52 protein-coding genes, 1 tRNA gene and 1 pseudogene (1 of these 54 running past the window's edge) are annotated in these 56,492 nt (G+C 59.6%); 32 read left to right on the forward strand and 22 right to left on the reverse strand.

Annotation, left to right across the window (positions count from 1 at the left end; all coding sequences use genetic code 11):
* Positions 1-54: 54 nt before the first annotated feature.
* The 6 genes from OC610_RS00005 to OC610_RS00030 all read left to right on the forward strand — a co-directional run bounded on the left by OC610_RS00005 (position 55) and on the right by OC610_RS00030 (position 4,576).
* Positions 55-804 (forward strand): carbon-nitrogen hydrolase family protein, encoded by a 750-nt coding sequence (locus OC610_RS00005; RefSeq protein WP_264425926.1) that lies wholly within the window; start codon positions 55-57, stop codon positions 802-804.
* Between the two features lie 10 nt (positions 805-814).
* Positions 815-1,249 (forward strand): GNAT family N-acetyltransferase, encoded by a 435-nt coding sequence (locus tag OC610_RS00010; RefSeq protein WP_264425928.1) that lies wholly within the window; start codon positions 815-817, stop codon positions 1,247-1,249.
* Positions 1,250-1,376: 127 nt separating this feature from the next.
* Positions 1,377-2,018, forward strand: a complete 642-nt coding sequence (gene gacA / locus OC610_RS00015) for a response regulator transcription factor GacA (protein WP_003200277.1) — start codon at positions 1,377-1,379, stop codon at positions 2,016-2,018.
* 2 nt (positions 2,019-2,020) lie between these two features.
* On the forward strand, positions 2,021-3,844 hold the full coding sequence (gene uvrC, locus OC610_RS00020; RefSeq protein WP_264425931.1) for an excinuclease ABC subunit UvrC: 1,824 nt from the start codon (positions 2,021-2,023) through the stop codon (positions 3,842-3,844).
* Positions 3,845-3,876: 32 nt separating this feature from the next.
* A complete protein-coding gene (pgsA, locus tag OC610_RS00025) occupies positions 3,877-4,437 on the forward strand; it encodes a CDP-diacylglycerol--glycerol-3-phosphate 3-phosphatidyltransferase (RefSeq protein ID WP_181286221.1) in 561 nt (186 codons plus the stop codon).
* Positions 4,438-4,500: 63 nt separating this feature from the next.
* Positions 4,501-4,576: transfer RNA gene (locus OC610_RS00030), tRNA-Gly, on the forward strand.
* A gap of 84 nt (positions 4,577-4,660) precedes the next feature.
* Here OC610_RS00030 and OC610_RS00035 read toward each other — a convergent pair.
* The 5 genes from OC610_RS00035 to OC610_RS00055 form a co-directional block, all read right to left on the reverse strand.
* Complete coding sequence (locus tag OC610_RS00035; protein WP_264425933.1) at positions 4,661-5,290, reverse strand: TetR/AcrR family transcriptional regulator; 630 nt, start codon at positions 5,288-5,290, stop codon at positions 4,661-4,663.
* Positions 5,277-6,125 (reverse strand): 3-hydroxybutyryl-CoA dehydrogenase, encoded by an 849-nt coding sequence (locus OC610_RS00040; protein WP_264425934.1) that lies wholly within the window; start codon positions 6,123-6,125, stop codon positions 5,277-5,279. The genes OC610_RS00035 and OC610_RS00040 overlap by 14 nt, the downstream gene beginning before the upstream one ends.
* A 35-nt stretch (positions 6,126-6,160) precedes the next feature.
* A complete protein-coding gene (locus OC610_RS00045) occupies positions 6,161-6,697 on the reverse strand; it encodes a cupin domain-containing protein (RefSeq protein ID WP_264425935.1) in 537 nt (178 codons plus the stop codon).
* Between the two features lie 69 nt (positions 6,698-6,766).
* Complete coding sequence (locus OC610_RS00050) at positions 6,767-7,882, reverse strand: alcohol dehydrogenase catalytic domain-containing protein (protein WP_264425936.1); 1,116 nt, start codon at positions 7,880-7,882, stop codon at positions 6,767-6,769.
* A 72-nt stretch (positions 7,883-7,954) separates the two neighbouring features.
* Positions 7,955-8,536 carry an amino acid synthesis family protein gene (locus OC610_RS00055; RefSeq protein ID WP_041020394.1) on the reverse strand — a complete coding sequence of 194 codons (582 nt, stop codon included), beginning with the start codon at positions 8,534-8,536 and terminating at the stop codon, positions 7,955-7,957.
* A 123-nt stretch (positions 8,537-8,659) separates the two neighbouring features.
* On the opposite strand from OC610_RS00055, the gene OC610_RS00060 reads away from it, so the two are divergent.
* The 3 genes from OC610_RS00060 (at position 8,660) to OC610_RS00070 (ending at position 11,849) form a co-directional block, all read left to right on the forward strand.
* Entirely contained in the window at positions 8,660-9,511 is an 852-nt protein-coding gene (locus OC610_RS00060) for a fumarylacetoacetate hydrolase family protein (protein ID WP_264425937.1), read from the forward strand.
* A gap of 40 nt (positions 9,512-9,551) precedes the next feature.
* The gene (locus OC610_RS00065) at positions 9,552-10,112 is read left to right on the forward strand and encodes a VOC family protein (protein WP_041020396.1); all 561 of its coding nucleotides are present in this window, start codon (positions 9,552-9,554) and stop codon (positions 10,110-10,112) included.
* Positions 10,113-10,211: 99 nt separating this feature from the next.
* Positions 10,212-11,849: a bifunctional 3-(3-hydroxy-phenyl)propionate/3-hydroxycinnamic acid hydroxylase gene (locus OC610_RS00070; RefSeq protein WP_264425938.1), complete on the forward strand. Its 1,638-nt coding sequence runs from the start codon at positions 10,212-10,214 to the stop codon at positions 11,847-11,849.
* A 78-nt stretch (positions 11,850-11,927) separates the two neighbouring features.
* On the opposite strand, the gene OC610_RS00075 is transcribed toward OC610_RS00070, so the two are convergent.
* Positions 11,928-12,614 carry a GntR family transcriptional regulator gene (locus tag OC610_RS00075; RefSeq protein WP_095962596.1) on the reverse strand — a complete coding sequence of 229 codons (687 nt, stop codon included), beginning with the start codon at positions 12,612-12,614 and terminating at the stop codon, positions 11,928-11,930.
* A gap of 328 nt (positions 12,615-12,942) precedes the next feature.
* Here OC610_RS00075 and OC610_RS00080 point away from each other — a divergent pair, with 328 nt between their 5' ends.
* The 5 genes from OC610_RS00080 (at position 12,943) to OC610_RS00100 (ending at position 20,132) form a co-directional block, all read left to right on the forward strand.
* Positions 12,943-14,595 (forward strand): DUF1302 domain-containing protein, encoded by a 1,653-nt coding sequence (locus OC610_RS00080; RefSeq protein ID WP_264425939.1) that lies wholly within the window; start codon positions 12,943-12,945, stop codon positions 14,593-14,595.
* Between the two features lie 24 nt (positions 14,596-14,619).
* On the forward strand, positions 14,620-15,972 hold the full coding sequence (locus OC610_RS00085; protein ID WP_264425940.1) for a DUF1329 domain-containing protein: 1,353 nt from the start codon (positions 14,620-14,622) through the stop codon (positions 15,970-15,972).
* 96 nt (positions 15,973-16,068) lie between these two features.
* Positions 16,069-17,154 (forward strand): WD40/YVTN/BNR-like repeat-containing protein, encoded by a 1,086-nt coding sequence (locus OC610_RS00090; RefSeq protein WP_264425941.1) that lies wholly within the window; start codon positions 16,069-16,071, stop codon positions 17,152-17,154.
* Entirely contained in the window at positions 17,151-19,553 is a 2,403-nt protein-coding gene (locus tag OC610_RS00095) for an efflux RND transporter permease subunit (RefSeq protein ID WP_264425942.1), read from the forward strand. Before OC610_RS00090 ends, OC610_RS00095 begins: the two co-directional genes overlap by 4 nt.
* Positions 19,554-20,132 (forward strand): NADPH-dependent FMN reductase, encoded by a 579-nt coding sequence (locus OC610_RS00100; protein ID WP_264425943.1) that lies wholly within the window; start codon positions 19,554-19,556, stop codon positions 20,130-20,132.
* Between the two features lie 284 nt (positions 20,133-20,416).
* Here OC610_RS00100 and OC610_RS00105 read toward each other — a convergent pair whose 3' ends face one another.
* From OC610_RS00105 to OC610_RS00145, 9 genes are all read right to left on the reverse strand, one after another.
* Positions 20,417-21,394, reverse strand: coding sequence for an aliphatic sulfonate ABC transporter substrate-binding protein (locus OC610_RS00105; RefSeq protein WP_264425944.1), 978 nt, complete (start codon positions 21,392-21,394; stop codon positions 20,417-20,419).
* 109 nt (positions 21,395-21,503) lie between these two features.
* Positions 21,504-23,636, reverse strand: a complete 2,133-nt coding sequence (locus OC610_RS00110) for a TonB-dependent receptor (RefSeq protein WP_264425945.1) — start codon at positions 23,634-23,636, stop codon at positions 21,504-21,506.
* A 467-nt stretch (positions 23,637-24,103) separates the two neighbouring features.
* Positions 24,104-25,063, reverse strand: a complete 960-nt coding sequence (locus tag OC610_RS00115; protein WP_264425946.1) for a D-isomer specific 2-hydroxyacid dehydrogenase family protein — start codon at positions 25,061-25,063, stop codon at positions 24,104-24,106.
* Positions 25,060-26,247 (reverse strand): acyl-CoA dehydrogenase family protein, encoded by a 1,188-nt coding sequence (locus tag OC610_RS00120; RefSeq protein ID WP_264425947.1) that lies wholly within the window; start codon positions 26,245-26,247, stop codon positions 25,060-25,062. The genes OC610_RS00115 and OC610_RS00120 overlap by 4 nt, the downstream gene beginning before the upstream one ends.
* Positions 26,248-26,298: 51 nt before the next feature.
* Entirely contained in the window at positions 26,299-27,291 is a 993-nt protein-coding gene (locus tag OC610_RS00125; RefSeq protein WP_264425948.1) for an ABC transporter substrate-binding protein, read from the reverse strand.
* Positions 27,288-28,640 carry an LLM class flavin-dependent oxidoreductase gene (locus OC610_RS00130; RefSeq protein ID WP_264425949.1) on the reverse strand — a complete coding sequence of 451 codons (1,353 nt, stop codon included), beginning with the start codon at positions 28,638-28,640 and terminating at the stop codon, positions 27,288-27,290. The genes OC610_RS00125 and OC610_RS00130 overlap by 4 nt, the downstream gene beginning before the upstream one ends.
* Before the next feature lie 12 nt (positions 28,641-28,652).
* Entirely contained in the window at positions 28,653-29,606 is a 954-nt protein-coding gene (locus OC610_RS00135) for an ABC transporter substrate-binding protein (RefSeq protein WP_264425951.1), read from the reverse strand.
* A 96-nt stretch (positions 29,607-29,702) separates the two neighbouring features.
* The gene (locus OC610_RS00140) at positions 29,703-31,286 is read right to left on the reverse strand and encodes a rhodanese-related sulfurtransferase (RefSeq protein WP_264425952.1); all 1,584 of its coding nucleotides are present in this window, start codon (positions 31,284-31,286) and stop codon (positions 29,703-29,705) included.
* Positions 31,283-31,891 (reverse strand): cysteine dioxygenase family protein, encoded by a 609-nt coding sequence (locus OC610_RS00145; RefSeq protein ID WP_264425954.1) that lies wholly within the window; start codon positions 31,889-31,891, stop codon positions 31,283-31,285. The genes OC610_RS00140 and OC610_RS00145 overlap by 4 nt, the downstream gene beginning before the upstream one ends.
* 222 nt (positions 31,892-32,113) lie before the next feature.
* On the opposite strand from OC610_RS00145, the gene OC610_RS00150 reads away from it, so the two are divergent.
* Positions 32,114-33,019, forward strand: a complete 906-nt coding sequence (locus OC610_RS00150) for a LysR family transcriptional regulator (protein ID WP_053184418.1) — start codon at positions 32,114-32,116, stop codon at positions 33,017-33,019.
* A gap of 127 nt (positions 33,020-33,146) precedes the next feature.
* The gene (locus OC610_RS00155; RefSeq protein ID WP_264425955.1) at positions 33,147-33,941 is read left to right on the forward strand and encodes a class II aldolase/adducin family protein; all 795 of its coding nucleotides are present in this window, start codon (positions 33,147-33,149) and stop codon (positions 33,939-33,941) included.
* A gap of 267 nt (positions 33,942-34,208) precedes the next feature.
* On the opposite strand, the gene OC610_RS00160 is transcribed toward OC610_RS00155, so the two are convergent.
* Positions 34,209-35,297, reverse strand: a complete 1,089-nt coding sequence (locus OC610_RS00160) for an LLM class flavin-dependent oxidoreductase (protein ID WP_053184414.1) — start codon at positions 35,295-35,297, stop codon at positions 34,209-34,211.
* Between the two features lie 380 nt (positions 35,298-35,677).
* On the opposite strand from OC610_RS00160, the gene OC610_RS00165 reads away from it, so the two are divergent.
* The 6 genes and pseudogenes from OC610_RS00165 to OC610_RS00190 all read left to right on the forward strand — a co-directional run bounded on the left by OC610_RS00165 (position 35,678) and on the right by OC610_RS00190 (position 40,489).
* Positions 35,678-36,562: an ABC transporter permease gene (locus OC610_RS00165; protein WP_264425956.1), complete on the forward strand. Its 885-nt coding sequence runs from the start codon at positions 35,678-35,680 to the stop codon at positions 36,560-36,562.
* 1 nt (position 36,563) lies between these two features.
* Entirely contained in the window at positions 36,564-37,376 is an 813-nt protein-coding gene (locus OC610_RS00170) for an ABC transporter ATP-binding protein (protein WP_264425957.1), read from the forward strand.
* A gap of 22 nt (positions 37,377-37,398) precedes the next feature.
* Positions 37,399-38,423 (forward strand): annotated as a pseudogene (locus OC610_RS00175) (ABC transporter substrate-binding protein).
* 46 nt (positions 38,424-38,469) lie between these two features.
* Positions 38,470-39,276, forward strand: a complete 807-nt coding sequence (locus OC610_RS00180) for an energy transducer TonB (protein ID WP_264425959.1) — start codon at positions 38,470-38,472, stop codon at positions 39,274-39,276.
* Between the two features lie 84 nt (positions 39,277-39,360).
* Positions 39,361-40,086, forward strand: a complete 726-nt coding sequence (locus OC610_RS00185) for a MotA/TolQ/ExbB proton channel family protein (RefSeq protein WP_264425961.1) — start codon at positions 39,361-39,363, stop codon at positions 40,084-40,086.
* 1 nt (position 40,087) lies between these two features.
* Positions 40,088-40,489, forward strand: a complete 402-nt coding sequence (locus OC610_RS00190) for an ExbD/TolR family protein (RefSeq protein WP_046061820.1) — start codon at positions 40,088-40,090, stop codon at positions 40,487-40,489.
* Positions 40,490-40,510: 21 nt separating this feature from the next.
* Here OC610_RS00190 and OC610_RS00195 read toward each other — a convergent pair whose 3' ends face one another.
* On the reverse strand, positions 40,511-41,245 hold the full coding sequence (locus OC610_RS00195; protein ID WP_264425963.1) for a GntR family transcriptional regulator: 735 nt from the start codon (positions 41,243-41,245) through the stop codon (positions 40,511-40,513).
* A gap of 134 nt (positions 41,246-41,379) precedes the next feature.
* Between OC610_RS00195 and OC610_RS00200 the strand changes: the two genes are divergently transcribed.
* The 4 genes from OC610_RS00200 to OC610_RS00215 all read left to right on the forward strand — a co-directional run bounded on the left by OC610_RS00200 (position 41,380) and on the right by OC610_RS00215 (position 46,405).
* Positions 41,380-42,219 carry an ABC transporter ATP-binding protein gene (locus tag OC610_RS00200; RefSeq protein WP_053187461.1) on the forward strand — a complete coding sequence of 280 codons (840 nt, stop codon included), beginning with the start codon at positions 41,380-41,382 and terminating at the stop codon, positions 42,217-42,219.
* Positions 42,216-43,217, forward strand: a complete 1,002-nt coding sequence (locus OC610_RS00205) for an ABC transporter substrate-binding protein (protein ID WP_264425965.1) — start codon at positions 42,216-42,218, stop codon at positions 43,215-43,217. Before OC610_RS00200 ends, OC610_RS00205 begins: the two co-directional genes overlap by 4 nt.
* Positions 43,218-43,224: 7 nt before the next feature.
* A complete protein-coding gene (locus OC610_RS00210; protein WP_264425966.1) occupies positions 43,225-43,974 on the forward strand; it encodes an ABC transporter permease in 750 nt (249 codons plus the stop codon).
* 61 nt (positions 43,975-44,035) lie between these two features.
* A complete protein-coding gene (locus tag OC610_RS00215) occupies positions 44,036-46,405 on the forward strand; it encodes a CehA/McbA family metallohydrolase domain-containing protein (RefSeq protein WP_264425967.1) in 2,370 nt (789 codons plus the stop codon).
* A 160-nt stretch (positions 46,406-46,565) separates the two neighbouring features.
* Here the strand turns inward: OC610_RS00215 and OC610_RS00220 are convergent, their stop codons facing one another.
* Both OC610_RS00220 and OC610_RS00225 read right to left on the reverse strand, forming a co-directional pair.
* Positions 46,566-47,225, reverse strand: coding sequence for an NADPH-dependent F420 reductase (locus OC610_RS00220; RefSeq protein WP_264425968.1), 660 nt, complete (start codon positions 47,223-47,225; stop codon positions 46,566-46,568).
* Positions 47,226-47,307: 82 nt separating this feature from the next.
* Entirely contained in the window at positions 47,308-48,069 is a 762-nt protein-coding gene (locus OC610_RS00225) for an SDR family NAD(P)-dependent oxidoreductase (RefSeq protein WP_264425970.1), read from the reverse strand.
* Positions 48,070-48,196: 127 nt separating this feature from the next.
* On the opposite strand from OC610_RS00225, the gene OC610_RS00230 reads away from it, so the two are divergent.
* Positions 48,197-48,784 (forward strand): TetR/AcrR family transcriptional regulator, encoded by a 588-nt coding sequence (locus tag OC610_RS00230; protein WP_264425971.1) that lies wholly within the window; start codon positions 48,197-48,199, stop codon positions 48,782-48,784.
* Between the two features lie 121 nt (positions 48,785-48,905).
* On the opposite strand, the gene OC610_RS00235 is transcribed toward OC610_RS00230, so the two are convergent.
* Positions 48,906-49,037, reverse strand: coding sequence for a hypothetical protein (locus tag OC610_RS00235; RefSeq protein ID WP_264425972.1), 132 nt, complete (start codon positions 49,035-49,037; stop codon positions 48,906-48,908).
* Between the two features lie 32 nt (positions 49,038-49,069).
* The gene (locus OC610_RS00240) at positions 49,070-49,534 is read right to left on the reverse strand and encodes a MaoC/PaaZ C-terminal domain-containing protein (protein ID WP_264425973.1); all 465 of its coding nucleotides are present in this window, start codon (positions 49,532-49,534) and stop codon (positions 49,070-49,072) included.
* Positions 49,535-49,852: 318 nt separating this feature from the next.
* Here OC610_RS00240 and OC610_RS00245 point away from each other — a divergent pair, with 318 nt between their 5' ends.
* The 5 genes from OC610_RS00245 (at position 49,853) to OC610_RS00265 (ending at position 56,303) form a co-directional block, all read left to right on the forward strand.
* The gene (locus tag OC610_RS00245; RefSeq protein ID WP_264425974.1) at positions 49,853-50,878 is read left to right on the forward strand and encodes an AraC family transcriptional regulator; all 1,026 of its coding nucleotides are present in this window, start codon (positions 49,853-49,855) and stop codon (positions 50,876-50,878) included.
* 285 nt (positions 50,879-51,163) lie between these two features.
* Entirely contained in the window at positions 51,164-52,507 is a 1,344-nt protein-coding gene (locus OC610_RS00250; protein WP_264425976.1) for an MFS transporter, read from the forward strand.
* A 41-nt stretch (positions 52,508-52,548) separates the two neighbouring features.
* Positions 52,549-53,295 (forward strand): nitroreductase, encoded by a 747-nt coding sequence (locus OC610_RS00255; RefSeq protein WP_264425977.1) that lies wholly within the window; start codon positions 52,549-52,551, stop codon positions 53,293-53,295.
* Complete coding sequence (locus OC610_RS00260) at positions 53,292-54,944, forward strand: AMP-binding protein (RefSeq protein ID WP_264425978.1); 1,653 nt, start codon at positions 53,292-53,294, stop codon at positions 54,942-54,944. The genes OC610_RS00255 and OC610_RS00260 overlap by 4 nt, the downstream gene beginning before the upstream one ends.
* A 51-nt stretch (positions 54,945-54,995) precedes the next feature.
* Positions 54,996-56,303 (forward strand): OprD family porin, encoded by a 1,308-nt coding sequence (locus OC610_RS00265; RefSeq protein WP_264425980.1) that lies wholly within the window; start codon positions 54,996-54,998, stop codon positions 56,301-56,303.
* A gap of 80 nt (positions 56,304-56,383) precedes the next feature.
* Here the strand turns inward: OC610_RS00265 and OC610_RS00270 are convergent, their stop codons facing one another.
* Positions 56,384-56,492: the end of an O-acetylhomoserine aminocarboxypropyltransferase/cysteine synthase family protein gene (locus OC610_RS00270; protein ID WP_264425982.1), read on the reverse strand. It continues 1,175 nt past the right edge of the window; only the last 109 of its 1,284 coding nucleotides appear in the window; its start codon lies off the right edge, out of view; its stop codon occupies positions 56,384-56,386.

Below are 56,492 nucleotides of genomic sequence, written 5' to 3' on the forward strand. Positions count from 1 at the left end.
TCCGGTCGGCTTTATGACAAACTCCAGCCTTGTTCTGACTCTTTCGGACGAACCATGAACGCTTCAGTCTTTGCTGCCGCACAGGCCATATCCATTGCCGGGAACGTCAGCGCCAATCTACTGCGCCACCAGTCTTTCATGCAGGCCGCTGCCGAGCAGGACGTGCAAATGCTGGTTTTTCCCGAGTTGTCACTCACCGGTTATGAGCGGGATCTGGCCGCGGAGTTGGCGATACTGCCTGACGACGCCATCTTGCAGCCACTGCGCGACCTGGCGCACGAGTTGCGTATGACCACGGTGGTCGGCATGCCGATTCGCCTGTCGGCAGGCGCGCCCGTGATGATCGGCGCCTTGATCCTGCGGGCAGATGGCTCCCTTGGGGTCTACAGCAAACAGCACTTGCACCCTGGCGAAGAGGTCGCCTTTGCGCCTGGTCATGGCGGTTCGTTGCTGGATATGGGGATGGATCGCGTCGCCTGGGCGGTGTGTGCCGATTTCTGCCACGCCAGCCATGCCGCCGCAGCCGCGGAGCGGGGCGCCACGGTGTATGCGGCGGGTGTGTTGATCACCGAAGGCGGCTACGTGCCGGACACGACCTTGCTGCAAGGTTATGCCTGGCAACACGCCATGACGGTCCTGATGGCCAATCATGGTGGCGCCACCGGGGGCTGGGAGTCAGCGGGTCGCAGCGCGATCTGGGGCCCCGGCGGTTCGCTGATCGCAGCGGCACCCGGCGTTGGTGAGTCGTTGGTTATCGCCCGTCGCAGTGGCGATGGCTGGGCCGGGCAGGTCGTGCCGCTTTGAAGAGGTTTCCATGAGTTTCCAATGGCGCCTGGCTGAGGTCGGCGACATCGATTTCGCCCGGCAACTGACTTGCCGCAACATGCTTCCCTATTATCTGCGCCATGATTTGCTGTGGCAGGACGAAGCGTTCGATCTGGCCTGGGTCATCCGCCAGAACTGGATCATCCACCGTGATGACCAGGCGCTGGGTTTTGTCAGCCTCAGCCGTGACGCTCGCGCCTTGTATATCCGCGAGCTGCAGATAGACCAGGCGTTTCGTCGGCAGGGTGCCGGAACCTGGGCGATCGGACAGGTCTGGGGAATGGTGGCACTTGAGCATCGACCGGCATTGCGCCTGACGGTCTTCAAGGATAATCCGGCCAGGGCCCTTTATGAGCGCATGGGGCTGCAGGTGGTCGGCGAAGAGGAGTGTTTCCTGAGGATGCAGCGAGACGTAGGTGCTTGAGGCTTCGAGTGTCGGGTCGAGAAGACGTGTTGTAACTTTTATCTGCCTGTTTGCGCTAGGTCTGCCGAGTGCTTTTTTGCTAAGGTGTGGGGCAACCCATACAAGACCAAAATCGTGAGGTGTCTGCTTGATTAGGGTGTTAGTGGTCGATGACCATGATCTCGTCCGTACGGGCATTACACGGATGCTGGCTGACATCGATGGCCTGCAGGTAGTTGGCCAGGCCGAGTCCGGGGAGGAATCCCTGATCAAGGCGCGTGAATTGAAACCCGACGTGGTGCTGATGGACGTCAAGATGCCGGGCATCGGCGGCCTTGAAGCCACGCGTAAACTGCTGCGCAGCCATCCTGATATCAAGGTCGTCGCGGTGACGGTGTGTGAAGAAGATCCGTTCCCGACCCGGTTGTTGCAGGCAGGTGCGGCGGGCTACCTGACCAAGGGCGCCGGCCTGAACGAGATGGTCCAGGCGATCCGCCTGGTATTTGCCGGGCAGCGCTACATCAGCCCGCAGATTGCCCAGCAATTGGCGATCAAGTCGTTCCAGCCGACCAACGACTCGCCGTTCGATGCGCTCTCCGAGCGGGAAATCCAGATTGCCTTGATGATTGTCGGTTGCCAGAAAGTCCAGATCATCTCCGACAAACTCTGCCTGTCGCCCAAGACCGTCAATACCTACCGTTACCGTATCTTCGAAAAGCTTTCGATCAGCAGTGACGTCGAGTTGACGCTGCTGGCGGTGCGTCATGGCATGGTCGATGCCAGCGCCTGATAATGACTGAACCGTTTGATCCAAGTGCCTTCCTGTCGACCTGCAGCGGCCGCCCTGGCGTGTACCGCATGTTCGACAGCGATGCGCGCCTGCTTTATGTAGGCAAGGCCAAGAACCTCAAGAAGCGCCTGGCCAGTTATTTCCGCAAGACCGGCCTCGCACCGAAGACGGCCGCCCTGGTGGGGCGTATCGCGCAAATCGAAACCACGATCACGGCCAACGAAACCGAGGCGTTGCTGCTTGAGCAGACGCTGATCAAGGAGTGGCGCCCGCCGTACAACATCCTGCTGCGCGACGACAAATCCTACCCGTACGTGTTCCTGTCCGACGGGGCGTTTCCGCGCCTGAGCATTCATCGCGGGGCCAAGAAAGCGAAGGGACGGTACTTCGGTCCTTACCCCAGCGCCGGGGCGATTCGTGAAAGCCTGAGCCTGCTGCAGAAAACCTTCTTCGTTCGCCAATGCGAAGACAGTTACTACAAGAACCGCACCCGGCCGTGCCTGCAATACCAGATCAAACGCTGCAAGGCACCGTGTGTCGGGCTGGTCGAGCCCGAAGTGTATGCCGAGGACGTGCGTCACTCCGTGATGTTCCTGGAAGGGCGCAGCAATGCGTTGACCGATGAGCTGTCGACCGCCATGGAAGAGGCTTCGATCAACCTCGAATTCGAACGCGCCGCCGAGCTTCGCGACCAGATAGGGCTGCTGCGCCGGGTCCAGGATCAGCAAAGCATGGAAGGCGGCAGCGGCGACGTCGATATCGTGGCGGCGTTCATCAACCCGGGCGGCGCCTGTGTGCACCTGATCAACGTGCGGGGCGGCCGCGTCTTGGGCAGCAAGAACTTCTTCCCCCAGGTAGGGATCGAGGAAGACGTGGCGGAAGTCATGGCCGCTTTCCTGGGGCAGTACTACATCAGCAGCCCTGAACGCGACTTGCCCAGCGAATTGATCGTCAACGTGGTCCATGAAGACTTCCCGGCCCTGATCGAGGCCATCGACAAGCTCCGCGGTCGCGAATTGACCATCAGCCACCGTGTGCGCGGAACCCGCGCGCGCTGGCAACAACTGGCCGTGACCAACGCCGAACAGGCCCTCGGTGCACGTTTGGCCAACCGCCAGCACGTTGCGGCACGCTTCGATGCCCTGGCTGACGTCCTGAATCTGGACGAGCCACCGCAGCGGCTCGAGTGCTACGACATCAGCCACTCAAGCGGCGAGGCAACCGTTGCCTCCTGCGTGGTGTTCGGCCCGGAAGGCCCGATCAAGTCCGATTACCGGCGCTACAACATCGAGGGCGTTACCCCCGGCGATGACTATGCGGCGATGCACCAGGCGTTGATGCGGCGCTTCGGCAAGATCAAGGACGGGGAGGGCAAGCTGCCGGACATCCTGCTGGTGGACGGCGGCAAAGGCCAACTGTCCATGGCCCGCGACGTGCTCAATGAATTGGCGGTCCCGGACCTGATCCTGCTCGGCGTGGCCAAGGGCGCGACGCGCAAGGCCGGTTTCGAGACCCTGTACCTGAACGACGCGGCCCATGAGTTCACCCTCAAAGGGGATTCGCCGGCCTTGCATCTGATCCAGCAGATCCGCGACGAAGCCCACCGTTTCGCTATCACCGGCCACCGTGCCCGCCGCGGCAAGACCCGCCGCACCTCAACGCTGGAAGGCGTGGCAGGGGTCGGGCCGACGCGCCGGCGCGATCTGTTGAAACATTTTGGTGGCTTGCAGGAGCTGTCTCGTGCCAGCATCGAGGAAATAGCCAAAGCACCCGGTATCAGTAAAAAGCTCGCAGAGTCGATTTATGCAAACCTGCATAGCGAGTAGAATGCCCGTCAACCTCGTAGCCAGTTGTGCCGATGAATATCCCAAACCTGATTACCGTTCTACGCGTCCTGCTCATCCCGATCTTCATTTTGCTGTTCTACTTGCCGTACCACTGGAGCTACCTGGCCTCCGCCTCGGTCTTCGCCTTCGCCGCCGCGACGGACTGGCTCGACGGCTACCTGGCCCGCCGCCTGGAGCAGAGCACGCCGTTCGGCGCGTTCCTCGACCCGGTGGCCGACAAGCTGATGGTCGCGGTGGCCCTGGTGCTGCTGGTGCAGGAACACGGCAACCTCTGGCTGACCCTGCCAGCGGCGGTGATCATCGGACGCGAAATCGTCGTCTCGGCCCTGCGCGAATGGATGGCCGAGCTGGGCGCCCGCGCCCAGGTCGCCGTGTCGAACCTCGGCAAATGGAAAACCGCCGCACAGATGCTCGCGCTGGTGATCCTGCTGGCGAATCCCTCGGACTTCAGCTTCTGGGTGCTGTTGGGTTATGCCTTGCTGCTGGTGTCCGCTGGCCTGACGCTGTGGTCGATGGTCCAATACCTGCGCGCCGCCTGGCCGCACCTGCGGACCGATGTCGATCCGAAATAAAACTTTTTTGAATCAAAGGGTTGACGGCGTGTTTTGAATCTATACAATGCGCCACACCAAGACGCGGGAATAGCTCAGTTGGTAGAGCACGACCTTGCCAAGGTCGGGGTCGCGAGTTCGAGTCTCGTTTCCCGCTCCAAGATTCAGAAAAAAGCCACTCAGATGAGTGGCTTTTTTTTTGCATGAAGGAATGCTTCAGGGTCAGATGCGCGGCGTAGAACTTTCAAGCGGTTGACGCTTTTTCGCAGGGCTTAGAGCTGTTTTTCTCATGCAGGCACGAGCATAGGCATTCGCGGAGTGCTCCTCTAATAAGTCGTTCGACAAGAAATACGCATGTCTCGTCATTTAAGTGGCGATCATCAAGCCAGTCCGGTAGGCAGTTGAGAAATTGTGTAATGGCATGCGCCGCCACGGAACCTGTGTCTTTGGCCTGGGGAGTGTCGTTGAATACGGCTGCAATAAATGCGCTTTCATATAGTTTGCGCTTGTAAACGATCCGTTGCTGCTGAGCGTCATCTAGATAGACGAAGCCATGTAGAGCCAGTCGAAAGCCGTGCGGGCACCGACGGTGCAAACACAGATGTGCGACGATTAGATTCGACAGAGATCGGACTTGAGCGGATCCTTGCCTCGCAGGTTGAACAAGCAGGTAGAGCTCTTCATAAATTTCTTCTATTAGATCGTATAGCAATGCTTGCTTGCTGGGAAAATGGTTATACAGTGAACCAGGAGCGAGGCCCACATGGCGAGCCAGTTCCCGCATGCTAACTTGACCGAATCCCTTGTTGACGAAAAGCTCTAAAGCTTGAGCACGTATAGTGTCATAACCCCTATAAGCTTCAGCCGTAGACATAAAAGCCTCGTCCCGACTTTTTGCCTAAGAAGCCCGCAGCGACAAACTCCCTAAGTAAAGGTGCGGCACGGTATTTCGGGTCACCAAAACCAGTTTGCAAGCTTTCCAGAATGGCTAGCACGGTATCCAATCCAATCAGATCGGCCAGCGCCAAAGGCCCGATCGGCTGATTGCACCCCAAGCGCATGCTGGCGTCGATTGCTTGAGCATCGCCATTTTCCTGAAGGACGAAGATGGCTTCGTTGATCATCGGAATTAGGATTCGATTGACAATGAATCCCGGGCGATTTTGAGAATGTATCGCGGTTTTTCCCAGCTGTTCGACCAATGCCTGGGCGATGAAGCAGGTAGTGTCGCTGGTCTGCAAACCGCGGATCAACTCCACCAGGCCCATGATCGGCACCGGGTTGAAGAAGTGAATCCCCATGAAGCGTTCCGGGTGCTTGATGCTCGCCGCCAGTTCTGTAATCGATAGCGATGACGTGTTGCTGGCGATCAGGCAATCCAGGCGAGCGTGGGCGTCAATCTGCTGAAGAATCTTGCGTTTGAGTGCCAAGTCCTCAGTGGCCGCTTCGATCACCATGTCCATTCCATTCAAGTTGGTGTAGTGAGTCGAGGTATGGATACGTTGCAGGGTCTCAGAGGCCTGCGCGTGGGTGAATGTTCCTTTTTCAACCTGCCGGTCGAGGTTTTTTTGCACGGTTTGCAGGCCCCGGCTGAGCACCTGTTCATTGATATCGATGAGCAATAACGTGTGGCCGGCTGCCGCACAGGTTTGGGCAATTCCACTGCCCATCGTGCCGGCGCCAATCACAGCAATGCGATGCAGCGTCATATTGACCACCTGAGTTCAGGGTTGGGGAGTGTTGGCTAGTCGCGCTTCGTGCCGATCATCACGAACAATGCGCGGGCGATTTGATCGCTCTTGTTACGCCAGGCATGGCGGGTCCCATGCTGGATGACGACCTCGCCGGGCCGGATCAGTTTTTGTTCGCCATTATCCAGCTCCAGCCAGAGTTCGCCCTGGAGCAGGATGCCGTAGTCGATGGTCGGAGTCGTGTGCATACCTGGGTGGTCCGGCTCGAAGCACTCGAACAAGCCGGGCAGGGCACGGCCCAGTTCCTCGATCATCTGTCCGACATCCGTCGGGTTCTGCATCACGGTGTCCGGCGGAAAATCATAGATTGCCAGACTGGTTTCGCCCGGCCCAGGCACCAGGGAAAGATGTCTCCGGGTAGGGTCCTGTTGCGCATCGGAAGTTCCGGTCGTTGGACCGGTGGACCACAGGTGTGCCATGGCGTGGCCGGGAATTGTTTCAAAAGAGCAAGCACGTGGTGCGGTGTCATCACTGATGAAGACAGATTGGCCTGCGGCATCCAAGGCGGTGACGATTCTTCGGATTTTCATAACATTCCCCCTCAATTCGGTGGGCGGGCATCGCGATGCCCGCCGTTGTGTTGGACGGATTTGTTAATGTCAGGGGCAGATGACGTAATTGCTGAAGCCGCCATGTCGATTTTCGATACCGGTAATCGCGTCGTTCACTTTTTCCAGGCTGAAAGCGGTGTTTTCAAAGAATGAAAGATCCAGCGTGCCAGATTCCACCATGTCCGCCATGGCTTGTCCTTGACCTGTGGTAAACCAGGCCGAACCGCTGATCTGGATGTCGTTGTCCATGATCCAGTGCAGATCGATCGGGACGTCACCGGCGATGGCACCGATGTTGACCAGATGCCCGCCGCGGTGGATGGACTTGAGGGCTTGGGTCAGGGTCTCGTGTGGCGCACCTGGACCCAGGGCATCGATCACCACATCGACTCCTTCGCCATGGGTGATTTCACTGACCCACTCGTTGGTTGGCAGCGTGCCCAGGGTGTGGATTTCAATCCGACCTGGCGCGGCGAGGTCTTTCACCCGCTGGAAGAGCTCCTGGTTGCGGGCCGTGCCGAGAATCTTACGCACGCCCATCGCCAGCGCCAGTGCCACGGCGCCCAAGCCGAGCGTGCCACTGATGCCATTGATCAGCAGGGTGGTGCCAGGCCCGACATTGGCCTTGAGCATTGCTTTGTAGGCGGTACCCAGGTAGCCCAGTCGCGCGGCCGTCTCGAAGCTGAGGTTATCGGGCAGTTTCACCAGACTGTATTGCGGCGCAGGGATGTACTCGCAAAGACCACCGTAGGGATAGTCTTCGAACATGCGCGGGCTTTTGGGCGTGAAACCGAAATAGCCATTGAAGGTGTACGCCGTGCAGGCGATGGTATTGCCCGCACGACAAGACCGGCAGGAACCGCAGTGGCGGCCTGGATTGACGTAGACCCGGTCACCAACCTTGAAGTCGTAGACCTGTTCGCCTACTGCCTCGATGACTCCCGTTGGGTCAAGGCCGAAGGTCGCCGGCAGTTTCGGCAGAGGATTTTGGGGGAACCATTTAACCCAGTTGGTCAGGATGTTATGGAGGTTGGGGACGATTCCGCAGGCCTTGATCTTGACGAGCACTTCAGTTGGACGAATGCCCGGTACGGGCAACTGCTCGATGACCATGGGTTTGCCGCCTTCATACAGGCGTGCGGCGCGCATCGTTTTTGCAGTCATGATGTTCTCCGATACTCATATTATTTTTGTCGTAGTACGTAATCCGTGGAGCGACACTTCAAAACCCTGGCATCAACGTAACCCGTCTTCGCCCTTTACTTCGGCAGCACTCAGGCCGCCCAGCCGCGCATGAATCCTGCCGCCGGTGGCCATGGCCAGGCCAAAAGCGATTTCGCCACGGCGAGGACCATCCCACACGGTCATTTCCGCCACACCGAAATGACTGCGGACATAAGCTGCCTGGATATGCCCCAGCGGAATCATCACCCGGCAACCAAGGCCACCGATAGTCTTGCCCGCTGGAACGATTGCCTTGGGGTTGCCCAATGCTTCACGCATCGCCCAGCCGCCGGCTTCGTGCCAGACCGCACCGTGCTCCAGTTCGCCGTCTTCACCAACAATTGCACCCTTGCCATAAGCCTGAACCTGCGAAGCACCGCCCAACGCCTGGATCAACTGCTCCGACAGTTGTGCGCCTAACCCCCTGAGCTCCTGCATGAAGGGCAGCAGATCATCTTCATACCTGCCGGCGTAGGGATTGGCGACCACGGCGGTGGCAACCGCAATGCGCAACGGAGCTGACGCACGCGGGCCTCCCTCGTGAAATATTTCTTCAACGTCCAGTTTGATCTTACGAACCATCACCAGCGACATGCTTGCCTCCAGAACCAAGAGCCTTATCGGACTCATTATTTTTTTTCGCGACCTTTCGCATTATGCATTTAATGATGTATGGTGCAAGAAATTAGTTTTTGTGCATAAAAATAGGAGAGGAACATGAAGCTGATTTCGTACCGCAAAGAAGGGAAGGCCCATTTTGGCGCCGTGTCAGGTGACGGGGTGATCGAGCTGACCCGTCGTTTTGCGCAGGTTCCGGACCTCGCCTCCTTTCTGGCCAATCGATTGCTGGTACAGGAGGCACACAAGATCGTCGAGACCGCCCAGGCCGATTATTCGTTTTCCAGCATTCAACTGGAGGCCGTCGTCCCTAATCCCGGCAAGGTGATCTGCGTGGGCATCAACTATGTGGCTCACGCCGAAGAGGCCGGCAGGAAGGTCGGGGAGTTTCCGGTGATATTCCAACGATTTGCCGAAACGCTACTGCCTCACGGCGAACCTCTGGTCAGGCCAAAAGTGTCGGAGCAGTTCGACTTCGAAGCGGAACTGGCCGTCGTCATTGGAAAGGGTGGCGCGCACATCGATCCGGCCGATGCCATGGACCATGTGGCGGGCTATACCTGTTTCAACGATGCCAGCGTGCGGGATTGGCAGTTCCATACGCACCAGTACGGCATGGGCAAGACATTCAGAAAAACTGGCGCACTGGGCCCCTGGATCATTCCAGCGTCGGAAATTCCCGATTACCGTAAGCTGGTGGTGCGGGGGGTTCTCAACGGCGAACAACTGCAGGAAGGCAGCCTTTCGGAGTTGGCTTTCGACATTCCTCATTTGATTTCCTACGTGTCCAAGGCACTGCCGTGGAACCCGGGCGACATCTTGGCAACCGGTACCCCGAGCGGGATTGGCTTCAAGCGTAAACCGCCGATTTTCCTGAAACCCGGCGATGTCTTCGAAGTGGTCATCACTGAAATCGGGACCCTTTCGAACGGCGTTATTGACGAAGCCTGAGCGTTGTCCTCTACACAATCATAAAAACTGGAGGTTCCACATGCCCGCATTACCAACCATCAATTTCACCCATTCCGGCGTGTTCTGCTCAGACCTGGATCGGATGGTCGATTTCTACTGCCGCATCCTGGGTTTCATCGTCAGCGACAAAGGCGTGGCCTCGACCGGGCATCGTCTGTTCTTCATGACACAGAATCCCGAACTGCACCATCAGGTCGTGCTCTTTGACGGCAAGCCCGTTGATTTGCCCTTCAACCCGATCAATCAATTGTCGTTCCTGCTCAATTCGTTGGATGACCTGAAGGCGTACTATCAATTCGCCAAAAAAAGCGGCATTGAGGGCATCGCCCAAGTGGACCACGGGAATGCCTGGTCGATTTATTTCAAGGACCCTGAAGGCAACCCCGTCGAGATGTATGTCGATACACCGTTCTATACCGCTCAGCCGTGCAAGGAACCTCTGGATCTCGAGCTACCGACCGAGGTCATTCTGGCCCAGACCGAGGCAATGTGCAGGCGCCGTCCAGAGTTCCAGACGCGCGCGCAATGGATGGACTCCATTCGCACAAAGATTGAGGAGCAGCGGGTCCGAATCGCCTGATCGTTCTGTTCGGTAAAGACGATATCTGGTTGATGAACAGGCGTCGTGATTGCATCAACCAGCACTCGCAATCGACAACTACAAGAAGCGGAGTAGACGATGGACTACGATGTCATCATTGTTGGAATGGGACCGGTGGGCGCCTTATGCGCCAATCTGGCCGGTCTGTGGGGGCTCAATGCCCTGGTGGTGGAGAAGTCCGAGACGGTCTATGCCAACCCTCGGGCCATGGGCTTTGACCATGAAGTGATGCGCGTCTTCGGAAATATCGGCTTGGCAGACAGCATTGCCGAACACGTCATGCCTTACCGCCCCTCGGAATACCGAACAACCGGTTCACAATTGATCAAGCGCATTGACGCTGCCCAGCCGCCTTTTCCACTGGGTTGGGCGCCGAACTATGTGTTTTCCCAGCCGCCGGTGGAGCGCGCACTTCGTGAAAAAATCACCGGTTTTAAGTCGGTAACCGTTGAGCTTGGCGCTGAGGTGTTGTCGGTCGACTCTGCTGAGTCCCAGGCGAATGTCCGTATCCAGGCGAAGGATGGGACCGAGCGCACGGTCACTGCCGCCCATGTGCTGGCGTGTGATGGCGGCACCAGCCCGATCCGCACCCGCCTGGGGTTGAAGATGGACGACCTGGCGTTCGACGAGCCGTGGCTGGTGGTCGATGTGATCCTTAACGAAGGGGCGGGAGAAGATCTGCCGAAGACCAACGTTCAGTTCTGCGAGTCGGCGAGGCCGTGCACCTTTGTCGTCGGCCCCGGGCGACATCGTCGCTGGGAGTTCATGATCAATCCGGATGAGCAACCTTCGGAAATCTCACAGCCTGAAATGATCAAGAAGCTGATTGCCCGTTGGCTGCCGGAGCAGGACTATCAGTTATGGCGGGCTTCGGCATACCGATTCCATGCATTGATCCTCGAGCAGTGGAAAGCCGACCGGGTCTTCTTCCTTGGAGACGCGGCCCATATGACGCCGCCATTCCTGGCACAAGGCATGTGCCAGGGGATTCGCGATGCCTTGAATCTGGTCTGGAAAATCGCTCTGGTGAAAGAGGGACTGGCCGCTCCGGATTTTCTGGAGACGTATCAGACCGAGCGGATCCCTCATGTGCGCCAGACTACCCTGGCGGCCAAGGAGTTCGGTGGTGTGATCTGCGAGCGCGACAGTGAAAGGGCCGCGAAGCGGGACGCACGGCTGATCGAACATATGGAGGAGAACCCGGGCGGGACCATCCGGCAATCGCTGATCCCCGGTCTGTCCCAAGGGTTTATCGCGCAGGTGTCTCCAGCCGGAGAGCTGTTTCCCCAGCCAATGGTGATCAACCATGCCGGCAAGCAAGCCTTGCTCGATGAATTTACCGGTCAGGCGTTTCGCGTGGTCGTTGCCCCCGGTTTCGATGCCAGCGCATTGTTGAGGTGCCTGCGTAGCAGCCAGTCGCTTAAAGGCTTGCCTATCCACGTCGTACGGTTGGTTAACCCTGAGCAATCAGGGGCTCGTGCTGTCGATGAGTACCAGGAAGTCGATGGGTTGCTAGCACAATGGCTGGAACAGCGAGGCTGTAATGTGGTGATCGTGCGGCCCGATCACTACGTGTATGGCGGGGCGGTCACGGTGGCCTGGGCGATGGAATTGCTCGAGGGCATGGAGCTTGCGCTGTGGTGCAAGCCGCCGCAGAAGCCCGCGCCGGCCCAAGGCGGTAATTGCGATAAGACGATCAGGTTCGCACAGGCTTAACGCCTGAAAGGCAACACGCCCTTCGCCTGGCACTGTTTACGAAGACAGTGCCAGGCGAAGGGTTTTTTTACATGAGGCTTATTGAAACGTGGCTTGTCGGCGCTCTATGGCTTCTACGATCCGGCCCAGGGTTTCCTGGATGTGATTGCGCAGTAAGGTGACGGCTTTCTCGGAGTCGCGAGCCAGGGCCGCTTCCATCAACTTCTGATGCTCGTTGCCCTTGTGCCGCTGGGTAATGCGCTGCTGGGCGGAAAAGCGTCGGTAGCGTTCGGCCCGATCAAACAGCGAGTCGATCATCTTCAACAGCAGGGGCGATGGACACGCCGCAAACAAGGCGAAGTGAAAGGCCTTGTGTCGGGTCGACCATTCATCATCGAGTACCAGCACACCGCTGCCGAGTTTTTTCTCGACCAGATTCAGGCGATGAAATGCCCCGAGCACATCGGCTTCCCAGGCGTCGTCGCCCTGTTGGATGGCATCGGCCAACGCCTCGCATTCCAACAGGCAGCGCATGCGCGTGATGTCGCGAAAATCAGTGACGGAAATCGGGGCAACTCTGAAGCCTTTGTTATCGCTGGCCTCAACCACACCGTCCTGGGTCAGTCGATTGAGGGCTTCACGAATCGGCGAGCTGCTGAGTCCGTAGGTCTTGGACAACTCTGCGACCTTGAGCTTTTCACCGGGGGCCAGCTCACAACAGACGATCGCTTTTTTCATCTTCGTCAACGCGACATCGATCAGCGGAACGCTGGGAGAGGGAATCATGGTCGGAGTCGTCCTTAAATTTGCACTAAACGCATTTTATGCGCAAAACAGAGTTTAGTGCAAAGACTGATTAAGCGCCTGCTGTCGATGGGGTTTTCTGCCAGGTCTTTCGGGCCACTGCCTGCTCTCCCTCCTTCTATCAACCCTCAACGCGCGTGCCCGCTTGAATCCGCTTGACTTTGATTTTGCGCAGGGATAGTTTTTGTGCACAAAGTGATGCTAAGTGCAATAAAAGCGTTTTTACGCATTGTGGCGACGCCAGCGGTATTCGCGGCCAATGCTGCGAGTGGATGACCTTTTACAAAAACAAAAAAACAGGAACATCTTCATGAAAACAGCCAACCAGCGGTTCTGCCCGTTGCCGGTCTCCAGCCTTGCTTGCGCAGTCAGCGCAACGGTACTGCTGGGCCTTTCAACCCAGGCGCAAGCGTTCCAGATCAATACCGGTAATCCCGACCTTTCGGCGACCTGGGACAACACCATCAAGTACAGCAACGCCTGGCGCGTGAACAAACTCGATCACAAGGTGGCGGTGGGCCCTGGGACCTCCAACAGCAATCCCAACCTGGACGACGGCGATCGAAATTTCGATCGCGGGCTGATTTCCAATCGTCTGGACATCCTTTCCGAATTCGACATCAAGTACAAAGACGTCGGTGCACGCCTCAGCGCGGCGTCCTGGTACGACAACGTCTACAGCCAGGACAATGACAACGATTCACCGGGCACCGCCAACTCTGTGAGTGTCGACCACGATGAATTCACCAGCGACACCCGCCGTATCCATGGCCAACGGACTGAAATCCTCGACGCGTTTATCTATGGTTCGACGGAAATCGGCACGACCTCGTTGTCCGGGCGGCTCGGGCAGTTCACCCAGATTTACGGTGAAAGCCTGTTCTTCGGCGCCAACGGCATTGCCAACGCCCAGTCCACCGTGGACCTGGTGAAGCTTCAATCAGTCCCCGGTTCCCAATTCAAAGAAATCCTGATGCCCACCAAGCAGGTGTCTGGTAACTGGCAACTGAACGACACGGTGAGTGTGGGGGCCTACTACCAATTTGAATGGAACAAGACCCGTCTGCCCGCCGCAGGCAGCTACTTCAGCGGGGCGGACTTTGTGGGTGAAGGCGGGGAGCGGGTGTTCTTCCCCACGGGTGAGTTGCGTCATGGCAAAGACAAGGAGGCGAGGGACTCCGGGCAGTTCGGCGCACAATTGAAATTCGCGGTGGAGGACTGGGAGTTCGGGCTCTACGCCGCGAAGTATCACGAAAAAACACCGGTGTTCTACTTCCGCCCGGCCGCGCTGGTGCCGGGGGCCGACGACTCGTTTATCAACGTCTATCCCGAGGACGTGAAGGTCTTCGGTGCCAGCTTCAGTACGCTGGTGGGCGAGGCCAATATTGCCGGTGAAACATCGATCAGGCTCGATACGCCCCTGGCGGGTGTCGGCGGCACCATCGTCACTGGCATGGACGCCGACAACGATTCCGACCCCGCGTATCCCATTGGTCGGTCGTGGCATGCCCAGGTATCGATGATCAATGTCTACGGCGGATCCGCGTTGTGGGACGGCGCTTCCCTGGTGGGTGAACTGGCGTTCAACCGACGGCTGAGCGTGACCAAGAACGCCGATCAACTGGACCCCAACACCACGCGCGATGCCTTCGCCATGCGCTTCACCTTTGAACCGCAGTATTTCCAGGTCTTTCCGGGCATCGACGTCCAGGCGCCGATCACCATTGGCTACAACCCGTCCGGGCGTTCTTCCGTCACGCCCCAGGCATTTGGCCCGGAGCATGGCGGCGATCTGACGCTGGGTCTCAAGGCTGATTACAAGAAGCAGTGGTACGCCTCGCTGAGCTACACCAACTTCTTTGGTGAGGCCGGGCCAGTGATCAATTCAGCTAATTCGTTTACCTACCAGCAAAACATGAAAGACCGGGATTTCGTGGCGTTTTCGATCCAGCGAACCTTTTAAGCAAAGAACAGGCGGGCCCTGATAATGATAAAAATTAAACTGCTGTTGCTGTCCACTCTGTCGATCTCACTGTCTGTCGGTACCGCGCTGGCAGCGGTCAGCCCTGACGAGGCGGCGAAGCTCAAGACCACGCTGACACCCATGGGGGCCGAAAAAGCCGGCAACGCCGATGGCTCCATTCCGGCCTGGACCGGCGGCTTGACCAAGGATGTCGCCGGGGCCAAGTTCGGCGATGTACCCGCCGATCCGTTCCCCGGCGAAAAACCGCTGTTGCAGATCAACGCCAAGAACGCTGCGCAGTACGCCGACAAGTTGAGTGAAGGTACCAAGGCCCTGCTGGCCAAGTTCCCTGACACCTTTCACCTCGATGTCTACCCGACTCACCGCAGCGCTGCGGCGCCGGACAGCGTCTATCAAAACACCTTCGCCAATGCCACCCATTGCAAGACCACCAGCAATGGTTTGTCAGTAGAGGGGTGCTACGGCGGAATTCCGTTCCCGATTCCGAAAAACGGCAATGAGGTCATCTGGAATTTCCTGCTGCGGGTTGAAGCGGAATCCATACAGATGGGCTATTCCAACATCATCGGCAACGCCGACGGGACTCGGACGCTGGCCAGCCGGGGCGTGGAGAACTGGCAGTATCCGTACTACTACAAGGACGGTGCCGCAGATAAATGGTCCGGGCAGTATGCGCTGCTGCGGTTCTTGACCAGCGAGCCGCCGTTCAAGGCTGGGGAATCACTGGTGACCCATGACAGCATCAACGCTCAGCAGCCGCGAGAGGCCTGGCAGTATCTGGTCGGCCAACGCCGTGTGCGGCGGGCGCCTACCGTGGGTTATGACACCCCGGACTTCGTCGCTTCGGGCGCCAACTATTTCGATGAGGTGCACGGCTTCATCGGTCATCCGGATCGCTACGACTGGAAACTGGTGGGCAAAAAAGAACTGTACATCCCTTATAACGACAACAAGTTCCACGCCGAAAAACGCGAAGATGCCTTTACCGCCAACCACCTCAATGCCGACAAAGTGCGCTGGGAACTTCACCGTGTCTGGGAGCTGGAAGCTACGGTGGCGCCGGGCAAACGCCACGCCGTGCCCAAGCGTCGATTCTTCATTGACGAAGACAGCTGGACCGTCTCGCTGGTGGATGGCTACGACGCCGAGGGCAAACTCTGGCGTGTCTCCCAGGTGCTGCCATTCGTGGTGCCGTCCATTCCGGCGGTGGTGGTCAAGCCTGTCGTGATCTACAACCTGCAGGCCAAGACCTACAGCGTCGTCCAGGGCCTGAACGGGGAAACCTATAGCGTGATACCGCGCAAGCCCGAAAACTTCTTCACCGGAACGTCGGTGGCATCCGGGTCGGTTCGCTGAGCCTCGCGACAATCGGCTACAACGTTGGCTCTCTGTAGGTGGTGCACGCCCATCGCTTTCAGAGAGCGGCATCATCGGGGTTCAGACATGCCTATTATGTATTCGCGTCACATCAAGGCCTTCATGGCCAGTCTTTGGATGGCGACGATGGTTTATGGCTCGGCGGCTTTAGCGCAAACGATTGGATTGCCGCAGCAACCGGCCATCCACAGCACGATGGCAACGCAGTCGGTCATGCTCAGTGTGGCCCGGGCAGGGCAGCGGTTGGTGGCCGTGGGCGAGCGAGGTTTCATTATCGTCTCGGATGACAACGGGGCGACCTGGCGGCAAGTCGGTTCGCCGGTCAGCGTGACGCTGGTCAAGGTGCGGTTCATCGATCACAACCAGGGCTGGGCGGTCGGGCATGCAGGGATCGTCCTGCACAGCGCGGATGGTGGAATGACCTGGGCGAAACAGCTCGACGGCATCCAGGCTGCCGAAATCGAACTGGAACAAGCCAGGCGCGACACCGACGGGCAGGCCCCGGAGCGTCTTTCCCTGGCTCAACAGTTAATGGATGAAGGGCCGGATAAGCCGTTGCTCGACCTGCTTTTCCTCGATGCACGAAACGGTTGGGTAGTGGGGGCCTATGGTCTTGCTTTCGTCACTCATGACGGCGGGCTCAGTTGGCAATCCATTCGCTCCAGCGTAGAGAATCCAAACGGTTTGCATCTCTACGGTATCGCGCAGGTAGGGACCGATGTCTTCATGACGGGCGAGCAGGGGACGTTGCTACGTTCCAGCGACACGGGCCAGTCCTTCGAGGCGCTGCCGCCCCCTTATGAAGGAACGATCTTCGGTCTAGCAGTCACCGACAACCATTCGATCCTGGCGTTCGGACTGCGTGGTAAAGCCTTCGAGTCGCGGGATCGCGGCGAGACCTGGAAGCGCCTCGACACCTTGCAGCCGGTGACGTTGACCAGCGGTCTGCGTCTTGATGACGGTTCGGTCCTGCTGGCAGACGAATCGGGCCGGGTGCTGCGTTTTGCCGATGGCGATACACAAGCCACCGCCCTTCAGATACCTCAATCTCGTTACTTCACGGGCATGACGCAAGCGGCGAACGGTGACCTGATCATCAGCAGCACGCGGGGCATGCTGTCGTCCACCCTGAAAGTGGAATCGTCGGAGCCGTCACGATGAACAGTTTTACGCACTCTGCCGAACACTCGCCTGCACTTGCATCATCAACGTTTGATCCTGCTTCCGGGACCTTGGTCGAGCGATTGCTGTTCAATCATCGCAGCATTTTGCTGGGCATCTGTGTGCTGCTCAGCCTGGTGCTCGGCTATCAGGCGCTGAGCCTGAAGCTCAATGCCGCCTTCGAAAAAATGATCCCCACGGATCACCCCTATGTGCAGAACTATCTGCAAAACCGCAGCCAGCTGGGAGAGGGCGGCAATACCTTGCGGATTGCGATCGAGGCCAGGCAGGGCAATATTTTAAGCGCCGCATACCTGGAAACGGTCAAGAAGATCAATGACGAAGTGTTCTTGCTCCCCGGTGTCGATCGGTCCTACATGAAGTCCCTCTGGACGCCGGCCACGCGCTGGATTGGCGTGACCGAGGAAGGCTTCGACGGCGGGCCAGTCATCCCGGACGATTACGACGGCTCGGCCAAAAGCCTGGAACAGGTGCAGCAGAACATCGAGCGTTCGGGCGAGGTGGGGCAGCTCGTGGCCTCCGATTTCAAGTCCAGCATCGTGCTCCTGCCGCTTCAGGAAAGCACCTCGGATAACGGTACTCCGCTGGACTACAACGCACTGTCAAACCGACTCGAACAGATTCGGGCCAAGTATGAAAACCAGGACATCAAGATTCATATCACCGGTTTCGCCAAGGTGGTGGGGGACCTGATGGACGGCATGCGGCAGATGCAGCTGTTCTTCGCCGCGACCCTGGTGATCTGCGCGCTCGTGTTGTTCTGGTACACCCGTTGTGTGCGCAGCACAGTGCTGGTGCTGCTGTGCTCGATCATCGCGGTGGTCTGGTTGCTGGGCTTGCTGCCGACCCTGGGGTTCGACCTGGATCCGTATTCAATCCTGGTGCCGTTCCTGGTGTTTGCCATTGGCTTGAGCCATGGCGCCCAGAAAATGAACGGCATCATGCAAGACATCGGGCGCGGTGCCGACAAGTTGGTGGCGGCGCGCTTCACTTTTCGCCGGCTGTTCTTGACCGGACTGATGGCGCTGGTGGCGGACGCCGTGGGCTTTGCGGTGTTGATGATCATCAAGATCCCGGTGATCCAAGACCTGGCGGTTACCGCGACCTTGGGTGTACTGACACTGATCTTTACCAATCTGATCCTGCTGCCGATCTTGCTGTCATACACCGGCGTGAGCAAAGTGGCGGCGCAACGGGAAGCCGCCAACGACCGTTTTTCCCAGCTGGACGCCCATCACGCGCGGCATCCGCTCTGGGCTTTCCTGGATCGCTTCACCGAACGCAAATGGGCCACCGGCGCGATCCTCATCGGAGGGGTGCTGGGGGCGGTGGGCTTTGCCATCAGTCTTCACGTCAAGATTGGCGACTTGAATCCCGGCGCACCGGAGCTGCGTCCCGAGTCGCGCTACAACACCGACAACCGCTTCATGGTCAGCAATTTCTCCGCCAGCAGTGACAAGTACGTGGTGATGGTCAAGACCCCGCAGTATTTCTGCGCCAATTATCAGACGTTGGTAACAGTGGACGCCCTGGAGGCGCAACTGCAGCAGCTGCCGGGCGTGGTGTCCACCACCTCCCTGGCGGCATTGAGCAAGCAGGCCGCCGCCGGCATGAACGAGGGCAGCATGACCTGGTATGAGATCCCCCGTAACCAGGGGCTGCTCAATGCAATCATCACCCGCGCACCACGGGAGTTGTTCAACCAAAATTGCGATCTGCTGACGGTGTACGTCTACCTCACTGACCACAAGGCCGACACGCTCACTCGCGTGGTGCAGACCGTCGAGCAGTTCGCCGCGAGCCATGACAGCGATCAGATTCAATTCCTGAACGCGGCGGGCAATGCGGGGATCGAGGCTGCCACCAACATCGTCGTGAAGCGTTCGAACGTGCAGATGTTGTTCATGGTGTACATAGCGGTCATTGCCCTGTGTTTCATCACGTTCAGGTCCTGGCGAGCCGTGGTCTGTACGGTGTTGCCGTTGATGCTCACGTCCGTGCTGTGCGAAGCCTTGATGGTGGGGCTCAACATTGGCGTAAAGGTGGCGACCCTGCCAGTGATTGCCTTGGGGGTGGGAATCGGTGTGGATTACGCGCTCTACATCCTCAGCGTGACGCTTGCCAACCTGCGCAATGGTTCAAGCCTGTCGGATGCCTATTACCTGGCGCTGTTGTCCACCGGCAAGGTCGTGGTGATGACCGGGATTACCTTGGGCGTGGCGGTGACCACCTGGGTGCTGTCGCCGATCAAGTTCCAGGCTGACATGGGTATTTTGCTGGGTTTCATGTTCGTCTGGAACATGGTGGGGGCGTTGATCCTGGTGCCCGCTCTCGCGCATTTTCTCCTCAAGCCCAGGCCACAACCCGTGAGTATTTAAATGACTGTAACGATAAATATCCTGGGCTTGTCCGGCAGCCTGCGTCGGCAGTCGGCACATACAGCGATCCTGCGTACAGTGGCCGAACGATTGCCTGAGCATGTCCGGTTGACGCTCCATGGATTGGACAGTATTCCCCCATATAACGAGGATGATGATGGCGCTCATGCGCCACAGGCCGTGATTGCCTTGCGCGCCGCCGTGGCGGCGGCCGATGGGGTATTGATCGGCTCGCCGGAGTACAACCACGGTATGTCCGGCGTGTTGAAAAATGCGTTGGACTGGTTGTCCCGTCCTCATGGGAAATCGGTGCTGCAGGGCTGTCCGGTATTGAGTTTCACTGCCTCGCCGGCATTCACCGGAGGGGTGCGTGCGCATCAGCAACTCAATGAAACGCTGTGGGCGATCCAGGCGGTGCAGGTCGTCTACCCGCAGATCGTGATCGGTAACGTGACCAGTAAAATAGATCAGGGGAAGCTACGGGACGAATCAGCCCGGGCTTTTTTATTGGATGGAGTTGGCGTGTTGATCACGCAGATCGCTAACGCGCCTATGAGAGGACGTTCACGTTGCTCTTGATGCCCGCTGGAAACGAGTCCAGAATTAAGTCCATTACCGCTTCAGGAATAACGGAAACCCTTTATATTTCAATGGGTCGGACACCTGATACGAGTCTCGTTTCCCGCTCCAAGATTCAGAAAAAAGCCACTCAGATGAGTGGCTTTTTTTTGTGCCTGAATTTTATAGGCAGAGGCGCGAGTTCGTTGGTCCCTCAAAGGGTTCTGGCCGGTGGACGCACCTGAAACCCAAACACTCGACGCTGATGTAATCGGGCCGGCGCCTCCAACGCAGGCGCGCTTGGATCATGGCGCCCATATCTGTGCATTACGGGCATCCACTGCCTTGGGCAACAGCCCCGCCGCAAAAAACGCATCGGCGATGTTCTGTTGTTCTTCAAGCTGATCGGCTTTTACCGGCTGGACCTGATAGCTGCGATGGGCGTTGGCGGCCTCGACCGTTTCCGCATCCAGATTTCCCCATAAAGGCCCCAGCGCCTGAGCCGCGTCGCGAGGATGGTTCTTGACCCAGTGCCCGGCCTCCTCAAGCTGCTCGTAAACCAGCTTGAGCACTTCGGGATGCGCCTTGGCGTAGGCATTGCCGGTCAGGTAGTAACGTTTGTAGCTCGCCAGCCCGGTTCCGTCAGCCAAGGTACGTGTCGGCAGTTGACGTTGCACACCACTGAGGAAGGGCTCCCAGGTGACCCAGGCATCGACTTTCCCGTTCTCGAACGCGGCCCGGCCATCGGCGGGCGTCAGATAAGCGGGTTCTATGTCGGAGAACTTCAAGCCGGCCTTTTTCAGGGCCGCGATCAACAGATAGTGGGCGCCGGCAGCCTTGGTGACCGCGACTTTCTTGCCTTTCAAATCCGCCAGTTGCTGCAACGGTGAATCCTTTCGCACGACGATGGCCTGGGCTGAAGGCGAGGGTGCTTCCTGGGCGAAGTATGTCAGCTTGGCCTGGGCGGCCTGGGCAAAGATCGGCACGGTATCGGCCACGTCGGCGCTGACGTCGACATTGCCAACGTTCAGTGCTTCCAGCAGTGGCAAGCCGCTGGGGAACTCGTGCCAGCTCACATCGGTGTTGGCTTCGGCGAGTGCCTTTTCCAACTTGCCTTGGGTTTTGAGCAGCGTGATCAGGGTCGACGACTTCTGGTAGCCGATGCGCAGGGTTTCCCGTGCCTGGGCCGGGAGCGCAAGGGCCGACAAGAATAATACAACGACCGCGCCGGCCAGGGCGGGACGACGGAATATCGCCCCTGGGTTCTTGATCAGTCTGGACATGGCATTCTCGACATTGACTAAAGATGGGGTAAACACCCAAGAATCCTATTGTTCTAAAAAACAATTTATAAATACTTTTTGAGTATTAGCTTAAGCGGTTTTTCAGGCGTCAGAGGTCGTAACGCACAGACAGCAAGAGGGTTCGCGGGTCGTTGACGGAGTAGTAGCGGGCGCCGCTGGAGGGCACGTAGCCGACGGCCTGGGGGTAGGCGCGATCGAGCAGGTTTTTCACCGACAGCGTGGTGGTCCAGTGACCGTCGCCGGAGATGTAGCGGGTGTTGGCGTTCCAGAAGGTCTGCTGGGGAATTTCCTGGACGTCGTCGTTCAACGCGTTGGCGTAGGACCTGGTCTGAAACTGGGCATCGGTGCCGGCCAGCCAGGTGCCGGGCAATCCGGCAGGGACGGTGTAGTTCAGGCCGACGCTGGTGTTCCAGCGCGGCGAGTACACCAGTTGCTTGCCGTTGGCATCGACCCCGGCGCCGCTGGCGTTTTCGAAGTCGTCATACTGGCTTTGCAGGTAACCGAGGTTGAAGGTCAGTTGCAGGTCGTTGGTCAGTGCGCTGAGGGTCTCCAACTCGACGCCGTAGGTGTGCGCCTGGCCAACGTTGGTCCGCAGGCTCACCCCCAGCGCCGGGTCGTAGGCGTTGGTCTGCAGGTCCTTGTAGTCGTTGTAGAACAGTGCGAGGTTGGCGCGCAGGCGGCGGTCGAAGAAGTCGCCTTTGAAGCCGGTTTCCCAAGTGGTTACGTCTTCCGGAGAAAACGCCTGCTCGGCGGCAGCCTGGGTCGGCGCGCGGTTGTCGTAGCCGCCGGCCTTGAAGCCTTTGGCGACGTAGGCGTACTGATTCAGATGCGGCGTCCAGGCGTATTCGAAACCGAGTTTCGGGCTGGTGGACTGCCAGGATTTGCTCGAGTCGGCCGTGAAGTTGGTGCCGGTGATCTGGCGGTTGGTGGTGACGGCGTAGTTGGTGTAGTCGAAATTCTTGTGTTCGCGAGTGAACCGTAGCCCGGCGATCAATGACAGTTGCTGCGTAACCTTGTAGCTGCCCTGGCCATACAGCGCATAGCTTTCGGTATCGGTCGTACTGTACTGGCCCTGGCCGATCACCTGGTTGCGGGCAATCGAATAGGTGAGGCTGTCGCGCTCGGCGTCGAACTTTTCCCGGTACAGGTACAAGCCCGTGCTGAAACTGAAATCTTCATAGTCGCCGTTGAGCTGGAACTCCTGGGTGGCGTAGTCCTGCTTGTAGGTGATCAGACTGTTCTGGATCAGGGCGGCCTGGCCGGAGTTGTCGTAATCCACGGGCTGGTTGAACGCCGAATAGGCCGTCACCGACTTGAAGTTCAGGTGATCATCAATGCTGTAGATCGCCCGCAGCACCGAGCTGCCCTGGTCGAGACGGTTCTTTGGATTGAGACTGCTGTAGCTCTTGAACTTGTCGAAGTGGCCGTCGGCGTCGAAGGGTGTGTAGCTGGTGGTGTCGCCGCGGTCGAAGGTGCCGGCCAGGGTCAGTTGTACATCCCAGGGCGAATCGATGGGGTTGAAACGCAGCTTGCCGCGGTACGACTGGAGGTCGACGTTGTTCACATCCTCGCCGCGCGTGGGATTGGAAACCGTGCCGTCGCGGGTCAGGCGGATCGCCGAGAAGCTGCCGAACAAAGTGTTGTCCACCAGCGGGCCACTGATCAGCAGACGACCGTTCTGGGCGTTGTAGTTACCGGCGCCGAGTTCGAAGAAACCGCGGGTTTCCTGGGTCGGGTCGCGGGTGATCACACGGATCGCGCCGGCGCTGCTGTTGCGCCCGTAAAGCGTGCCTTGCGGGCCGCGCAGGACCTCGACGCGCTCGACGTCGTTGAAGTCGAGCATCGAGGAAATCGCCCGGGGGATGTACAGGTCATCGGCGTAGACCGCCACGGCCGCTTCCTGGATCGGATCGGTTTCGCCAATGCCGCGGATCCCGTAGGTCTGGGCGCTGTAGGAGATCGACTGGCGGCTGAGGGTCAGGTTCGGCACTTGTCCGGAGAGATCACGAATGCTCTTGATCTGCTTGTCTTCCAGAGCGTTTTCGTCGAACGCGGAGATCGCCAGCGGTGCTTTCTGCAAATCCTCGCTGCGATGTTCCGCCGTGACGGTGACGACGGGGAGGGCGCCCTCCTGGGTGTTTTCGTCGGCGTGGGCCGACAATCCGAACAGGGCCAGCGATACGGCTAGCGCCAGACGGTTGGAAGTGAAGGTGTCGTGCATGGTGAACCCCGGGTGTGTGCAGTGGCTGCGTTGGCGTTGTTTTTTCGGGCAAGGCGTTGCCACAGTCATGGCTTGGAAGGCATGGCGGCGTTGGCTTGGGCCGGTTTCGGGTTGGGTGTCGCAGTTGACCGTGGGGTGGTGTCGGCCGGGAAAACGTACAGTTCCGAGAGCCTCCACCTGGTCAGGGGTCGGTGATGGTTGTAACAGTATTTGTATAACCGGGCGCTGTAAAAGTCCGTTTTGTTATAAGTTAATTATAAAAAATAGACATTACTATTAATAATAAAATGCACAATGTTAATGTTGTACCGATGCGTGCATGCACAAGAAACTGTGGGAGCGAGCCTGCTCGCGAAAGCGTTGGGTCAGTCGACATCATCGTTTACTGACACACCGCCTTCGCGAGCAGGCTCGCTCCCACAGGTTACTCTTTCCCCAAGGGTTTCCTTTCGCCAAATCGAGCCGGGTCAATACCCGCGCTGTACATCCGCCAGGTTCTCCGGCACCCATCCGGCCAGGAAACGCTCCAGATTCGCCAGGAAGCTGTCGGCGATTTCGTAGCGACTGTTGCTGGAAATCGCCGAGGTGTGGGGGGACAGACGCATCCTGGGATGGGTGTAGAACGGATGGCCATCGGGCAGTGGTTCCGGTTCGGTGACGTCCAGGGATGCGAGGCCGATGAGTCCGCTGTCCAGCGCCTCAAGCAACGCGTCCTGGTCCAGCAAGCCGCCCCGGGCGATGTTGATCAGGTGCAGGCCCGGCTTGGCGCTGGCGAGCACGGTGCTGTTGACGATGTGCCGGGTTGCTTCGGTCAATGGCGCGGCCAGCACGAGGTGATCGGATCGGGAAAACAGCGCATGGATATCTCGTGCTGCCTCGATGCCCTCGACGTCGAAAGGGGTCTGGCTCTGGCGCAACGCCAATACGTTGATGCCCAGGGCATGAGCCTTGATCGCCAGGCTGCGACCAATCGCACCAAACCCCAGGATTCCCAATGTGCTGCCCTTGAGGGGCGCCAGGGCGCTGAAATTCCATTGCGCATCGTGCACCCAGATATCCGGTAGCCGCTTGGCTGCGGCAAAGATCGCGGCCAGGGCGAATTCGGCGATGTTCTCGGCGGCGCTGCCCCGGGAGGTGCTCACGGGTGGGCCGTCGAAAAGCCATCTGGGGTAGAAGTCGATACCCGAAGACACCACCTGGACCCATTTCAAGCCGTACGGCCAACCCGGAGGTGGCGTGTCCGGGGCCAGATAACCGCGCACATTGATCGGCCGCGCCAGCAATACAGTGGCGGTGGCCGGCAGATCGCTGGGAACACCGGCCGGTACGGCAAGTACCTCGCTGCCAGGGTGTGTCAGCGCGAGGCGCTGGCGAATCACATCGTTGAAGTCTTCATCCAGTTGGCTGGCGATCACAAGCGTGCTCATGGAATGTCCTTTTTCTGGCGTTGGGCGAACACTGCCTTGCCGACGCCTTGCAGCACGGCATCGTTTTGCGGGGTGTGGACGCGGCTGCACAGAACATCGCGGTAATGCCGTTGCAGCGGATTGTGCCGTGACAGGCCGGGATTGCCGGACGCTTCGATGGCGAGCTCGACCGCACGGATCGCGTTGCCAGTCACCAGATACTTCAACTGCGCGGCGTGTTGGGTCGGGGTAAGCCCCTCGGCGGCGGCATCCAGCAGGCTGCGGTTGGCGAACAGCAGGGTATCGATGTGCCCGACGATTTCCTGGAAACGCGGCAGCGTCGCCAGCGCGGCACCGAGGTTGGACGGCTTGCGTTGTTCCAGCCAACCGACAAACCAATCACGCGCGGCTTGGGCGACACCGTCATACACCGCTGCCAGCAACACCGCCATCCACAGGAAGCCCTCGCTGTCGAGTTCCGGCTGCGGCGCACTCCAGGGGCTGACGCTGACGGCGTGATCCAGCGGCACCAACACGTTGTCGAACAGCACTTCGTGGCTGCAGGTGGCGCGCATGCCCAAGTGATCCCAGTCCTCGACGATGCTGATGCCTGGCGTATCCCGGTTGACCAGCCAGGCGCCCACCAGCGGGTCTTCATCGGTGCTGCGGGCCCAGACGCTGAACCAGGTCAGGCCATGGCTGCCCGTGGAATAGATTTTTCGACCGCTGATTCGCCAGCCTTCCGAGGTGCGCCTGGCAATGGTCGCCGGCAAACCGCCACGGGCCGGAGTGCCCAGGTCGGGTTCGACGCGCAAGGCATTGATCAGCGCACCGTCGCGAACGGCATCCTGGGCCACGCGCAAGCGCAATGCTTCGGGCCAGCTCCGGCTGTCCTGCAGGCGCGAGTGCTGGAGATATTGCATCACCAGAATCAGCGCTGTTGAGGGTTCGCCCTTGGCGACCGCCGCAATGACGTTGCGTGCCTGCGCCAGGCTGGCACCACCGCCGCCGAGTGCCTTGGGCACCGTCAGGGCCAACAGGCCGTGTTCGTGCAACAGCTTGAAGTTCTCCCGGGGGAATTCACCGCTCTCGTCATAGACGTGGGCGGTGGCGCCCAATCGTTGGCTGAGGCGTTCGAGCACGGTGTCGAAGTCGGCGACGTCGACCGATTGCAACAAGGGCGGACGTAAAGAGGAAAGACTCATGGCGGGTTCACTCGATCAAAAAGGTAAGCGCCTGCTACAGCCCGGCAGGGCTCACAGCGGCAGCAGGCGGAAATGGCGGTCCCACAGGGGACCGACGTCGAGCCGTTCGTTCAGCACGCCGGCCGCGAAGAACAGATCGGCGACTTCCTGTTGCGAGGCGATGGCCTGGTCATTCACTTCGATGATTGTCGTCGGCTGGCTGCGGTTGTTGTACATGTCGAGAAACACTGCTTTGTCGACGCCCAGCAACTGCGCCGACTTGGTTGCCCACGGCTCGGGATTGTTGTTGATCCATTCCCAGGTGCGCGCCTGGCGCTGGATGTAATCCTGGATCGCCTGTTTGCGCAGCGGGTCTTCCAGGGCCGCGGGTCGTGCGGCGATCAGGTAGTTGCCCGACAGATAACCCAAGGCGGTCTTGAGTACCCGGGCGCCACTGCGGAACTTCGCCAGTTGAATGAACACGCCATAAATCACCCAGGCATCCAACTGGCCGCTCTGGAATGCGCTGAAACCGTCCTGGGGCGTGAGTGCCACCGCAGTGATGTCATTCATGGTCAGGCCTTGTTCCTTCAGAGCCTTGATCAGGAAATAGTGGGACGTGGTCGAACGCACATAGCCGACCCGCTTGCCGCGCAACTGGCCGATCGATTCGATGGGCGAATCCTTGGGAATCAAGAACACCTGGTTGTTCACGTCACCTTGAAGCACGGCGATCAGGCGCGGTTGGCGGTGGCTCTGGATGGAAAAGATGGGTGGGATTTCACTCATGCCGCCGACATCCAGGCTGCCGGAAGCCAGCGCTTCGACGATCAGGTTACCGCCGGCAAACTCGGAATATTCGACCTTGTAGGGCGTGTTGCCGGTGCCGGCATCCTCGACGAAATAAGAATCCTGCCCACGGTAGGTGGCGACCCCCAGGGTCAGGTCCGCCAGTTGTTTGCCTTGGGCAAAAACACGCGGGGCGAGGCCCAGTGACGACAGCCCCAGAGCACCCAGGGCGAAGGAACTGGCCGTGAGGAAGTCGCGACGATTGATTGAGTTCATGCCACGGCCTCGCGAGTCGTCTCAGTCGCCTGGGGCGCCTGCGCGTAACGGTTGGTCGGCACTGGCAAGCCCAGGTTGTCCCGCAGCGTATGGCCGCTGTATTCGCTGCGAAACAGACCGCGCTGCTGCAGGACCGGCACGACCAGTTCAGTGAAATATTGCAGGCCGTCCGGCAGCAAGGAATTGATGATGAAACCGTCGGCTGCGCCGTTCTCGAACCAGGCCTGAATAGCGTCGGCGACCTGTTCGGGTGTGCCGACAAAGTCGCGCCGTGGTTGGGAGAAGCGCAGGGCGACCTCGCGCAAGGTCAGGCCTTCGTCACGGGCCAACTGTTTGATCCGGTCCGACCCACCTTTCTGGCTGTTGGCCCCCAGGTCGCCAAGTTCGGGGAAGGGAGCGTCCAGTGGGTATTGACTGAAATCATGGTCATTGAAGGGGCGGCCGAGGGCGACGATGGCATCTTCAATGCTCACCAGGGACACCGCCTGCTGGTAGCGCTCTTCGACTTCGGCTTCATCGCGACCCACGATCGGACGGATCCCGGGGAGGATCGACAGTTGTGCCGCTTCGCGACCGAAGCCCTTGGCGCGGCGTTTCAGGTCCTGGTAATAGGCGTGCGCGTCTTCGAAGTTTTCGGCGCCAACGAAAATCGCATCGGAGTTTTCGGCGGCGAAGTTTCGTCCGTCCTCGGAAGTCCCGGCCTGGAAAATCACCGGTTGGCCTTGGCGGGAGCGGGCGATATTGAGCGGGCCTTTCACCGAGAAGAACTCGCCCTTGTGCCCCAGCGCGTGCAGCTTGCCGGGGGCGAAGAATTCGCCGGTCTGTTTGTCATAGGTGAAGGCGTCGTCTTCCCAGGAATCCCACAGCCCCTTGACCACCGCCACGTGCTCCTTGGCGATCCGGTAGCGCACGGCATGGGGCGGGTGCTCGCTCTGGCCGAAATTATCGGCGGTGCCACTGAGCCACGACGTGACCACGTTCCAGCCAGCGCGCCCACCGCTGATGTGGTCCAGCGAGGCGAACTGGCGCGCCACTTGGTAGGGCTCCGTGTAGCTCACGGTCACGGTGGCCACCAGGCCGATGTTCGACGTCAGTGCCGCAAGCGCCGAAAGGATGGTCAGCGGCTCGAAGCGGTTGAGGTAGTGCGGGCTGGATTTTTCATGGATGTGCAGGCTGTCGGCGATGAAGACGAAATCGAACTTGGCGCCTTCGGCCAGTTGCGTCTGGTGCTTGTAGAAACCGAAGTCGGTGCTGGCATTGGGTTGCGCCTGCGGATGGCGCCATTCGCCCCAGCCGTGACCGACGCCATGGACCATTGCACCGAGTTTGAGTTGGCGTTGCTTGCTCATGGTTCTGCTCCTTTAGCGCGAAGCCTGGGTGAGGGGGGCACGCAGGGGGTTGAAGCTCTTGTCGAAGCCTTGGGAGACGTCGATGTGGCGAGTCAACAACCCTTCTTCCTGATAAATATCGGCGGTTGTCTGCAGGCCGCTGACCACCGCGTCGTCAATGGCTACTGGCTGCATGTGGGTCGCGTTGGCTACGGCCAGGTGCACGTCCAAGGGCAAACCAGTGATCTTGGCCTGTGCAGCGGCGTACTCGTTGGGGTGGTCGTTGCTCCAGCGATAGGCGCGGTCGACCCGGGCGACAAAATCGTCCAGTTGCTGGCGCTTGTCGGCAATGGCCTGGCTGGTGGCGGCGAGGTAGAGATGATTGCTCAGCAGGTTGCTACCGCTGACCAGCACCTTGGCCTGGCTTTGCGCGGTGACGACGGTGGTGAACGGGTCCCAGGTCGACCAGGCGTCCGCGGTGCCGTTATCCAGCACCAGCCGGGATTCGCTGGGCAGCAGGAAAACGAATTCCACGTCTGCGGTACTCAGGCCTGCGCTACGCAGGGCCTTGATAGCCAGGTAGTGCCCGATGGAGCCGCGCGTGGTGACGATGCGCTTGCCCTTGAGGTCGGAAACAGCCTTGATCGGAGAGTCCTTGGGCACAAGAATCGCAGTGGTGTTGCGTCCTTCGGCGTGGATGATGCTGACGACCTTGAGCGACGCACCGGCGCCCAGGGCGAACACATAGGGCGCGTCACCGAGGGCGCCGATGTCCACGGCCCCGGCATTCAGCGCTTCGCCCAGCGGCGCGGCGGCGGGGAACTCGGAAAACTGGATGGTGTAAGGCACGTCCTTGAGCTCGCCGGACACTTCCAGCAAGGCCTTGATAGTGGATTTCTGGTTGGCGACTCGCAGCGGCTGCAAGTCGGCGGCGTGGACCGAGCCAAAGGCAAGGGTGATCAACAACAGGGGAAGGGTCAGGCGCATTGCGGGGCTCCAGGCTGACAGTGTTGCGTTCAGTCGCCTCCGCCTGGAGAAGGGGTCGGCTGGTGTAGAGGGGCGATCATTCGGCCCCCTGTGCGTTCAGATGACAAAAAATCCGTGGGTGCCGTCGCGGGCCAGCTGGTCTACGAGGCCATACTCCCAATCCAGGTACGCCTGCATGGCTTCCCTAGGGCTGTCGGTGCCCTCGTAAGGTCGACGGTAACGGTCGATGCGCGGCGAGGCGAGGCGGGTTTCGCCCTGCTCCAAGGGCCGTTGCGCGGCGATCCAGGCGGCGGTGCCGTCGCGCAGCAGGAACACGGCTTTGCCGGTGATGGCCTCGACCTCGGCCACCGCCAACCGTGCCAACTGGCTGCTGCCGCAGGTCAGCACGTAACGTTGGGCGGAGGGCACTTTGCCGAGGGTTTCACTCAGTTGCGCGCGCAATACCCACCAGGCGCCCGGGATATGGCGCTTGACGTAGTTGGCGCTGCTGGTGAAATCCAGCACTACCGTGTCACCTTCGTCCAGCCATTGGGCAAGCGTGTCAGGGCTGATTTCCTCGGCCTGGGGCGGTACAGGAACGGGGGCTTTCCACGGGCCCCGTTCACTGAAGTGCGCCGGCTGCAGATCGTCCAGTACGTACACGTCCCAGCCCAGTTGCGCGAGCCAAGAGGCGGTCATGTTTGCCCGTACGCCGTCGTCATCGACCAGCGCCAGGCGCGCACCGCGGACGCTGGCGAAGTGATCGGTTTCCTGCACCAGTTGCCCGCCGGGGGTGGAACGGGAAGCGGGCAGGTGGCCGGCCTCGAATTCCTCCGGGGTGCGTACGTCGAACAGGTAGGTGCTGCGTGCCGGCTCCTGCTGCCAGCGATGCAGGTCGGCGAGGGTGGCGCGACCGACCAGCGCCTTGTCGGCAACCCGGCGGGCATCGCGGGCGGCAATGTCTCGATGTTCCTCGCCGGTGGCGGCGAATCGGCGTGACTGGCCGTGCTCCAGTGCCTGGCCGGCCAAGGTCCAGCCGATGGTGCCGTTGCGCAGGGCGGACACCGGGTTGGCGATGCCCGCATTGATCAATGACTGGGTGCCGATGATGCTGCGGGTACGCCCGGCGCAGTTGACGATGATTCGGGTGGACGGATCCGGCGCCAGCTCTCGAGCACGCAAGACCAGTTCCGCCCCCGGCACACTGATGCCGCCGGGAATGCTCATGGTCTGGTATTCGTCGAAGCGTCGAGCGTCGAGCACCACCACGTCGGCCTCACTGTCGAGCAGCGCTTTGACCTCTTCCGCCGCCAGTGACGGCGTATGGCGCTGACTTTCCACCAGTTCGCCAAAGGCCTTGCTAGGCACATTGACGTCGATGAACAGCTCGCCACCGGCCTTGCGCCAACCTTCCAGGCCGCCTGCGAGCACGCTGACATTGACATAGCCCAGGCCCTGCAAGCGCTGCACTGCGATGTCGGCCAGGCCTTCTCCGTTGTCATAGACCGTGACCTGGGTGTCGCGCCTCGGAATACGCGAGTAGACCTCCAGTTCCAGCTTCGACAGTGAAATGTTAGCGGCAAACAACGGATGGCCCTGGGCAAAGGGAGCCTCTTCACGCACATCGACGAGGGCCAACTCTTCACGGTCCAGCAACGCCTGGCGAATTTGCGAGTAGGAGCGGGTGCGTACGGTGCTCATAGGGCTTGGCTCTCTTTGGACAGGTCCCAGATGTTGGGGAGGAAGGCGTTGGAATAACCGGAAATGAACAGCTTCTCGCTGCCGTCGGGCTGGTACACCGCGCGGCGGACGGCGCCGATGTTGGCGCCATAGACGTGGATGCTGATGGACACCTGGTCATCGAAGGCATTGCTGACTTGATGGATGTCGCCAACCTTGGGAGAGACGGCTTCTACTTGACCGGGACGCAGTTCGACGCGTTCGCCCTCGGCGAGTAGGTGCCCGTCAGGGTGACGGTGAAAACCCTGGGAATATTCAGCCCCGCGCAGCATGCCGATCAGCCCCCAGACCCGGTGATCGTGGATCGGTGTGCGTTGCCCGGGTCCCCAGACAAAACTGACGACGCTGAAGCGCTGCCGTGAATCGGCGTGCAACAAATATTGTTGATAGCGCTCGGGGTCTGGCCTGGCGAAATCTTCGGGTAGCCAATCGTCGTGGCTGACGAGCTGGGCAAGCAGCTTGCCGCCGCGATGGAGCAGGTCGCCTTCGCGGGGATTGCTGTCGATCAACTCCGCCAGCGCGCCAATGAATGCTCTTAATCTCTCTGGGTGTCGGGCCTGGGTCATGGCACTTCCGTCTTCATGGGGATGCGTATGCTGTGTCTTATGTAAGCATAATGATTTGAAGTAATATGCTATTTTTTTATGATTAGCTTATAGCTGGAACGAATTTAGACTGGCTCGATCTAGCGTTAGAGGTTATTGGTCGGTGGGCTGGGCTATCCAGCCACGGGCAATGGCACTATGCTTTTCACACATCTTATTGACTGTTCTCTATGTGCGGGCCAAATGAAAATTGACGATATTGACGCCTTTGTCGAAGTGATTCGTTGCCAGTCCATCAGCCATGCCGCCGAGACATTGCAGTTGACGCAACCGGCGATCACGCGGCGCGTGCAGAACTTCGAGCTGGCGTTGGGTGTGGAGTTGTTCGACCGCAACACCAAGCCGCTCAAGCCCACCTTGATCGGCACGCGGGTCTACGAGCAATGCCGTTTGATCCTGCGGGAGATGGATGCCCTGCGGGAACTGGTCGCCACCGACGCGCCGCCGACCGGGCTGTTGCGCCTGGGTGTTCCGCAAACGATTGGTGATGTGGTGTTGCTCGATGCCCTCAAGCACTTGCGTAGCGAATACCCTGAGTTGCGCGCCCAGGTGGCCACGGGCTGGGGCAGTCAGTTGGTCGGCAAGATCGAGCGTGGCGAGCTGGATGCGGCGGCGGCGTTGTTTCCTGCCGGCAAGATCTTCCCCGACAACATTGTCGGGGAGTCGATCGGCAAGATGGAGTTGGTGGTGGTCTGTGCCAAGGCGCAACTGCCCAAGCGCCCCTGCAAGCTGGCCGATGTCTACCAGAATGGTTGGGTCCTCAATCCCGACGGCTGCGGTTTTCGCGCCGGGTTGCAGCGGACCTTGTCCGACCAGGGCTTGGCCCTGCGCGTAAACCTGGAAACCTTCGGCACCGAGTTGCAGTTGGGCCTGGTCGCCGATGGCCTGGGTCTTGGCCTGGTGCCGCGTCCGTTGTTGGAGCGCAGCGCCCATCGCGATCAACTGGCAGCCATGCCCCTCAAGGATTTCAAGCCGGTGATGGACCTGTGGCTGATCTACCCGCACTTTCTCGGCAACCTGCAAGGGCCGGTGGATGCCTTCGGCAAGCTGGTGGCCGGATCGTTGCAGAAGATCAAGAGTGCTGCGTAAGGCGTGGGGGAGCGTCCTTATAATAAAAAAAAATAATAATTAGCTTAGATTAAAATGTGCTTTTTATTATTTTTTGCCTTCCCCTAGGCTTGCTGGAGATCCTTAAGGCCATCCAGGAAGTCTCGTCATGAGCAGCGTCAGCCCACTGTCCAGCGTTTCGAAAAATGTCCGTCAACGCGTCACTCCCGAGGAATGGGAGGTACGCGTGAAGCTGGCCGCCGCCTACCGGTTGGCGGCCCTGTTCAAATGGACCGATCACATCTACACGCATTTTTCCGCACGCGTGCCCGGGCCTGACGAACATTTCCTGATCAACGCGTTCGGGTTGTTGTTCGATGAGATCACCGCTTCCAACCTGGTCAAGGTCGACGTCGATGGGACCCTCGTCGATGACCCGACGGGACTGGGCATCAACCACGCCGGCTATGTGATCCACAGCGCAATCCACGGTGCGCGTCCCGATCTGCAAGCCGTTCTGCACACCCATACCCGCGACGGCATCGCGGTGTCCGCCCAACGGGATGGCCTGCTGCCGATCTCCCAGCATTCCATCGCTTTTTCCGGGCGGGTGGCCTACCACGGCTATGAGGGCATCGCGCTTGACCTCGACGAGCGCGAACGGCTGGTGGCGGATCTGGGGGACAAGAGTGTGCTGATCCTGCGCAATCATGGCCTGTTGACTGCGGGCGTTAGCGTCGAACATGCGTTCCAGCAACTGCAAGGACTGGAGCGCGCCTGCAACATCCAGATCGCGGCGCAGGCCGCTGGCAATGCCGAGCTGATCTTTCCGCCCGCCGAGGTGGTCGCCAAGGTCGAAGCCCAGGCCGAGACGCTCAAGAAGGGCGATGGGCCGGGCGTTGCGCGGCATTGGAATGCACTGATTCGGCAGTTGGAAAGGACCGACCTCGACTACAAGAACTGAGCCTTTGGCAGTCAACCGGAAACATTGTGGGAGCGAGCTTGCTCGCGATAGCGGTGGACCAGCAATATCAATGTTGGCTGACACGACGCTATCGCGAGCAAGCTCGCTCCCACAGGGGATAGGTACTGACCGTGGATTTTGCCGTCAACTGGGTAAACATTGTGGGAGCGAGCTTGCTCGCGATGGCGTCAGGTCAGCCGGTATCGATGTTGGCTGGTCCATCGCTATCGCGAGCAGGCTCGCTCCCACCTATTCCGCGTGTCGCTTTCAAGCCACCTTTTCAGGAGCCTGGCGTTCGCGCTCGGCAATCAGTTGGCGGGTCAGCGGAATCAGCCGCTTGCCGTAATCGATGGCGTCTTCGAGCGGATCGAAGCCGCGGATCAGGAAGGTGGTGATGCCCAGGTCGTAGTAGTCGAGCAGCGCTTCTGCCACTTGTTCGGGGGTGCCCACCAAAGAGGTCGAGTTACCCTGTGCGCCCAGCAGGCCAGCGATGCCGGTCCACAGCCGCTTATCCAGGCGCGAGCCCTGGGCTGCGGCCGCCAGCAGGCGTCGCGAGCCTTCGTTCGGTGGATCCCGGCGCACGAATCCATTGCGTTCGGCCAATGTCCTCGCCTGTTGCAGGATGCGTTCGGCGCGTTCCCAGGCATGCGCCTCGGTGTCGGCCAGAATCGGTCGCAACGACAGGCTGAAGCGGATGCTGCGGCCATGCTTGGCGGCTTCGGCACGCACCTGGTTCACCACCTCGCGCACTTGCTCATAGGTTTCCCCCCACAGCGCATAGACATCCGCATGCTTGCCCGCCACCGCGATGGCGGCCGCCGACGAACCGCCGAAGTACAGTGGGATATGCGGCTGCTGCGGCGATTTCACATCCGAATGCGCGCCTTCGAACTGGTAATACTGGCCTTGATAATCGAAGGGCTTGTCCCGGGTCCATTCCTGGCGCAGCACGTCCAGGTATTCATCCGTGCGGGCGTAGCGCTCATCCTTTCCAATGTAGCTACCGTCGGCACGCAGCTCCCGATCATCGCCGCCCGTGATGATGTGCACGGCGGTGCGCCCGCCATTGAACACATCCAGCGTGGCGAACTGGCGAGCCGCCAGGGTTGGCGCAACGAACCCGGGTCGGTGAGCGATGAGGAACTTCAATTTTTTCGTCACGCTGGCAGCGTGGGAAGCGATCAGCGTGCTGTCCGGGCTGTTGGAATGAAACGCGACCAACGCCCGGTCGAAACCTGCTTCTTCGTGGGCCCGGGCCACTTTCTCCACATAATCGGGTTGCAGGGTTGGGCCGCTGCGAGGGTGGATCTCCGAGGCGTGGTGGCCGCCGATGAAACCGATAAATTCAACACTCATGGTGGATTCCTTTTCTTTGAACGGGTGTGATTTCACCTCCACCAGGCAAGGGGTCGGTTCGTGACGAACAAAGGTAGGCGTGCGTTGTTGGCCTGTGAAATGCCGATTTGTTCTATGTTAAGTATCAAATATATTAATTAAATATCTTAGAAATTATCAGGTATATGCATTTTAAGGTGAGCGGTTCGTGAGCCCGCCAACGACGCTGCCTGGGATGCAATATCATGCAAATAATTTATCTGAAAACGACAATATCTGATTTCTAATCATATTAGGTTATTCCCAAAAAGAATTTCACTGAGTTTTTTTATGCGAATAGCATGAAAGCGAAGCTGATGCATGGCGCCTCCGGCCATGTTCTTTATGAGGAAGGAAGCCTGATGAGCAACAAGACTTTCGAGACACAAGGCACCAGCAGCTCGTTATTCATCGACAAGACCGCAGGCCTCAGCGCAACGGCGCAGGGTGTATCTAGGCTGGCCCCAGACTGGTTGCGTCGTTGGCGCACGCCAGAAGCGCTGCTGCGCTTGATCAGCCCGATTGTGCTGCTGCTGTTGTGGGAACTGGCGTCGCGCTGGGGCCTGATCCCGCAGCGGGTCATTGCCGCGCCGTCGCAGATCGGCGGAACGCTTTGGGCCATGATCGTCTCGGGTGAGCTTGGCAAGCATCTGTTGGTCTCGCTGCAACGGGCGCTTGTAGGGTTGAGTATCGGCGTTACCATCGGTGTGATCGCGGCGCTGATCAGTGGCCTGACGAAACGCGGCGAGGTGGTCCTCGATTCGCCTATGCAGATGTTGCGCACCATCCCTTCGCTGGCCCTCGTGCCGCTGTTCATCCTCTGGTTCGGCATAGGCGAATTCACCAAGATCGCCCTGATTGTCATCGGCACCACCTTCCCGGTGTACCTGAACCTGTTTGCGGGCATTCGCAATATCGACCCCAAGCTGATCGAGGCGGCCAACACGTTGGGGCTGAGCCGTCGAGAGCTCATATGGCATGTGATTCTACCGGGCTCCTTACCCTCGTTTTTCGTCGGCCTGCGCTACTCCCTGGGCATTTCCTGGCTGGCCCTGGTATTCGTCGAGCAGATCAACACCACCGCCGGCATCGGCTACCTGGCCAGCGATGCGCGAGATTTCATGCGCACCGATGTCATCGTGATTTGCTTGCTCATCTACAGCGTCCTCGGTCTGTTGATCGACGGATTGATCCGCACGCTGGAGCGATTCGCCCTGGCCTGGCGCCCAACTTTTGTGAGGAACTGATATGTCGAGCATGGATCTGGTGAATGCATCCAAACCCACGGAATCCGTAGCGCCTGTGCAATTGCGCAACGTGGTGCGTCAATTCGGCCAGCAGCGGGTCATCGATGGCCTTGATCTGGACATCGCCCCGGGAGAGTTTGTCGCGCTGCTCGGCGCCAGTGGCTCGGGCAAGACCACCTTGCTGCGCAGCCTGGCAGGGCTTGACAGTATCGACAGTGGGCAACTGCGAGTGCCCAAGGCACGGGCAGCGGTGTTCCAGGAGCCCCGGCTGATGCCCTGGAAGCGCGCTTGGAAGAACGTGATCCTCGGCCTGCGCGTGCCCAACGCCAAGACCCGCGCGGTGGAGGCATTGACCGAGGTGGGCTTGGCCCATCGGCTGGAAGCCTACCCGGCGACGCTGTCTGGCGGCGAAGCCCAGCGGGTGGCGTTGGCCCGCGGTCTGGTGCGCGAGCCCAAGCTGTTGCTGCTGGATGAACCGTTCGCCGCACTCGATGCGTTGACCCGGATCCGCATGCATCGGCTGATCATCGATTTATGGCGCAAACACACACCCGCCGTGCTGCTGGTGACCCACGATGTGGACGAAGCGATCCTGCTGGCCGATCGGGTCATCGTGTTGGCCAACGGCAAGATCGCCGAACAATTGACGATAGATCTACCCAGGGCGCGGGACACCGGTCAGCAAGGTTTCCAGCAAATCCGTGCGCGTCTGCTGAAGTTGCTGGGTGTTGAAACGCTGGAAGCTGTGGCCCAGGCAAACGGCGCTGCGCTTCAGGCTACCAATGGCAGCGTCCGGCGGTTTGCCCATGGATAATCTGTCGACAAAGGCGTCCGCCATGCCCAGGTACACCTGGAAAAACACGGCTGCACTGTTGACCGGCGCCGCGTTGCTGCTGGCGGGCTGTGGCGAGAGCAGCGACACAAAATCAACTTCCGCCAAGGCTCCCGACTTGTCCAGCGTGACGCTGGTACTGGGCGATCAGGCCAAGGGGCTGCGCACGGTGGTGGAAGCATCGAACGCCTTGGAAGGTATCGAGTACAAGGTGCAATGGGCGAACTTCCAGGGTGCAGCGCCGTTGTTCGAAGCTTTGCGGGCCGGTGCTGTCGACCTGGCGCCGGCGGGTGATACGCCGGTGCTTGCGGCGGCAACGGGAGGCACGCCACTTCGGATTGTTGCGGCGCGGCGCGGTCAAGCGCGAGGGATCGCGATTCTGGTCCCGCCGGACTCAACGATTCGCAGCGTCGCCGATCTGAAAGGCCGCAACGTCGTGGTCTCGTCGGCCCGAGGCAGCATTTCCCAATACCTGCTGATTCGTGCACTGGCCAATGCCGGCGTCGATGAGAACGACGTGAAGGTGGGGTTTGTCCTGCCGACCGATGCCTTGCCAGCGTTCAACGCCGGAAAAATCGAAGCCTGGGCGACGTTTGGTGTGTACCAGGCGTTCGCCGAGCAGAAGGGCGCACGGGTGTTGCTCAGCGGGGGGGCATCAATTCGGGGCTGACGTTCATCACTGCGTCCGATGAGGTCTTGAACGATCCGCTCAAGCGCAAGGCGTTGAGCGATGTCCTCGGGCGGTTTGCCAAGGCTTTCGAATGGGCGCAGGACAATCGCGACGAGTACGCCCGGGTCTTCGCCAAGGTCAACGACATTCCCCTTGAGGTCTCGCAGACGCTGCGCGGTTGGGGCGACGAATCCCTGGTCCCGATTGAAGCGAGAGACGTCCAGGCCCTGCAGCAAGTCGATGACTTGTTCGTGGAAAAGAAGATTTTCCCCCATCGAGTCGACGTCAAGGCGCTGACGGATGAGCAGGTGTTTTCCCCGACGCCCTTGGTGTTGACGCAATCGGAATCGGCGCGTTAGCCCAGGTTCTGGCGCGCTCGAGTTGGACATTTACAGGAGTCGATCAATGGGCAATGTTCAGAGCGCCACCCGTGCCCTGGGAATATTCCGACGACCGCCACCAGGTGGCGAGTTGCTGGATCTTGGCCGGGTGTTCCGTGAGCCCTTGGGGTTGTCGCGGTTGCACACCACGCCCAAGCGCATTCTGAGTCGTCGCGAAGGACTCTTGCTGGGGGCTTTCGTTCTGGTGCTGCACGGCGCGGTGATTGTCTGGGTCAACCAGGCGCCCGCGCCGGTATTGCCCGTGGTGCCGCCGGAGATCCCGCCGATGACCATCGAGTTTTCCCAACCCGCGCCGCCGGTGGTGGAGCCTCCGCCGCCGGCGCCGATTGTGCAGCCAGTGGTCGAGCCACCGCCGCCGGTCGAGGAGGAGCTGGCCGTCAAACCTGCGCCGCCCAAACCGATTCCCAAACCCAAGCCGGTGGTCAAGCCGGTGCCAAAACCGGTGGCCAAGCCTGTTGAGCAGCCACCGGCACCTCCCGCGCCGCCGCAACCGGTTGCAGCCCCGCCTGCTCCGCCCGCGCCGAAACCGGTGACGCCGCCGTCGGCCAGTGCCGGTTACCTGAAGAACCCCGCGCCGGAATATCCATCGCTGGCGATGCGTCGTGGTTGGGAAGGCACCGTGTTGTTGCGGGTGCATGTCCTGGTCAGCGGCAAGCCCGGTGAGATCCAACTGCAAAAAAGCAGTGGCCGCGATCAGCTCGACGACGCTGCGCTGGCGGCGGTCAAGCGCTGGAGCTTCGTTCCGGCCAAGCAGGGTGACGTCGCCGTGGACGGGTGGGTCAGCGTGCCCATCGACTTCAAAATCAAGTAACTCAACGTATCCGAAAGACCGCGGGCCACCTGACAAAAGGCGCATCGCTACAACCGACTCAGCGCCTTGTTGGAGAGCCTGACCATGAATCTGATTGCATCGCCTTTTGAATCCATCGAACACGCCGTCATCTGGCTGTTGATCCTTTTTTCCGTCGCCACTTGGGGCCTGGCCTTGCTCAAGGGCGTGCAGTTCATTCGTCTCAAGACCCAGGACCGCAAATTCCACAAACGCTTCTGGGCCGCCTCCAGCCTCGACTCCGCCGCCGAACTGGCCCAAAGCCAACCGGGTGCTGCTGCCCGAGTGGCACTGGCCGGCTACGCCGCGATCCAGGTGCCAGAAGGCCAGCAAGCCACCGATTTGAGCCAGTCGATCAACCACCAGGACCGCCTGGAGCGCGCCTTGCGCCAGCAGATCGTGCGGGAACGCCGTTCGTTGGAAAGCGGCCTGGCCATCCTGGCGAGCATTGGCAGCACGTCGCCCTTTATCGGTTTGTTCGGCACCGTCTGGGGCATCATGTCGGCCTTGAAAGGGATCAGTGCGGCGGGCTCGGCCAGCCTGGAAACCGTGGCCGGGCCGATCGGGGCTGCCCTGGCCGCCACGGGCGTCGGTATCGCCGTCGCGGTGCCGGCGGTGCTGGTCTACAACTATTTCCTGCGCCGCCTGAAGCTGACCGCCGCAGACTTGGATGATTTCGCCCATGACTTCTACAGCCTGGCGCAAAAAAATGCCTTTCGCGTGTTGTTGCACCCGGTGTTGAACAAGCCTGGCGCGACCGTCGCCGGGCAACACGTCAAGGAGGCGTCCTGACATGGCCTTCTCCACACAAGACAGTGATGAAGTGCTCAGTGAAATCAACGTCACGCCGTTAGTGGACGTGATGCTGGTGCTGCTGGTGGTGTTCATCGTCACCGCGCCGCTACTGACAAACGCCATCCCCATCAACTTGCCCAAAACCGAGTCGGTGGCGCCCGTGGAGCAGAAAGACCCGCTGGTGGTGAGCATCGATGACAAGGGCAAGGTGTTCATCAACAAGGACGAAATTCAGGCGGATTTGCTCGAGTCGAACCTGCAAGCAGCCAAGGCGAAGAACCCGGATGTCCGCGTACAGCTGCAGGCGGACAACGGGGTGAACTATGGTGAGGTGGCTCGGGCGATGGCGTCTATTGAGCGGGCGGGGATCAGTAAGTTGTCGGTGATAACGGCGAAGTAGAATCGAGCGTGACGCACATTCTCAGGTTGTCTTGAAAACCCCACTGAGAATAAAGGCATAACGTTCCGGCCGGATGTAAAACGTCGTGCGGTCGCAACAGCGGCCATCGGCGAAATAGGACGTGCGCTCCATCACCAAAAGCGCGGCACCACGTTTGACGTGCAGTGCATTCGCCAGGCCTTTGTCGGCCTCCTGGGCGCGGATCGCCAAGTCGGCGCGGATCACCGCGAGGCCGGTGATTGACTCAAGGATGGAATAGATCGGTTGGTGTTCGACTTCACTCCAGGCCACGTCGGCCAATACCGCAGGGAGGTGGCTGCGTCCCAGGGCGATGGGTTCGTCATCGACGAAATGCAGTCGCTCCAGCAGCAGGCAATCGTCTGCTGCTTCAAACAAACCATGCATGGCTTCTGGAACGGGTTGCAGGGCATGGCTAAGCACTCGCATGCTCGGTTGCAGTCCCTGCAGCAATAGCGCTTCATGAAAGCTGCGCAACGCATCCAGGCCGTGGCGTACCTGCTTGGCGGCGACGAAGGTGCCTTTGCCTTGCTTGCGTTCCACCACTCCGTCGTCGCTGAGCTTGCCCACCGCCAGGCGCACCGTGACGCGGCTCACCCCGAACCGCTCGCCCAACTGTGCCTCGGACGGTAGCTTGCCGCTGGGTTCGTAGTCGCCGCGCTGGATTTCCTCCAGCAGTTGATGGGCGATCTGTTCGTAGAGCGAGGTGCTGCTGTCGCGAAAAATGGAGGTGGACACTGTCAGCTTCCATGGCCTTGAGTGGGGCTGCGCGCCTTCACTTCTAAGGTTATAAAAATAGGTTATTGGGACGACTTGTATTAATACGTATTATGTCAGGCATTGCCATTGTAAACGACCTGACGACACTTGCCATGCCCAAGACTTCTCCTCATACCCAGCCGCAAGCCGATGCCCTGACGGTCGATGACGTCAGCTTCCGCTATCCCAATGGGCACCGCGTGTTTTCCTCATTTAGCCTGAACGCCAGGCCCGGCGAGTTCATCGCGATCCTTGGACCATCCGGCTGCGGGAAAACCACCTTGCTGAACCTGTTGTCAGGTTTCGTGCAACCGCAAAGTGGCCGCATCACCATCAACCAGACAGCGGTGCGCCCGGAGCGTTCGGAGTTGGGTTACGTGTTCCAGGCACCGCAATTGTTTCCCTGGCTGAGCGCGTTGGAAAACGTCCGCTTCGGTCTGCGGATGAGCGCCCGGATCGACGAATCGCAGCAGCGCGCACAGGCCTTGCAGTACCTGCGCCTGGTCGGCCTGGAGAATGCGGCGCATCGGTTGCCGCACCAGCTTTCCGGTGGCATGCAGCAGCGTGTCTCCCTGGCCAGGACTCTGGCACTGGAGCCCAGCGTATTGCTGATGGACGAGCCGTTCGCCGCGCTCGATGCCATCAGCCGCAACAGCATGAACGAAGAGACCTTGCGCATCTGGGCCGAACTGGGCCAGACGGTTTTGTTCATCACCCACGACATCGACGAAGCGGTGTTCCTGGCCGATCGGGTCATCGTACTGAACATTGCCCCAGGAGGGATTCACAGCGAACTGGAGATCCAGCTGCCGCGCCCCCGAACCAACCTGAAGACCCGCCGCCTGCCGGCGTTCCTCGATTACCGCAATGAGCTGATGACGCGTATCGCCCAGGTGATGGACGCGGGCGACGCCACCGTTTACCCCACCCCTCGACTTGAGCTGACAGCATGATCAAACGTTCGCTGCTTGCCCTGACCTTGTCTGCCGCCACGTTGGCGGGTAGCGCATTCGCCGTGGCGGGCGAGGAGAAACCCTTGCGCGTGGGCTATGTCTTCGCCATGGCCAACGCCCCGGCGCTGATCGCGGACAAGCAGGGTTACTACCGCGAGGAAGGCTTGAAGGTCGACCTCAGGGCGCTGGGCGACGGCCCGGTGATCCAGCAGGCGCTGGCCGCCGGAGAGCTGGACGTGGCCTATGTCGGCACGCCGCCGGTGTACCAGTGGTTTTCCCGTGGGCTGCAAAGCCGGATCCTGGCGAAGGTCAATTACGGCCAGGCTGCGGTGATTGTCGACGCCAAGAGTCCGATTACCCAACTGGAAGCCCTCAAAGGGAAAAAACTCGCCGGGGTCAAGAAGGGCAGTGGCATGGATGTGCTGCTGCGCGGTTACGTCCTGAAGGAAAAGGCCGGGCTCGATCCCGACAGGGACCTGGACATCATCGACATGCCGCCGGGCAACATGAACGCCGCCCTTGAGCGCGGCATCGTCGACGCAGCCTTCTCCTGGGAGCCTTTTGTCAGCCAGTCGGTATTGCGCGGTTCGAGCCGGATCCTGCTGGACGTCAACCAGGCGCTGCCCCAATACCCGTGGTACGTGGTGATCGCCTTGCCGAAAACCTTGCAAGAGCGCCCGGATGACGTGGTGAAGCTGCTACGCGCCCATCGCAAGGCCATCGCCTTCCTCAATGAGCACCCCGCCGAATCAAACCGGCTCATCGCCGAGGCTTTCAAGCTCGAAGCGGTGCAGGGGGCTGACGGCAAGACCATCGCACCTGAGGCCATTGTCGCCCAGGCCCGGACCCGGCTGGGCTGGTCGGCCGACTTGCAGGCGTCGGACCTTCAGTTCATCCAGCGCCTGATGGATTACTCCCACGACCTGGGCTTTATCGATACCACGCTCAAGACCGAACAGATCGTGGATACCTCCTACCTGGAAAAATCCGCGCACTGAGTCCGTCATGTCCTTGCCAAAACCGAATTGGGGATGGGCGTCGCTGCCCTTCCTGTTGCTGATCTGGATCGCCCTGGCGAGCCGCTTTCCCACCTACATCCTGCCGCAGCCCTGGGACGTTGCCCGTGAGGCGCTGCGCTGGCTGGGTGACCGTTCGCTATGGCAGCACCTGCAGGCCAGCGTGCTGGAGGAACTGGGTGGTTTTTGCGCCGCGGTGATCGTTGCGCTCCTGCTGGGCACGGCCGCGGGCCTGTCCGCGCGTTTTCGCGATTTCATCTCGCCGCTCAACAGCCTGTTCATGGCCATCCCGCCGATTGCCTGGGCGCCGCTGATCATGATCATTTTCGGCCTGGGTTATGTCTCCATCGTGCTGGTGATTTTCATTGCTGCGGTGTTTCCCATGGCGGTGACGATCCAGGAGGGCGTGCAGAGTATCCGCGGCGGTGAAGTCCGCGCGGCACGCACCTTGGGCGCCAGCCCCTGGCAGCTGTTGGCCCATGTCTATCTGCCGGCCTCGTTGCCGTTCGTGACGGCAGCCTTGCGTATCGGCTTCAGCCAGGGTTGGCGGGCGCTGGTTGCGGCGGAAATGATCGGGGCATCCCAGGGCATCGGCTGGATGGTCGCCACGGGCGGGCAGATTGGCAACAGCAGCCAGGTGCTGCTGGGCATCGTCGTGATCGGCCTGATTGCCTGGCTCATGGAAAGCTTCGTGTTCCGGCGCATCGAACGTCATTACCAGAAATGGCGGGTGCAATAAGCGCCATCCGTTGCTTTCGCTTCCCCTTAACCTTTCAGTGGACCACTGCACGAGGTGTCATGTGAGTAACGTTTTCGATCCCCGCGAAGCCGGGCACTACATTGCCCCGCAAGGCCTGTACGAGCGCAACAAGAAACGTCCGTTCCTGGGCAGCATTCACTGCGACCGCGATACGCTGGTCGCCGGGCAGTGGGATGAAATCACCCTGGTTTACGAGGTCGGTGGCAGTGGCCTGGCCGACGGTGCGTGGCTTAAGCTGGCCTTCAAGTTCTATTCCGACTGGGCCTTGTTCCAGACCTCGAACCCGGCCGGTCCCAATTACGTCAGCGCCGAATACCAGGCCGGTGAGTTGGTCCCCGGACAGAGCCAGGCCACGGTGCAGCATTTGAAGGTGCGCTTCGACCAGAAGGGTCACGAACGGCCATTCCAGAAAGCGATCATCATCGACATCATCGACGGTTACCTGAACCCGGGCGATAAGGTCATCATTCGCCTGGGCGACCGACGCCAGGGCGGGGCGGGGACGCGGGTGCAGAGTTTCGTCGAGAAGGACTTCCGTTTCCGTTTGTTCATCGACCCGTTGGGCAGCTCGAAATTTGCCGAGGTGCCGGGCGATCCCCTGTTGGACATCGTGCCGGGGCCGGCGCAGCGCGTGCAGGTGATCGTGCCGCGACTGGTCAGTGCCGGTGAGGCGTTCGATGTGTTGTTGCGGGTGGACGATGCCTGGGGCAACACCTGCCGAAACTTGCCGCTGGAGGGGGTCTTGACCTTGGTTGACCCAGAGGGCGGCGAGCGTCAACAGTCGTTCACGCTGGCGCGCGAAGGTTGGGCGATAGCCCGGCTCGAGGGGCTTGATCTTGGCGCGGTGGGCGAGTGGCGTTTGTCCGCCGAGGTGCAAGCACCTTTTATCGATGGAGCCCAGGCCTTCGTCACCGTTGACCCGGCCGGCACGGCGTTGCGCCCGCTCTACGCCGACCTGCATGTGCACTCCGATGACACGGTGGGCACCAACGACACCCTGTACAACCTCAGCTACGGCCGCGATGTCGCCGGGCTCGACGTCCTCGGCTACACCGCCAACGACTTCAACATCACCGAGCAGCGCTGGGACCAGGCGGTCAAGCTGATCCATGAACTCAATGAGCCAGGCCGATTCGTGTGTTATCCCGGCACCGAATGGTGCGGTAATTCCTGTGCGGGCGGCGACCGCAACGTCGTCTTCTTGCATGACCGCAAGCCCGAGTTCCCTTTCGACAATCAAGGGAGGCTGGTGCGCTCCTTCGAATGGAACGAGTTCACCGCCGGCACCATCAAGCCCGGCGCCTGGCCGGTGGACGAGTTGTACGCGGCCTATGCCAAGGACCCCGAAGGCCATCTGATGATGCCCCACGTTGGCGGACGCCGTTGCAACCTGGACTGGCATCACCCGGAGCTCGAGCGGCTGATCGAGGTCGGCTCGGCCTGGGGCCAGTTCCATTGGGTCTACGCCGAGGCGTTGCAGCGTGGCTATCGGGTCGGCGCCGCCGCGAACAGCGATGAGCACCAGGGCCGCTGCGGGGGCGGCGTTCCGGCCACGGCGGTGTTCGGCTCCCGTGGCGGGCTGACCGGCGTGGTCGCCGAGGCGTTCGACCGCGCCAGTGTCGGCAAGGCCTTGCGCGCTCGCCGTACCTTCGCCACGACCGGGGAGCGTTCTTTCGCCAGCCTGCGCCAGGGCAAGCATTTCATGGGTGAAGTCTTCACTGCCGATTCGAGCGCCACGCTGGATTATCGACTGTTGGGGGAGGAGGGTTGGGAGCAGGTCGATCTGTTCGATGGGGACAAGCTGATCTGGTCACGCAACCTGCATCGAGAACTGGGCTACAGCGCACAACGCATTCGCTTGCGCCTGGGAGGGGCACGCATCAAGGATCGCTATCGCGGCGCCTACTGGGCCGGCGAGATCCGCATCACCGGCGCGGTCATCAATGGCTTTCGCGCCTTGGGCCTCGATCATCCCGAGCAGACCGTATGGCGCAAGGATGCGACGGTCCTGGCGTTTCGCACCGACACCAATGGCGATACCGACAGCATCGAAATCGACCTGTCGCAACTGACCGGCGCTACGCTGCAAATCCACAGCCGCATCGACAATTACGTCAAGGTGGGCGACCCGTCTGAGCCGCAACCTTATGTGCACGCGCCGACGGTGCTGATGGAGTTGTCCGGCGATGAACTGCTGGCGCAATCGGAAGTGGTCGAAGCGTTGCCTGGCGCGGAGTTGAAGATGTCCCTGGAACGGATGACCGCTGCACCGTTGCCCCGTGAGTTGCAAGGCAAGATCGAACTGGCCGGGCTGGGACTCGAACCTGGGCGTGAACATCCATTGTTCATCTGCGCTCGCCAGCGCGACCAGTCACGGGTCTGGACGTCTGCGTTGTTTCTCAAGGTGTAGTTGCCAGCACATGCGCAACTGGATTGGAGTGGTTTTTTCACACGGCCCGGGCCGAAAGCGGACATGTCGAGATGGGGGACGGTAGCCGGGTTCGCCCCCACCTTGCCTTTCTGCGCCTTTGGCGAGCCCTGATTAGCACGAAAAGGCATTGAGGCTGAGGTCAACCGCCATTGGTAGTCAGCGCAGGGATTGCCTTGGCGAGATTGGCTGTCAGTTCGGCCTGGGTCTGCCGCTCTTGCCGCCACGCTGGTTGACCGGGCGCATTACGCCAGGACTCGCTCAGAGGGCTGTGGTCAACGGCGTCGAAACCAAACTGATCATATAGCTGCGCCACCCACTCCACAGCCTCTGGAAAATCACTGGATAGCGCTAGGGCAAGACGCTCCGGTGAACCCTTGGCGCGATTCCAGCGCGTTATGCGAGCAGCCTGAATATGCGTGAAAGCCTTGACCACCCTGGAGGCTGGAAGCTGTTCCTGACGCAGCTCGTGAGCCGTCTTCTCGCCCGAATCGATCATCGGATAGTGGCCGTCGCGCCAGATCATGTAGTTATTGGTGTCGATTACGACTTTGCCGGCAAGCTCTGTCGCGGGCATATCGTTTTCCAATTTCAGCGGTACCGCAATGACGATCAAGTCGCCTTGGGCGGCTGCTTCGCGGGCCGTAGCGGCGCGCGCGAAGGGGCCCAGTTCGTCGACCAGGCCCTTGAGCGTTTCGGGGCCACGAGAGTTGGAGATGACAACGCGGTAGCCGCTCGCGATGGCGGCGCGTGCAATCTGGCTGCCGACTTCGCCGGCGCCGATGATGCCAATGGTAGTCATATACTCAATCCACATGTGAAGACAGCGGCGAAAGAGAACCGCTGTCCTGCAGGGTTATCTGGAGCTCCAGGATGGGTTCGAGTTAGATGCTTAATCCGCCCGCTACATCGTGTACGCCGCCAGTCATGTAACCGCCGTTGGGCCCCGCAAGGAAGCCGATAAGGGCTGACACCTCTTCCAGCGTAGCGATGCGGCGGATCGGGTGCAGGTCGAGCAGTGCGTCGGGCGCTCCGTCATCGCCTAGCACTTGCGAAGCCATGTCGGTGGGCATGACGCCGGGTTGGACGACGTTCACCGTGATATTGCGACTGCCCAGGTCGCGCGCCAGGCCTTTGGCATAGCCAATGAGGGCAGCTTTGGAACCTGCATAATCAGCTGCTCCTTGAAAGGGGACATGGGTACCCAACAACGAGCCGATGAAGACGATACGACCGCCATTCGACAGAACAGGCGCTGCGGCGCGCGTAACGCTCACCGGCCCCATGACGTTGGTCTGCCATTGCCGGTCGAGGTTTTCAACATCCAGATTGGGATCGTCAACCGTCTGGCCCTGCACGGCGATAGCTGCGTTGTTGACGAGAATGTTGAGCTTGCCGAAGTAGGCGACCACCTCGTCGATCAGCGGCTTCGCAGCGGACATATCAGCTTGGTCACTCTTGATTGCCAGAGCACGAACGCCCTTGGCCTTTAACTTCGCGACGACGGCCTCCGCTTTTTCGGCCGATGCCACGTAACTGATCGCAACGTCCGCACCCTGGTCGGCAAGGGCTTGCGCTGTGACGGCGCCAAGGCCGCGAGACCCACCCGTTACCAGTGCAACCTGACCCAACAATGGCTTTTGCATTTGAAACCTCGTGATATGAAGGGGGAAAATTGCGTAATGGCCATTACCGTAACGGACGTTATTATCTTGGACTTGGTGCGTCAAGATATTTAATATCGGTCGTTATGAAATAACAGGAGACTACGTAATGGGACGCCGTCGGGAGTTCGACGTAAATCAGGCGCTGGACGCGGCGCTTGCCGTGTTTTGGCGCAAGGGCTATGAAGGCGCGTCATATACCGATTTGACGCAGGCGACAGGGGTCGAGCGTCCAGCCCTTTATTCGGCTTTCGGCAACAAGGAAACGCTCTTCTTGCGGGCGCTCGAGCGTTACTACGATCATCACCTCTCGTTCTTTCCTGCTGCGCTGGAGCTGCCAACGTCGCGCCAGGTGGCGCTGCACATTCTGCGTAGCGCCGTCGAGTTGAATACCCGTTATCCAGAACACACTGGATGCCTGGGAATCCACGGGGCACTTGCCGGATCAGATGATGCGGAGCCGATTCGGCAAGCGCTTATAGACGCTCGCGCCGCTGGCGAGGCTGCGCTACGGGAACGCCTTGAACGTGCACAACGGGAGGGGGATTTGCCCGCAACTGCCAATTGTTCGGTACTCGCCGCTTACGTATGCGCCGTGCTTCATGGCATGGCGGTGCAGGCCAAGGCAGGTTTTGACCGGGGAATGCTGGAGATGGTGGTCGATCAGGCGATGTCGAGTTGGCCCTCGGATCAGTAGGGCGATATGAGCCAGAGGTGGTGATTCGCTGAGCAACTCTTCAGCGAGGTGCTCAAGCTCGGCATTGCTGCCCACTGCGAGGATGATCGCACAGCACTTCGTCCCAGGTTGCAGAGAGGCGTCAGTGGGTGCAGGTCCCGGTGACGGCCTTGCCGGCGAATCTTTCCTTGATCCACGCCGTCACGTCGGCGAGCGAGGTTTGCAGCATCCCCACACGGTCGCCTGGGTAGGAGCCCGTTCGAGGCCCGGACATCATTCGGTTTTCGTTAAATCTTCCGGCCCATCTCAATCACGGTCGCCCCTGCGCATTATCAATACTGTCACCTCGTAAACAAGGACGGTTTTTTCGACGTTCGTAGTGACATCGACTTTAAACACGACCCAGCCTCGTTCACGATTTGACGCGTGGATAAATGACCGAACGACTTGGACGGATAGCTTGAGCGTGTCTCCAGCCACCACTGGAGCCACCATCCTGAAACCATCAATCTTGCCACCCGCCACCACATTGGTTTGGAGCAGCAAGGCATCGCACATCAACCGCTGCGAGATACCGAAGGTTTGCACCCCGCTGGCACAATGCACCCCAAGCGGACTCGAACGGGCAAGGTCAGGATCCAGATGAATATCGAGAGGATCGTACTCTGCAGCAAAGGCAATGATCGCTTGCGTTGTAATAGGCGCAGATTGCTTGGCCCTCCAACGGCTACCTAGCGTGAAGTCTTCCCAGTACAGCTCTTTCTCTGTCACGGTAACTCCTGGATTCTGTCGCGTCAGACTCAACGTCACCGAAGATTGTTGAATTGATAGTGTCGGTGGTCAGTGGCCTCGACAATGCTCAAGCACCTCAGCGTGGTTGAGTGTTTTGGACATCCATCGAGGCCAGGCATCAGAAGGCTGGGAGGAGGGCCATATGCGCTTGTCGATGACAAAAAATGGGTCGGGTTGACAGGTCATGCCGGGAAATCGGAACTTAGGCAGAGAGCCAGGCTCGCCAGGTTGCCCCAGGCGGGACCTGCCGAAAAGATTCGAAGGTCAGCAGTCAACCACCGGCAGAGAGGAATAAGCGTGCTCATCCAGGACAAGGGAACGACTTCAATTGGATTGGTGCATGAGGCCCTCGAGGGCGCATTGCGGCGCCAGCTGGACACCTCCGTCGCACTGCAGCAAGCACGCATTGACCCGGTACTTCTCACTTCCCCCCAAGCCAGGGTTTCGGCTGCGGCATTTTCTCGCTTGTGGGTCGCGCTCTCGGATCTGCTCGACGACGAGTTTTTCGCAATCGATAGCCATCCCATGCGACGGGGCAGCTTTCGATTGATGTGCCAATCCTCGATTGACTGCGAGTCGTTAGAGCAAGCGCTGCGACGGATCCTTAAATTCCTGCGTCTCGTATTGGACGATATCCACGGTGAGCTGAGTTTTGATGGCGACTGCGCCGTTGTCGTTATCCATGACAAAGGCATTGAGCGCCGTCTCTTCAGCTATGGAACATGGCTGATCCTGGTCCATGGACTGCTCTGCTGGCTGGGTAACAGACGCATTCCCATAAAAGAGCTCTGCTTCAGGCCGAATCGACCGCTCGACGATAGCGACTATCGGATGCGCTTTTGTGAAGACATTCAGTTTGGTGCGCCAGTGACGATGATTCGTTTCGAGCGCAGTTTTTTAAGCCTCAAGGTCGCGCAAAACAAAGCCAGCCTATCGACATTCTTGAAAGAGTCGCCTGCCAGTCTGCTGGTGAAATATCGTAACGAGGACAGCATCAGCGCCCAGATCCGCCTCAGATTGAGAGGCCTCGATCCGGAGGAATGGCCAGAGTTGGACAAGATGGCGAACACGCTGTGCATGTCTTATTCGACGCTCCAGCGAAGGCTCCAGGCCGAGGGGGTCAGTTATCAGCGTTTGAAAGACAATCTGCGCCGTGACATGGCGATCAATCTGCTGTGCCAACCGAATATGACCGTGACCGAAGTCGCTGCCCTCACGGGTTTCCAGGAAAGCAGTGCGTTTCATCGAGCATTCAAAAAGTGGACGGGGGTGAGTCCCGGCGCTTACCGCCGCTCCAATGCTGACGAATCGGGCGATATTTAAAAGCCTTTCTTGCGGTTATACAAAAGCGCTGCTTCCCCACCAGATTGCCTGCTGTGATCTGCCACTCGCTTCATCCCCCCAAACCTCAATGGACCAGGATCATCCCGATCGTGGCTGGCAAGCCATGGGTGTCCAAAACGGTCACGCACAACGATGTCGTCGGGCATAGGCCGCCGCAAAGGCAACTCCTACGATGCGCTGCAGGTAGCCCTGGCATCGCCTATCGAGCGAGCCAGCAAAATCTTCGCACTTCACAAACAAAAACAAGATCGAAGGAGACGCGATATGCAGCCGGTAAACGTCTATACGCTCGCGGTTGAATCGAAGTTCAACCGCTTCCATGGGCTCATCCTGTTCTGGTGTGTGCTCATCCTGATCATCGATGGCTATGACCTCGCCGTCGTCGGTGCAGCCCTCCCGGCGATCATGAAGGACATGAACATCGATCCAACCAGCGCCGGCGTCATGGCAGGCTCTGCGCTCTTCGGAACGATGCTGGGCGCAATTTTTCTTGGCACGCTGGCCGATCGTATCGGGCGGCCCAGGATGATCGCCATCTGCGTGGCCTTGTTCAGTGTTTTCACGGCGGCGGCAGGCCTCACCAGTGACCCGATCAGCTTCAGCGTTGCTCGCTTCATCGCCGGCCTTGGCATCGGTGGTGTACTGCCCATCTGCACCGCTCAGATGGGTGAATTTTCGCCACTCAAACTGCGTACCCGCCTGGTCACCCTGGTTTTCGCCGGGTACTCCGTGGGCGGAATTCTGGTTGCCCTGACGGGTAAGCAACTCATCGAGAGTCACGGATGGCAGTGGGTGTTCTATGTGGCGTTGCTGCCCGTGCTGCTGATCCCCCTGATCCTCAAGACCATGCCTGAGTCCATCGGCTACCTGCTCAAGACCGGACGTCAGGACGAACTACGGTCGATCGCTCGTAAACTGGACCCTGCTCTCGTTATCGACGAAAACACGCCGATGACCGGGAACGCCACCGTCCTGGATAAGCAGGAAGCACCGGTTCGTAACTTGTTCAGGGAGGGGCGGGGTTTCAGCACTTTGATGATTTGGGCTGCGTTCGTGACGGGCTTGTTCATGGTCTACGCCCTCAATTCCTGGCTAACCAAGCTGATGGCGATGGCGGGGTTCAGCCTGGGTTCTGCGTTGAACTTCGTGATTGTTTTCAACGTGGGAGCCATTGCCGGTGCAATAGGCGGAGGGTGGTTGAGCGACAAGCTGAACATCAAGCACGTATTGGTCTGCTTCTACATCGTCGGTGCGATTGCGCTCACCCTGTTGGGTTATACGCGTTCAACCTCGTTGCTGTTTCCAGTGGTGTTCATCGTCGGCGCATCGACCCTGGGAACTCAATTGCTGGCGTATGCGTACGCCGGAGATTTCTACCCGTCGTCGATTCGTTCAACCGGCGTGGGTTTCGCGTCTGGTGTGGGACGAATAGGCGCAATCGTCGCCCCTGTCCTGATTGGCTGGCTGGTGTCGTTGAACCTTGCACTCGAGAAAAACTTCATGGCCATCAGCCTGGCGGGCCTCATTGGCGCTGTCGCCGTGACCCTGATCAATCAGTCACGTGCCGACTCTACTCAAGTCAGAAAATCCCCGGCCCTGTCGAACTGATGGATGCACCCGCCTGTAGCTGAATCCGTGGAATTGAACGCATGAAAATGAATCGCTTGTCCAAACCGCCCATACCGCCTGATCTGCTTGGTCAAACGGTTGATTGGGCGATCGCTTCGCGGCGCAGTATTCGGGCTTTCTTGCCCACTCCCGTACCGCGCGAAGACATTGAAGCGATCCTTGATATCGCTCGGTTCTGCGCGACGGGGGTGAACATGCAGCCTTGGCGCGTGCATGTCGTCACCGGAGAAGCAAAGGCTCGTCTTTCATGCGCCATCGCGGAAATTGACAACGATCCATCACTGAGCGACGACCTTGAAGATGCCTATGACTATTACCCGCGCGAGTGGACTTCACCCTATGTGGATCGCAGAAGGCAAGTCGGGTGGGAACTCTATGGGCTGCTGGGCATTGCAAAGGGAGACAAGCAGCGGATGCATGCGCAACACGGCCGCAATTACCAGTTCTTCGATGCCCCCGTCGGCCTGATCTTCACCATGGATCGAGTGTTGAAGGAGGGCAGCCTTCTTGACTACGGAATGTTTCTACAGGCCGTGATGGTGGCGGCGCGTGGAAGGCATTTGCACACCTGTCCACAAGCCGCTTTTTTGAAATATCACCAAGTCATTTCGCAGGCCCTTGCGATCCCCTCGGACCAAATGCTGGTTTGCGGAATGAGCCTCGGATACGCCGACGAGAGCAGCATCGAGAACACCTTGGTCACTGATCGGGAGCCGGTGAGCGCGTTCTGCACTTTTCATCACAATAATAAGGAAACAACATCATGACCCCTGGTGCTTATGAGAGTGGACTCGATCGCTGCAAGGCCAACTACCTGCCCTTGACGCCACTTGGTTTTCTGGATCGGGCTGCCCTCGTGCACCCGGATCGGATAGCGGTGGTGCATGGCGAACTGCAACGAACCTGGCGTGAAACCCGCGAACGCTGCTATCGACTAGCCTCGGCACTTTGCGAAAAAGGCCTGGGAGCAGGGGACACCGTTTCAATTCTGTCTCCTAATACGCCTGCCATGCTCGAAGCGCATTTCGGGGTCCCCCTCAGCGGCGCGGTACTCAATGCGGTCAATTACCGGCTGGATGCCCAAGGTGTGGCATTCATACTGCGTCATGGCGAATGCAAGTTGCTCCTGGTGGATCGAGAGTTTGCTGCGCTGGCGGATGCCGCACTCGCGCTCCTCGAACATCGGCCGATGGTGATTGATATCAATGATCACCTGGCGCCACTTTGCGCGAATGTCGGGGATATTGACTACGAAACCTTCATCCGCAGCGGCAGCCCTGATTTCGAAGGTGTATGGCCGGATGACGAATGGCAGCCGATCGCACTCAACTACACCTCCGGTACAACCGGTGATCCCAAGGGCGTGGTCGCGAGCCATCGTGGCACCTACCTGATGAGTCTGCTGCAGATGACCAACTGGCCGCTCACGCGAGCGCCTCGTTACCTGTGGACATTGCCGATGTTCCACGCCAACGGATGGTGTTTTACCTGGGCGATCACGGCGGCAGCCGGCACGCACGTCTGCCTGAGAAAAGTGTGCGCAGAGACGGTGTTTGATGCGATCGATAACCAGGGTATCGATCACTTCTGTGCGGCGCCGATTGTCATGGCCATGATTGCCAACGCCGAAGATCGTCCCGCGCTCAAGACGCCGGTTCGAGTGCTGACCGCCGGTTCCCCACCTCCGGCCAGCGTACTCAATGCGGTGGTTTCGCGAGGCTTCGATGTCGACCATGTCTACGGCATTACTGAAGTGTCAGGCACGCCGATCAGCTGCGTCTGGCAAGACGGCTGGGACGAATTGACGCCAGAAGAGCAAGGCGCTAAGCGAGTCCGCCAGGGGGCTCGTGCAGCGGCCTTCGAAAGTTTGATGGTGGCTGACACCGATACGATGCAGCCAATAGCAAAAGAGGGCCAGACAACGGGTGAGCTGCTGCTCAGGGGCAACACCGTAATGATGGGTTATCTGAAGAATGACAGTGCAACCCGAAAAGCATTCGAAGGCGGTTGGTTTCATACGGGGGATGTCGCCGTCGTGCATCCTGACGGCTACGTCCAGATTACCGACCGTTGCAAAGACGTGATTATCTCCGGGGGGGAAAATATTTCGTCTGTAGAGATCGAGGAGGCCCTCCACTGTCACCCGGCAGTTCTATACGCCGCGGTGGTCGCTCAGCCTGATGACAAATGGGGAGAAGTACCGTGCGCGTTTGTCGAGCTGAAGACGGGTGTCGAGCCTCCCACCGAAGCAGAAATAATGATGTTCTGCCAGGCGCGTCTGGCCCGATTCAAATGTCCGCGCAGAGTGGTCTTCACGGAGTTGCCGAAAACCGCAACCGGAAAAATCCAAAAGTTTTTACTTCGAGAGCAGGCAGGTAGTCGCGATGCAATTGTCCGTCTGGCTTCGAATGGCTAGGTCGCAGTTGCTTTCATCACATACAAAATAATAAAAATCGGAGCGTTATAAGTGAGCCTGAAGAAGATATCTGCAACGTTGGTGTCTGGCAGCATTGCCCTCAGTGGCCAGGCGTTTGCCGACTTTTCAAGTGACAGCAAAGCCACCTTGGGCATGAGGAGCTTCTACTTCAATAACGACAACCGCGACGGTGTCGCTGCCCCTTCGAAAACCGAAGAGTGGGCGCAGGGCTTCATGTTGGACTTCAAGTCGGGTTATACCGAGGGGCCCGTTGGTCTTGGAGTTGATGCCCTTGGGTTGCTGGGCGTCACCCTGGACAGCGGTCAGGGACGTCACGTTGGCAGCTCGATGATTCCCTCGGACAGTGACAACCGCGCCGTCGACGAGTGGAGCCGGCTGGGGCTGACCGGTAAGGTCAAGATGTCCAAGACCGAACTGCGCTACGGCACCTTGATTCCTAAACTTCCGATTCTGGTCGCCAACGATGGACGGGTGCTCCCACAAACCTTCGAGGGCGGCCAAATCACTTCGAGCGAATTCAAGGACCTGACCCTGACGGGAGGACGCATTGAACACGCAACCGGTCGTGCTTCAACTGACCAGACAGGGCTCGCCGATATGGGCGGTACGCGTGAAAGCAACCAGTTCGCTTTCGCCGGGGCCGACTGGAAAGTCACCAAGGACCTGACGGCTCAGTACTACTATGCCCAGCTTGAAAACTACTATAACCAGCAGTTTTTCGGACTGACGCACACGCTCGCATTCTCGGACAGCCAATCGTTGAAAACCGACCTGCGCTACTTCAGGACTGACGCGTCAGGTGAAAACAGCTCCGGTACATCGGGCTACCGAATCAGCGGCTACACCAAGAACGGTGACGGCGTTATCGACAATCGTCTCTGGAGTGCTGCATTGATCTATAGCCTCGGCGCTCATGCGATAACGGCCGGCTACCAAAGCGTCTCGGACGGTAGCAGTTTCACCCAACTCAATCAGGGTGGCCTGGCGGATAAAGGCGCAGGAGGCAGCTCCTTGTACCTGTACACAGATCGTCTGATCCAGAGTTTCACCCGTGCAGGGGAGCGCACATTATTCGGTCAGTACGCCTACGATTTTGCCGCCCTGGGTGTCCCGGGCCTGAAAGCCTCGGTCATGTACCTCTCCGGTGACAACATCAAGACGAGGTCCGGTGACAATCAGAAAGAATGGGAGAGGGATATCTTCCTGGACTACGTCGTTCAGTCGGGAGCGCTCAAAGGGGTTGGCTTCGGTTGGCGTAACGGTAAATCCAATAGCGAAGCCGCCCGTGACCAGGATCAGAACCGAGTGTTTGTCAGCTACAGCATTCCGCTGCTCTAAGGGCGCAGCATCACCGTATCGAACGCCCCCGGAGCATGCAGCAGCGCCTCGTTCAGGAACGAGCATTATCGAGGCGACGACTAGTCCCGAATTTGAGTTGCCGCGAGGGCTTGGTGCAAATCAGCAATCAAGTCCTCAATTGCCTCGATTCCTACCGACAGACGAATCATTTCTGGCTTCACCCCGGCC

Origin of the sequence: Pseudomonas agronomica (genome assembly GCF_025917275.1) — a bacterium.
GTDB lineage: Bacteria > Pseudomonadota > Gammaproteobacteria > Pseudomonadales > Pseudomonadaceae > Aquipseudomonas > Aquipseudomonas agronomica.

What these genes read in the sequence shown, in the direction of transcription:
- OC610_RS00005 (WP_264425926.1), top strand. Translation starts at nt 55, where the DNA reads ATGAACGCTTCAGTCTTTGCTGCCGCACAGGCCATATCCATTGCCGGG.
- OC610_RS00010 (WP_264425928.1), top strand. Translation starts at nt 815, where the DNA reads ATGAGTTTCCAATGGCGCCTGGCTGAGGTCGGCGACATCGATTTCGCC.
- uvrC (WP_264425931.1), top strand. Translation starts at nt 2,021, where the DNA reads ATGACTGAACCGTTTGATCCAAGTGCCTTCCTGTCGACCTGCAGCGGC.
- pgsA (WP_181286221.1), top strand. Translation starts at nt 3,877, where the DNA reads ATGAATATCCCAAACCTGATTACCGTTCTACGCGTCCTGCTCATCCCG.
- OC610_RS00035 (WP_264425933.1), bottom strand. Translation starts at nt 5,290, where the DNA reads ATGTCTACGGCTGAAGCTTATAGGGGTTATGACACTATACGTGCTCAA.
- OC610_RS00040 (WP_264425934.1), bottom strand. Translation starts at nt 6,125, where the DNA reads ATGACGCTGCATCGCATTGCTGTGATTGGCGCCGGCACGATGGGCAGT.
- OC610_RS00045 (WP_264425935.1), bottom strand. Translation starts at nt 6,697, where the DNA reads ATGAAAATCCGAAGAATCGTCACCGCCTTGGATGCCGCAGGCCAATCT.
- OC610_RS00050 (WP_264425936.1), bottom strand. Translation starts at nt 7,882, where the DNA reads ATGACTGCAAAAACGATGCGCGCCGCACGCCTGTATGAAGGCGGCAAA.
- OC610_RS00055 (WP_041020394.1), bottom strand. Translation starts at nt 8,536, where the DNA reads ATGTCGCTGGTGATGGTTCGTAAGATCAAACTGGACGTTGAAGAAATA.
- OC610_RS00060 (WP_264425937.1), top strand. Translation starts at nt 8,660, where the DNA reads ATGAAGCTGATTTCGTACCGCAAAGAAGGGAAGGCCCATTTTGGCGCC.
- OC610_RS00065 (WP_041020396.1), top strand. Translation starts at nt 9,552, where the DNA reads ATGCCCGCATTACCAACCATCAATTTCACCCATTCCGGCGTGTTCTGC.
- OC610_RS00070 (WP_264425938.1), top strand. Translation starts at nt 10,212, where the DNA reads ATGGACTACGATGTCATCATTGTTGGAATGGGACCGGTGGGCGCCTTA.
- OC610_RS00075 (WP_095962596.1), bottom strand. Translation starts at nt 12,614, where the DNA reads ATGATTCCCTCTCCCAGCGTTCCGCTGATCGATGTCGCGTTGACGAAG.
- OC610_RS00080 (WP_264425939.1), top strand. Translation starts at nt 12,943, where the DNA reads ATGAAAACAGCCAACCAGCGGTTCTGCCCGTTGCCGGTCTCCAGCCTT.
- OC610_RS00085 (WP_264425940.1), top strand. Translation starts at nt 14,620, where the DNA reads ATGATAAAAATTAAACTGCTGTTGCTGTCCACTCTGTCGATCTCACTG.
- OC610_RS00090 (WP_264425941.1), top strand. Translation starts at nt 16,069, where the DNA reads ATGTATTCGCGTCACATCAAGGCCTTCATGGCCAGTCTTTGGATGGCG.
- OC610_RS00095 (WP_264425942.1), top strand. Translation starts at nt 17,151, where the DNA reads ATGAACAGTTTTACGCACTCTGCCGAACACTCGCCTGCACTTGCATCA.
- OC610_RS00100 (WP_264425943.1), top strand. Translation starts at nt 19,554, where the DNA reads ATGACTGTAACGATAAATATCCTGGGCTTGTCCGGCAGCCTGCGTCGG.
- OC610_RS00105 (WP_264425944.1), bottom strand. Translation starts at nt 21,394, where the DNA reads ATGTCCAGACTGATCAAGAACCCAGGGGCGATATTCCGTCGTCCCGCC.
- OC610_RS00110 (WP_264425945.1), bottom strand. Translation starts at nt 23,636, where the DNA reads ATGCACGACACCTTCACTTCCAACCGTCTGGCGCTAGCCGTATCGCTG.
- OC610_RS00115 (WP_264425946.1), bottom strand. Translation starts at nt 25,063, where the DNA reads ATGAGCACGCTTGTGATCGCCAGCCAACTGGATGAAGACTTCAACGAT.
- OC610_RS00120 (WP_264425947.1), bottom strand. Translation starts at nt 26,247, where the DNA reads ATGAGTCTTTCCTCTTTACGTCCGCCCTTGTTGCAATCGGTCGACGTC.
- OC610_RS00125 (WP_264425948.1), bottom strand. Translation starts at nt 27,291, where the DNA reads ATGAACTCAATCAATCGTCGCGACTTCCTCACGGCCAGTTCCTTCGCC.
- OC610_RS00130 (WP_264425949.1), bottom strand. Translation starts at nt 28,640, where the DNA reads ATGAGCAAGCAACGCCAACTCAAACTCGGTGCAATGGTCCATGGCGTC.
- OC610_RS00135 (WP_264425951.1), bottom strand. Translation starts at nt 29,606, where the DNA reads ATGCGCCTGACCCTTCCCCTGTTGTTGATCACCCTTGCCTTTGGCTCG.
- OC610_RS00140 (WP_264425952.1), bottom strand. Translation starts at nt 31,286, where the DNA reads ATGAGCACCGTACGCACCCGCTCCTACTCGCAAATTCGCCAGGCGTTG.
- OC610_RS00145 (WP_264425954.1), bottom strand. Translation starts at nt 31,891, where the DNA reads ATGACCCAGGCCCGACACCCAGAGAGATTAAGAGCATTCATTGGCGCG.
- OC610_RS00150 (WP_053184418.1), top strand. Translation starts at nt 32,114, where the DNA reads ATGAAAATTGACGATATTGACGCCTTTGTCGAAGTGATTCGTTGCCAG.
- OC610_RS00155 (WP_264425955.1), top strand. Translation starts at nt 33,147, where the DNA reads ATGAGCAGCGTCAGCCCACTGTCCAGCGTTTCGAAAAATGTCCGTCAA.
- OC610_RS00160 (WP_053184414.1), bottom strand. Translation starts at nt 35,297, where the DNA reads ATGAGTGTTGAATTTATCGGTTTCATCGGCGGCCACCACGCCTCGGAG.
- OC610_RS00165 (WP_264425956.1), top strand. Translation starts at nt 35,678, where the DNA reads ATGAGCAACAAGACTTTCGAGACACAAGGCACCAGCAGCTCGTTATTC.
- OC610_RS00170 (WP_264425957.1), top strand. Translation starts at nt 36,564, where the DNA reads ATGTCGAGCATGGATCTGGTGAATGCATCCAAACCCACGGAATCCGTA.
- OC610_RS00180 (WP_264425959.1), top strand. Translation starts at nt 38,470, where the DNA reads ATGGGCAATGTTCAGAGCGCCACCCGTGCCCTGGGAATATTCCGACGA.
- OC610_RS00185 (WP_264425961.1), top strand. Translation starts at nt 39,361, where the DNA reads ATGAATCTGATTGCATCGCCTTTTGAATCCATCGAACACGCCGTCATC.
- OC610_RS00190 (WP_046061820.1), top strand. Translation starts at nt 40,088, where the DNA reads ATGGCCTTCTCCACACAAGACAGTGATGAAGTGCTCAGTGAAATCAAC.
- OC610_RS00200 (WP_053187461.1), top strand. Translation starts at nt 41,380, where the DNA reads ATGCCCAAGACTTCTCCTCATACCCAGCCGCAAGCCGATGCCCTGACG.
- OC610_RS00205 (WP_264425965.1), top strand. Translation starts at nt 42,216, where the DNA reads ATGATCAAACGTTCGCTGCTTGCCCTGACCTTGTCTGCCGCCACGTTG.
- OC610_RS00210 (WP_264425966.1), top strand. Translation starts at nt 43,225, where the DNA reads ATGTCCTTGCCAAAACCGAATTGGGGATGGGCGTCGCTGCCCTTCCTG.
- OC610_RS00220 (WP_264425968.1), bottom strand. Translation starts at nt 47,225, where the DNA reads ATGACTACCATTGGCATCATCGGCGCCGGCGAAGTCGGCAGCCAGATT.
- OC610_RS00225 (WP_264425970.1), bottom strand. Translation starts at nt 48,069, where the DNA reads ATGCAAAAGCCATTGTTGGGTCAGGTTGCACTGGTAACGGGTGGGTCT.
- OC610_RS00230 (WP_264425971.1), top strand. Translation starts at nt 48,197, where the DNA reads ATGGGACGCCGTCGGGAGTTCGACGTAAATCAGGCGCTGGACGCGGCG.
- OC610_RS00235 (WP_264425972.1), bottom strand. Translation starts at nt 49,037, where the DNA reads ATGTCCGGGCCTCGAACGGGCTCCTACCCAGGCGACCGTGTGGGGATG.
- OC610_RS00250 (WP_264425976.1), top strand. Translation starts at nt 51,164, where the DNA reads ATGCAGCCGGTAAACGTCTATACGCTCGCGGTTGAATCGAAGTTCAAC.
- OC610_RS00255 (WP_264425977.1), top strand. Translation starts at nt 52,549, where the DNA reads ATGAAAATGAATCGCTTGTCCAAACCGCCCATACCGCCTGATCTGCTT.
- OC610_RS00260 (WP_264425978.1), top strand. Translation starts at nt 53,292, where the DNA reads ATGACCCCTGGTGCTTATGAGAGTGGACTCGATCGCTGCAAGGCCAAC.